The following is a 51,922-nucleotide window of genomic DNA, read 5'->3' as shown; positions in this document are numbered from 1 at the left end:
CGGCCCGCGCACGGTCGCCGACCGCACCGCCGTCGCCGCCACCGGCGCCTCCGTCGACGCCGTCCTACCCGACGCGGTGATCGTCACCGCCACCCCCGCCGAGGCCTCCCGGCTGCGCGCGCTCGGCTGGTCCCCCGTCGCGCTGCCCGGCCCCCGCCACGGTGCCGGGCCCGGTGACGAAGGCCTGGCCGGGCCGGTGTACGACTTCCCCCAGGCCGACTCCGGCTACCACAACCACGCCGAGGCGAACGCCGACATCGACGCGGTCGTCGCCGCGCACCCCGACATCATGAGCAAGCGCGTCATCGGCACCTCCTACGAGGGCCGGCCGATCGTCGCGGTGAAGATCAGCGACAACGTCGGCACCGACGAGGACGAACCCGAGGTGCTCTTCACCGCCCACCAGCACGCCCGGGAGCACCTCACCGTCGAGATGTCGCTCTACCTGCTGCACGAGTTCGGCGACAAGTACGCCACCGACAGCCGCATCGCCGACGCCGTCAACAGCCGGGAGATCTGGGTGATCCCCGACCTCAACCCGGACGGCGGCGAGTACGACATCGCGACCGGCCGCTACCGCAGCTGGCGCAAGGACCGTCAGCCCAACACCGGCAGCGGCAGCGTCGGCACCGACCTCAACCGCAACTGGAACTACAAGTGGGGCTGCTGCGGCGGTTCCTCCGGCTCCACCTCCAGCGAGACCTACCGGGGCAGCGCCCCGGAGTCCGCCAAGGAGACCAGGGTGGTCGCCGACTTCGTCCGCAGCCGGGTCGTCGGCGGCAGGCAGCAGATCACCGCCGCCATCGACTTCCACACCTACAGCGAGCTGGTGCTCTGGCCGTACGGCTGGACCACCGCCGAAACCGCCCCCGGCATGACCGCCGACGACTACAACACCTTCGCCACCCTCGGCCGCAGCATGGCCGCCACCAACGGCTACACCCCCGAACAGTCCAGCGACCTCTACATCACCGACGGCGCGATCGACGACTGGCTGTGGGGCGCCCAGCGGATCTTCGCCTACACCTTCGAGATGTACCCCGGCCCGAACGGCAGCAGCGGCTTCTACCCGCCCGACGAGGTGATCGGCCGCGAGACCAGCCGAAACCGCGAGGCGGTCCTGCGCCTGGTGGAGACGGCCGACTGCGTCTACCGCGTGATCGGCAAGCAGCAGCAGTACTGCGGCGTCTCCGCCTGACCGACCACCTCCGCACAGGCCGGGGCGCGGGCCGAAGCACCCACCGCTCGCGCCCCGGCCGCTGCCGCCGGGCGGGCCGGGCTCCTGCCGTACCGCCCCGGACTCCCGGAGTCCCCCACGCCGGCCCGGGGCACTCAGCCGCGGGCGGCGCGGCCCCCGGCCTCGCGCGCACCGTGCACGTCACAGGACCGTCCTGCCCCGGCCGAACCGCAGGTGGCAAGGCACTGGCCGAGGACATAGCAGCGCAGGTCGATGTCCTCGGGCAGGGCGGGCGCGGCGCCGGGGAGGACGACGGCGCCGACCGCGACGACGAACGTCCTGCTCACGGCGTCGCTGCCCTTCTTGGTCTGCGGGGCCTGGAAGAGCAGGTAGCGGGCCAGCAGGTAGTCCTCGGTGGTGAGACGGGGACGGGCCAGCAGGTCGAGGGCGGCGGAGTGCAGGACGGCGCTGTCCCGGGGAGCGGGTGAGGCCGTGTAGACCGGGTTTCCGCCGCGCTCCATCCAGGACGTGTTCAGGCCCCGGGCCGCGTACCGGGCGGTGAGCTCGGCGTCGGTCCGGTGAGCGGCGTCGCCCCGCAGGATGCGGTTGCCCGCGACCAGCCGTCCGTCCGGCAGCAGCACCCGGTTCTGGAGGGTGTCACCCTCGACGCCCTCGGTGGCGAAGCGCTCCTCGGCGAGACGGCCGTAGCGGACCATGGCCTCCCAGGCCGGGGTGGCGAGGCCTCCGGTGAAGGCGTGCGCGGCCTGGTCCCACTGGGCGCCCTCTCTCAGCCGGCCGACCTCACCGAGGCGGTCGTAATTGGTGTCGCCCTCCCGGATCGGGGTGCGAAAGCGCTCCGGGAAGAAGGCGATGCGGGTGCCGGGACGCGGGCCCATCGTGACGGCGAGACGGTAGCGCCAGTCGACCAGGTGCGCGTGGACGGCGGCCAGCGCGGCCACCCGGGCCGGCCGACCCGGAGCGGCCTCCCACCTCCGGGCCAGCAGGCCGGCCGCCTCGGTGGCGGCCTTCGCCTGCTCGACGGCGAACGCGCGGGCCTTGACCTGTCGGGCCGGGTCGGCGAAGCGCAGGGCGAGCGGACTGGTGGGGAAGTCGCCGGGGGCGATCGGTGCGGTGGACATGGCTCTCTCCTCGTCGGTCGAGCACGCCGGTCCGGTCGGCGGGCCGGGGCCGTCCGCCTCCGCGGGCGGCGGCCATGTGCCCATCCTGCCGGGCGAGTTGCACCATACGGCCGACGAGCAGTGGGAAGCCGTGAGTCCTGAGCACCTGCGCGGCGGTGCCGTCCGGCGGTGCCGTGACGATCGGCCTCCTCGGCGACGCCTACCTCGAAGACTCCGGGAGGCCGTCAGCCCTCGGTCCGCTCACGGCAGTACCGGTGAGGTCGGCCACCACCAGCTCGGCCGCCCGCGCCGGGTCCCCGCCGGCGCGGGAGAGCAGTGAGGCCACGTCGTAGCTCGTGTCGCCCGACTCCCGGTGGGTCACCTGCATGCCGTGCACCGACTCGTAGCGCGGTGAGCTGAGGGCCGCGCCGAGGTCGGAGCGCAGCCGCTCCAACTCCACGACGACCGTCCAGGCGTCGCCCTCCAGCCGGGCCCGCCGGACCGGGTCGCAGGCCGCGATGACCCGGTCGGTCTCGGGTGAGTCGGGCTCACAGGTCTCAAGAGCCGGCAGGAGTTCGGGGACGCCCAGAATCGCCGCCGCCTCAAGGATGAAGGCGCGGTTCCCGTCCTCGGACTCCAGCAGTCGCGCGATCAGCGGGACGGCCCGTGGGTCGTGCCGCCTGGCCAGCCCCCGCGCGCCTTCCTCCCGGACCTCGTCGCACTCGTCGGTGGTGCAGGTCCAGAGCGCGTCCCTGATGGCGGTCGTGTCGTGCTCCAGCTGGAATCCCAGCGTGAAGGCCGCCCAGTCGCGGACGTCGGCGTCCTGGTCCCGGGTGAGCCGGATCAGCGCCCGGACATCGGGCCCGTCGGCCGACCCGCTGTTGGTCAGGCTGAGTTCCGAGGCGACCTGACACCGCACCTCGGCGTCCTCGTGCCCGGAGAGCCTCACCAGCACCGGCACGGCGCGCGAATCCTGCGACCGGCCCAGGCCCCGGGCCAGGGACAGCAGCACGCAGGCCTCCGTCTCCACATCGGCCCGCGCCATCAGGGCGGTTGCCACCTCGCTCCGCAGATCCTCGTGCGCTTCGGCCACGCTCCCCACCAGATCGGAGCCCACCTTCCGCTCCAGGACATCGGCCGACCCCAGCAGCCCCGCCCCACCGCGCCAGGCGGTCTCGCCGCCCTCCCCCTTCGCCGTCTCCCAGACCAGTCCCCAGTAGGCGTGCCAGTCGTCGTCCGCCTCCGAGTCCTGCGCCACCCGCGCCACACTCATCAAGCGCCCCACCAGCCCCGCCACGTCGTCCATGCGCGCATTCTCGCCCCGAAGGCCCGCTGCCGGACACCGGATTTCCACACCGGGCCCGCCCCGGCACTCCGGCCGACCGGACCTGGGGGGCCGTGTCGACCGCCTCGCAGCCGGCGGAGTCTTCGGCCCCGGCCCGTAGCGGAGTCGGATCCTGGACCGACGGCCGGCGCCGGCTCACGGGGTTCCCGCAGTGGTGGTGCTGCCGCTCGCTCCGCGCACCCGTCGGCCACTCCGACCCCGTCGGTCATGGACACCTGGTCGCACGGCGGAGCCCACCCCCGACGCGACGACTCGCGCCTGGGAGCGGACGCCCGGTCACCCGGCCGCGTCGACGAGGGCTTGGAGGACGCGCTGGGGGTCTTCGGCGAGCCGGTTGCAGACGTAGAGCCACCATTCGGTGCCGAAGACGATGTACTCCCGCGTGGGGTGCCCGCGTTCGGCCATGGCGTCGAGGATGCCGGGCCCGAGGCCGAGCAGTGTCTCGAACTCCCACGGGGCACCTTCCCGGCCCGTCCCGCCGACCTGCTGCTCGATGCGGTCGATCAGGTCCCGGTCGTGAGTGGCGAAGGAGCACAGGTGGCCCGAGTCGGCCAGCTGCTGCGCGTACGTCAGGTAGGCGGCGCGCAGGGCCGGCGAGTCACGGTGGTGCGCGATGGTCTCGGGCTCAAGGAAGGCACCCTTGACCAGGCGGATGCGGCCGGGTCGGCCGAGCAGCTCCGGCAGGTCGTCCGCGGTGCGGTGCAGGCGTGCCTGGACGGTGAGACCCACGTGGTCGAACCGCTCGCACAGCCTGCGGTGCAGGTCCAGCACCGCGTCGGTGCGGTCGGAGCCCTCGGCCGAGATCACCATCTCCCGCCCGGTGGCGGCACAGGCCTGGGCGATGCGGGAGGCGTTGGCGAGGGCGAGCCCGGCATCGACGACGAGGCCGATGTGGGACAGGTCGAGGGAGATCGAGCAGCCGGACGGCAGCAGCCGGGCGGCGGCGAGGAACACCTCGGTCTCCTCCGTGGCCCGCCGCGCGTCACGGCAGCTCTCGCCCATGTACTCGACGTTCACGCGGTGGCCGGCCGCCAGGACCTGCCGGGCGCGGTCCAGGGCGTCCGGCAGGGTCTCGCCGGCCACGTACCGTCGGGCTGCCTTGCGGGTCAGGGGGCCCAGGACCGGATCGCCGGGGATGCGCCACTTCAGGTCCTCGTCGAGCGCGAGTGCGCGCAGGACCTGGGCCGCCCGCGCCGGGAGGGCGGTGGTGGAGTCGGAGGTGGAGCCGGGGGTGTGCATGGTCATCGGGCGCCTAGCTGTTCGCATACTGAAGAGGGGTACGCCCCTGAGCCTCGCAGGACGGGCCGCCCGCAGGCAGTGGCAGAAACGACGGATAGGCTGGAATTCCTGCCAACCGGTTCGAGGAGGCCCGAAGCCGATGCTCCGTGATGTCGCCGTCCTGGCCCTCGAAGGCGCCCACGCCTTCGAACTGGGTGTGTTCTGCGAGGTCTTCGGCATCGACCGGGGCGACGACGCGTTCCCCGTCTACGACTTCGCCCTCGTCTCGGCCACCGGCGACAGCGTGCCGACCCGGCACGGCTTCGAGGTGCGCGCCCGGCACGGGCTGGAACGGCTGGCCTCCGCGGACCTCATCTGCGTCCCGGCCTACGACCCGTGCGTGCGGCAGCCGGACGCCCTCGCCGACAGCCTGCGGGCCGCCGTGCGGCGCGGCGCTCGCGTCCTGAGCATCTGCACCGGCGTCTTCCTGCTGGGCCAGGCCGGGCTGCTCGACGGACGGCGCTGCACCACCCACTGGCGCTTCACCGGGGAACTCGCCCGCCGCCACCCCGAGGCCCGGGTCGAGTCGGACGTGCTGTACGTCGACGAGGACCCGGTCATCACCGGCGCCGGCACCGCCGCCGCGGTCGACACCTGCCTCCACCTGATCCGCAAGGAACACGGCAGCGCCGTCGCCAACGCGCTCGCCCACCGCATGGTCGCACCCCCGCACCGCGACGGCGGCCAGCGCCAGTACCGCGAACGCCCCGTACCCCGGGACCGGACGGGCTCCCTCGCCCCCGTCCTGGCCTGGATCGAAGCCAACCTCGACCGGGACCTGACCGTCGAAGGGATGGCCCGCCACGCCGGCCTCTCCCCGCGGACCTTCGCCCGGCACTTCCGGCAGGAAACCGGGACCACCCCGCTGCAATGGCTCACCGGCCAGCGCGTCCTGCTCGCCCAGCACCACCTGGAGACCACCCACGACCCCGTCGCCGCCATCGCCCACCGCGCGGGCTTCGGCAGCATCGACAACCTCCGCCACCACTTCGCCCGACGCCTCGGCACCACCCCCCAGGCCTACCGGCACACCTTCGCCGACCCGCCCGCCACCGCCTGACACCCACCCTCGCGGATCAGCCGACGAACGGCGCTCGACAGCACGACGCCCCCGCAATGCCAGGATCCCGCCGGCCCTACACGCGCCATGCAGAACCTGGTCATCCGAACCTCCCCCGGAACCGGCGCCTGCCCCTCGACCGCGTCGACGAACGCCATCCGGGCCGCAGGCGACGGCTGACCCCCGCAGGTGCGGGGAGGACATCGTCCAGATTCTCGGCCAGTGGCGCCGGGCCGGCTGACCCCCGCGGGTGCGGGGAGGACCCACCAGCACCTTGCCCACGCCCTGGCGATCCTGGCTGACCCCCGCGGGTGCGGGGAGGACGCGACATTCGGCTTGATGTCGAACGTCACGGACGGCTGACCCCCGCGGGTGCGGGGAGGACGAGCTGGCCCAAGAACTCCGCGTCGCCGGAGCCGGCTGACCCCCGCGGGTGCGGGGAGGACTCTGGGGCGGCCGTCTTCACGGACCCCGGACACGGCTGACCCCCGCGGGTGCGGGGAGGACACTTCGTGACCTGCGGCGATGCGGCGGCTTTGCCATTTCATTGCATGACGTGGAGCGCCGCCCCGCGGAGCCCCCAACGTAGCCCGTAGAGCTGTTGAGGCGTCAAAAGCGCGCTGCAAACGATCCCACGGGCGAGCCCGGCGGGGCAAGCTGCCGAGCTGCCGCGGCCCGCTGCCGACCGCCGCCACGCTGCCCACAGGGGTGGACGGTCAAGGGCAGCGGTGTGCGCTCAGCTGTGGTGGACGATCAGCAGGATGCCCCACCCGATCGCCGCGAGGACCACCGCGAAGCACACCGCGGCCACGGCGTAACCGCCTGCCCCGGCAGTGGGCCGGGCGGCCCCGTCCCCCTCGGCCCCGGCCGCCGGGTTGAGGGCGCGCACGGCGATGGCGAACAGCGCGGGCAGGCCGGCGCCGGCGAGGAAGCCGACCACGACGATCTTCCAGAGCGCCTCCGGGTCGATCCAGGAGTTCACGGGGCCACCTTGTCGCTGGGGGGCGGCACCGGGACGACCGAGCCGGTCCACGCCGCGTTGACGTTCTCCGGGGTGACGGCGGGGTAGCGGGACGCGATGAAGAAGGCGACCGAGGCCACCACCAGGACGGTGAAGACGCTCACCACGCCGACGGTGCCGCCGATCCCCCGGGCGGTCCAGTAGGCCAGCGCGCCGACCAGTGCCGCGGCCGGGAGGGTGAGCAGCCAGGCCACCACCATGCGGCGGGCGATGTTCCACCGTACGACCGCGCCCCTCCTGCCGATCCCCGATCCGAGGATCGACCCGGTGGCGACGTGGGTGGTGGAGAGCGAGTAGCCGAAGTCGGCGGAGCAGAGGATGACCGCCGCCGAGGCCGACTCGCTGGCCATCCCCTGCGGCGGTTCGATCTCCACCAGTCCCTTGCCCAGGGCCCGGATGACCCGCCAGCCGCCGATGTAGGTGCCCAGGGCGATGGCCAGGGCGCAGGAGGCGATCACCCACACCGGGGCCTTCGCCCCACCGCCCAGCCTCCCGTCGGCGATCAGGGCCAGGGTGATGACGCCCATGGTCTTCTGCGCGTCGTTGGTGCCGTGGGCCAGCGAGACCATGCAGGCCGAACCGACCTGACCGCTCCGGAAGCCGCGCGTGCGCGGGCCTTCGGCGACGCCGCGGGTGAGGCGGTAGACGAGGTACGTGCCGAGCGCGGCGACCGATCCCGCGATGACCGGCGACAGGGCGGCCGGCACGATCACCTTGGCGACGAGGCCGTGCCACTTGACGGCCGAGGTGCCGGCCGCCGCCACGGTCGCCCCGACCACGCCGCCGATCAGCGCGTGCGAGGAACTGGAGGGGATCCCGAGGTACCAGGTCGCCAGGTTCCACAGGATGCTGCCCGTCAGGCCCGCCACGACCACGGTCAGCGTGACGCTCTGGCTCTCCACCAGGCCGCTGGCGATCGTCGCGGCGACCGCGGTCGAGAGGAACGCACCCACCAGGTTCAGCACCGCCGAGACGCCGACCGCGACCCGCGGCGGGAGGGCGCCGGTGACGATCGAGGTCGCCATGGCGTTGCCGGTGTCGTGGAACCCGTTGGTGAAGTCGAAACCCAGCGCGGTGACCACCACCAGCGCCAGAACCACGTCATTGCCGGTCACGGGGTCGAACCTAACCCGCCGACCGCCGCCGGCCCGCTCTCCTCACCACCCGGACGCGCCGGGAACCGCGGGGCGCCATCCGATCGGCCCTACCGGAGGCGGGGGCCCCACAGGGCCGACAGGGTGATCGGTAAATCGGTGTCGCCCATCCGTTCGAGGCTGCTAGCGTCCCGGACGTGGCAAAGTTGAACCAGATCATCGCCGTCGAAAAAGGCGTCAAGTCCAAGTCCTTCCAGGAGCTGACCCAGGCCCACCAGGACCTGCAGAAGCCCGCGCTGCTGGCCGGGATCTCCCGCACCTACCAGCCCAAGGACGAGGAGGGCGAGCAGCTGCCGCCCGAGGCGACCCGTGTGCAGCTGAAGGCCGAGGACATCCTGCGGTCCACCGCGAACACCCTCACCCGGCTGTTCGACGTCACGGCCACCAAGGACTGGGCCAACGTCGACGCCCGCGCCGACGTGGTGGTGGACGGCCAGGTGCTCCTCGCCCAGGTGCCGGTGCCCTACCTGCTCTTCCTGGAGAAGCAGCTCACCGACCTGTTCACCTTCGTGAGGAAGCTCCCGGTGCTGGACGCCGCCGAGTCCTGGAACCTCGACCCGTCCACCGACTCCTGGAAGACCGAGCCGGTGCGCACCATCCGGACCAAGAAGGTGCCGCGCAACCACGTCAAGGCCGAGGCCACCGACAAGCACCCGGCCCAGGTCGAGGTCTATTACGAGGACATCGCGGTCGGCTACTGGACCACGGTCAAGTTCTCCGGCGCGCTGCCGGCCCGCCGGGTGAACGAGCTCGCCGAGCGGGTGGAGAAGCTCCAGCAGGCGGTCAAGTTCGCCCGTGAGGAGGCCAACGCCGTCGAGGTCACCGACCGGAGGGTGGGCGACGCCGTCTTCGGCTACCTGTTCCGGTAGCCCCATGATCGCCCGTCCGGGGAGCCGGACGGGTGCACCGGGCGCGACAACGGCCCGTACCGGGAGAACCGGGCGGGTGCGCTGCGCGGTGCGAAAAGCTGACACTGATGTTGAAGCTGACCAGGGGTCACAGTGGAGGTTCGAATCCTCCCCCCGGCACCACCGGCCGGGGTAGCCCAAGCCAGGCAGAGGCAGGCCCCGTGAATCTCAGACTCTCGCTCCAGTCTCAGCATTCGCCGCCGAACACCGGATCGACCGGGTGTGGACGAATATCGACGAATGCAGGTTCGAGTCCTGTCTGTGCCGCTCCGTGGCACGGTAGTTCAAAGGCAGAACGCGTCGATTTCAACCTGATCCACGACCCTTAAACGTGCCGGTGTGCGCAATTGGGCGGCAAACAGGGGCCCGGGAGCTGGCTACGCTCCCGGGTCCTCTCGCGTTCCGGTACGGGGGTGGCGCGGCCGTCCGGGTGGCCTGGCCGATAATGGACCGAACGATTCCGTGGGTGAGAGGTGGCACATGGCCGGCAGGTTGCGGGTGCTGAGGAAGCAGAACCGGCTCAGCCTGGAGGCACTCGCCGAGCAGGTCGGCGTCACCAAGAGCTACCTCTCCAAGGTCGAGCGCGGCATCAGCGACCCGTCGATCTCGACGGCGCTCAAACTGGCCCACGCCCTCAACGTCGACGTCGGCCGGCTCTTCTCGGACGAGGTGGAGCCCGAGCTCGTCACCGTCGTCCGCGCCGGCGAGCGCACCCCGATGGGTGCCGGGGCCGGCTCCGGCGCCTCCCGCTACGAGGGCATCGCGACCGGGCTCGGCGGCAAGCAGATGGTGCCGTTCATGATGTATCCGCCGACCGCGCCGACGGGCTCGCCGTTCAAGTCGCACATGGGCGAGGAGTTCTTCTTCGTCCACGCGGGCACGGCGGTACTGGAGTTCCCCGAGCGGAGCGTCGAACTCGGCCCCGGGGACAGCGTGTACTTCAACTCGGCGCTCCCCCACCGCTGCCGGAGCACCGGACCGGAGCCGGCCGAGATCCTCGTGGTCATCCACGACGACCCGGCCGGCCCCTCGGACCGGGTTCCCACCCTGCCCTGACGCAGCCCTGCCCTGACGTGTCGGGCCGGCGTCAGCCCTTCGGCTCGGTGTCGGCGGCCAGGGCGACCCCCGCGGCGGACAGCAGCGCGGCCAGTCGCTCCGTCCGCGCCCCGTCCAGCGGCAGCAACGGGCGCCGGGGCTCGCCGACGTCCAGGCCGCACAGGGCCAGGCCCGCCTTCACCGTGGTCGGCAGACCGCCGCCGAGCAGGAACTGGAGCACCGGCAGCTGCCGGTAGAACACCTGGCGGGCCGTGTCCGGATCGCCGTCGCGAACCGCCCGGTACAGATCGAGGGTGAGGTCGGGGATGACGCAGGGCGCCGCCGTGCACCAGCCGGCCGCACCGGCCGCGAACGCCTCCAGGGCCAGCGGGTTGGACCCGTTGTAGAAGGGCAGCGCGCCGTCGGACAGCTGGGTGAGCCGGTGCATCCGCTGGATGTCGCCGCTGCTCTCCTTGACCATGGTGATGTTCTCCACCTGGCCGACCAGCCGGTGCATGAGCTCCGGGGTGAGGTCGACCCCGGCGGTGGCGGGGTTGTTGTAGACCATCAGCGGGATGCCGATCGCGTCGGCGATCTCGGTGTAGTGCCGGGTGATCTCGCGCTCGTCCAGCTTCCAGTACGAGAGCGGCAGCACCATCACCACGTCCGCCCCGGCCTGCTCGGCGAACCGGGCGCGGCGGACGGCGCTGCGGGTGGTGAGGTCGGCGATGCCGACGACCGTGGGGACCCGGCCCGCGACGGCCGACACCGACGCCTCGGCGGCGGTGTACCACTCCTGGTCGTCGAGGTAGGCGCTCTCGCCGGTGGAGCCCAGTGGGGCGATGGCGTGGCAGCCGGAGCGGACCAGCCGGTCGATCAGCTCGGTGAGCCGGGCGAGGTCGAGGCTGCCGTCGGCGGGGGAGAACGGGGTCACCGGGTAGGCGATGATCCCCTCGAGGACGGTGGTGGCCATGTCAGGAGTCCTTCCGGGTGGCGAGGGCGTCGCCGTGGCCGGCCCGGAGGGCGCGGCGGGCGTAGTACGCGAAGTTGGCCTGGCCGCGCTTGGGGGTGGAGATCCAGTCGTGCGCCTCCTGGGCGAGCAGTTCGGGGATCTCCTGGATCTTCCCGGCGGCGCCGGCCAGGAGCTGGAGCCTGGCGGCCCGTTCGAAGAGCAGGGCCAGCGTGCACGCCTCCTCGACGGTCCCGGTGGCGACCAGCTGGCCGTGGTGGGCGAGCAGGAGCGCGCGCTTGTCGCCGAGGGCGGCGGAGATGATCTCGCCCTCCTCGTTGCCGACCGGGATGCCGGGCCACTTCTCCAGGAACGCGCAGTCGTCGTAGAGCGGGCACATGTCCATGTGCGACACGACCAGGGGGGTCTCCAGCATCGAGAGCGCGGAGATGTGCAGCGGGTGGGTGTGGATGATGCAGTTGACGTCCGGCCGGGCCCGGTAGACCCAGCTGTGGAACCGGTTGGCCGGGTTGGCCATCCCGTCGCCTTCCAGGACCTGGAGGTCCTCGTCGACGAGGAGCAGGTTGTCCTCGGTGATTTCGTCGAAGCCCAGGCCCAGGCGCTGGGTGTAGTAGGTGCCCGGACGCTCGGCCCTGGCGGTGATCTGGCCCGCCAGCCCGGAGTCGTGCCCGGCGTCGAACAGGATGCGGCAGGTCAGGGCCAGCTTCTGGCGCACCGTCCAGCCGTTGTCGGGGATCGCGGTCTCCATCCGTTGGTGGGCCAGGTTCACCAGGTCGGACTTGCCCGTCTCGAACGTGTCGGCCATGGCCGTCGTCCTCCTTCGGTCTTCGGTCGAACGCTCCCGCCGGGGCACGGGGCGCGGATCACCCCCGGCGGGCGCGGGCAGCGGCAAGCCGCCCAACGCAACCGCGGGACCCCGGAAGGACACACATTTCACTTTAGGACACATCGTGTCCTCGCGTCGAGAGAGGTTCAGCAGCGGGACGCCCTGGTCGGCCGCCGGCCCGGACCGACCGGGAGAACCGTCTCCGGCCGGCGGAGATCAGGACAGGTTCTCCGCGACCTTCAGGAAGTCCTCGTGCGAGAGCTGTCCGCTCTCGGGCCCTGACCAGTAGACGAAGTAGTTCTTCGGGCCGTCGGACCACGTCAGTGACCGGAAGTCGACATGGTCCGGCGTCGGGCCCTCCTGAAGGTAGGCAGGGTGACCGTTGAGGGTGATCGGCGTGCCTGCGGTGAAGGCGGGTCCGCCGAAGGCCTCGGTGATGATAAGCGCGGCGTGGACAGCTCCAAGGAGCTGATCGTGCCAGCCGAGGGCTTGCAGGAATCCACCGAGTCGTAGGCCGGCGCGCACTGCCGCCTACGCCGAACGCATGGCCTGGAGCGGGGTCACCGGCGACGGCACGCCCCAGGAGGTACACCTCCGGCCTGTCGGCGCAGCGTCCACGTCCTCGAAGGCCTGGCCACCACCCTCACACAGCCCGACGGCCGAGAAGGCGACCTCGCCCACCTCGCCTGCGCCATCCTCACGACCGTGTACGACCCCAACGAGCGGTATGGGCCGATCATTCGCCTGGCATCCTTCCCCGCGGAACAGGACACCGGCGGGGCCCGCCCCTTAATTGTCGGATAAGCAGATAAGTGAAACCTCGCCAGCCCACCTACGCCGTCAACATGCCTCCCGATCCGAGACGTTGACCGCCAGTGCTCTCACCGACGATGCGTCCTCAACAACCCAACGAGCTGTCAGGGGAACCGTTTAGACTCACCGGGGTGAACGTGGATCGAAAAGTCACGCCGTTGAATCTTGCTCGCCGGACACCACCTCCGGTGTCCGGCCTCTCCGAGGCGGAGATCCGTCTCGTGCTAGAGGAGCATTGTCCCGAGCTCGTCAGCCTGCTGCACTGGCTCGGGTGTTCGCTCGACGAAACCCTCTCTGAGTGGATACGGCTCCGCGAAGCACCCTGGGTGTCGACCATCGTCAATCCGCAGACGTCGGCCCGCCGAATCTTCGAGCTCTGGCAAGAGTTCCTCGGCGATGACAGCCGCCCACTGCTGGAGCTGCTGGTGTTCGAGCACGGCTTCTGCCGACCGGGCGCGACGTCGCAGGGGCTTCCGCCCGGAATGCAATTCGCGAAGACGCTTCACGTGGTCCGACAGCGGATCGGCACCAAGCTGCACCAGCACGCGCTCGACGTGACCTGGCAGCGGCCCACGGTGTTCTGTCGGGCACTGCGCCTGGCCAAGGTGTACCTGGACGCCGTGGTGAGCGACAGCGAGCTGACCAGTGTGAACGCTCGTCACCAGTTCAGCGGACGGCTCGGCCAAGGCCCGGTGCTGCTTAGCAGGTTCGAGTCGGTCGGCACGGCCGAGCTGTCACGGTCCGCCGAACTGATCCGACGCTCGATCGAGGAAGGCAACAAGGTCGCCGACGCCGTGCCGTACCTGATGGAGGGCTTCCTTCGCCTGCATGACAGCACCGGCGACCGCAGGTACCTGGGCCGGATCATCGAGGTACACCGGGAGTTCGCCGATGCCGAGAAGAGCACCGCCTGGCGACTGCACACCGTCGAGGCGTGGCTCCGGCTGGCCGACGGGCGCCCGATGGACGAACGGACCGCTCACTATCTCGATCAGGCTGTCGCCACACTCGACACCATCCGAAATTTCGTCAGTGGGGAGGCAGTGCGCCACACGCTCCTGCTGACCATCGTCGCCCAGGCACGCGTGGTACCCAAGTCGGCGACCGTCCGGCTCGCGCTGCGCGGTCTGCCGAGCCAGTTCGGGTTCGACCAGCAAGTGCAGCGGTTCGTCGGCGCTGGTGCCCCGGCGTCGTCGTTCCCTCAGCTGCTCCTCGGAGCCCTGAACGAGCGGTTCAAGGGTTCAGGGGAGCCGCTAATCAGGCGTCTTCTCGCCGACTGGCACCGGGCGTGCGCACAGTTCGTCGAGTGCTCGCCCACGACCCGGCTCGAACTGCGCCGCACGGTTATCGACCTCCTCGGGGGCCGCACGGCTGGTACCGCTCTGACGGACACGCCAAGTCGGATGCGGTACGCCGACGACCTGCTCCACATGGCCGCGCTGGGCACCTCGCCCCAGCACTGGGCCGAGGGAGTAGTACAGCTCGTGCGGGAGGCTGCTGACGACCCATCGACGTGTGTCCCCCTGGTCGTCCTGGGCCGGGAGGCCGAACTCCAGCGGAGTGTCAGTCCCGCAGACCGAGCCGCGCTGGAAGCCCGGCTGGCCGGCCTCGTCTCGGATCCGGCCTCCTGGGTCAGGGCACTCGCCGACGGTGACGCGGACTTCTACTACGCTCGGGCGGCCACCCGCGCGATGACCAGCCCGGACGTGACCCGTCGCAACCTCGGCGGCCGCAGCAACGTGGTCACCGTCGAGGACCACCTGGGTTTCGCCTCGTCGACCCTGGTGTTCAAGCCCACGCACACAGACAACGTCGAACGCGACACCCGTACCGCTCAGGCCGTACAGAGCGCTCTCGCCCGCGTGGGCGCCGACACCCGCTTCCGCACCAGCGACCTGATCACTACCCTGGCCGCGGACGAGCTGAGCAGCCGCTCGGGCCTTGCGTCCAACGTGAACGTGATCACCGTCCGACGGTTCGAGCACGGAACGGTCCTCGCCGAGCTACTCTCCCCCGAGACGGAAGACGCCTCCGCGGGTCTGCTTAAGCAGGCGGCCGCCTTTCTCGCTTACATCCACGCTGCTCCCCGGCCAGGCGATGTCATGCCCACCAAGGTCCGCGCCAAGGTGCGCGGTCGGGTGCGGATGTGGCTCCGCGACGTCTTCCCCAAAGGCGCCGACAAACTGGTCGACCAGACCTTCGATCGCTGGTGGGCTCTGCTGGCCGACGCGCCGACGCTTCCCCGCCGGGACGCCCATGCGTTCAACTGGCTCACCACCAACGATGGAAGAATCGTCGCCATCGACCTGGAGGCGACGGGCCATGAACCAGTCGGGTGTGAACTGGCCCAGTTGACGGACGACGTGCCAGCCTTGTCACCCGGGTCCTGGGATCTTCGCCGTGAGGTGTTCGAAAGCTACGTCGAAGCGCTGCGTGAGTGCACCGGTGAGCCGTACGACGACGCGGAGGTCGAACGGATCTGGGCCGTCTACCGCGCCTCACTGATCGTCAGGGCGGTACGGTGCCTGACCGATCGAACCGGAAGCCCCTCGCTCCGCCGGCATGGCGAGGCCCTGCTGGACGAAATCAGCGCCCACCCTGAGTGGGGCTCCGTCCACGAGGTGGCCGTCACCCTGCGGAACGCCTGGGCCGAGCGCCGCGGCGCCCCAGGAGGCGCGCCGCTGCGGGAGCTCAACCTCAGACGCAAGCGGCGTATCAGCAAGGCTCTTGCCTACCAACTGCGTCACAACCCGCACCTGCCAACGAACCCGCAGGGCTGGGCGCGGCTCGACGACCTCCTGTCCGCCCTCTCGGAGAACGGGCAACCCACGTCGTCCGCAGAGGTGCTGGCCGTCGCCCAGGCCTTGGACGAGCCGCGCTTCGAAGTCTGGGACGACCTCATCCGCGCTCGCTACGGCCACACCACGTCGGCACCCGACGACCACACAGTCGGGACACCGGACGGAGTGCTGTACCACGCCACGGCATCAGTGAACCTGCGCGACATCTTCCAACTCAGGCAGGGCCTGCGACCGATGACACGAAAGGCCGTCCACCTCACCACCCATCCACCAACGGCGCTCCTCGCCGGACGGCGACACGGTCCCGCCATACTCCTGTTGGTCCACGACCCGGCTGCTCACGGCCTCGAATGCCGATATGCCGGGGGCACCACCTGGCTGATCGACGCGGTGCCGGCCAAGGCGCTGGCGGTGGTGCCACTCCACCAGCTCTTCTCCGCGCACTGAGCCCGGAGCGGTCCTGGTTCGTCTTGGGGCCGACAGGACCGCTCTGCACGGCTCTTCGGCTCGGCCACGGTATTGGCCTGGGTGGAGCTCGACGCGGGCGCATCCATCAGCGTCATCCCAAGCCAGGACGTCAACCTCGTCGGCAACCCCCGCCTCTACGGCACCGCCATGGTCCGCCCCTGGGACCGCCTGCACCCGCGGCTGACCAATCGGTCCGCCGGAGTGGTGGATGCGGGACCCTGCTGGTGATCGAGGGCACCATGATCCGCCTGGAGGTCGACCACCTGCCCAGCGGGGCGATCCCGAAGCCGGTATGGCTGTGGTGGTCCGGCACCGACGCCACCGCCGACGACAATGGTGCACCATCGCTCCACGCTCTGGACCAGGAACGGTCTGTGGGGCCGGGTGCGGCGGGTAGTGCCGGAGCGCCTGGTCGCCGCAGATGTGTTGGACGTGTCATGGGTGATCGTCGATGCGGTGCACATCCGCATGGAAAGGGGGACCACACACCAGCCGCAGCCCCGTCGACCGTGGCACGCGGTGTTCTGGAGGTTCCTGCCGGTGCCGCGGACAATCGAACTCTGCCTCATGTCCCCACTCAGGGCGGCGCCAAGGGCGTGGGCCGAACTCGCGCACAGGACCGTTGTGGGCGAGGAGAGCGGCAGTGTGGGCTGCCGAGTTTCACCTGCGGAACACAGGTCACACTTGTTGCCGCAGGGCCTGGGGGGAGCGTCGGAATGTTCGGGGTGGGGAGGCCGGCGCCCGAATAGCCCTCGTGGCGCCGAGACAGTTGGAGCCAGCCTGCCACTCATGGTAGGCCACCAACCTCATCGCATGGCGCAGAGGCCGTCGATCGAACCGCTGGTCCGATGCTTCCCCAATGCAAGGAAACGACCACGACCCACCTTACTGGGTATTCTCGCTGCCCCTTCCTCGTGCAGCGATTCGAACGCTGGACCTGAGATCATTTCGCAGTTGCTCCCGAACCTGAAGGACTGCTGCTCTCCGCTCCTCAGGGACCATGGAGACTTCCTGCGCCAGCACACGGCGTACCCTGTAATTTGCATCAGCCTCGAGCCGCAGCAAAGTCCCCGGATACCGGCTCGGGTACCGCGCGCACAGCACGGCGGCGAGCTGCCGGACGTTCACATGGCTGTGAATCGACAAGAGATCGGCGTCGATGTCGCTGGTAGAAGATTCAGGAAGGCCGACCAACACAAGGGTGGAATCCTGCACATCACCCTTGTCATCGCTGTGCAGCATGTTCAGCGCATACTCTCGGACCCAGAGGTGCTGATCCCCCGTTGAAACAGCGGCAGCAGCGAGCCGTAGTCCACAGCCGCGTAACGAGCCCGATCCCATGTTCATCTTGAATGAACTAAGTGGATGCGGTTCCCTCTCCCACTCGTCGAAGCGGCTTCCGCCCCCCGTACCGAGAACACAGCTTTTGGCCACGGCAAACGCATCACTGGTTTCCAACTCCTTATCGAGCACAAGGTTGCGCGCCGCGATCAATGCCTCCCGCCTGTTGGAAGCCATTTCACGTGAGTCTTCAGCGACTGCAAGCAACTTGGCCAAGCATCTGTTTCGATCATCAGCACCAAGACCGGACACTAGGGACGAATCAGAAACCAGTGCGGTCCCGAACTCCACCCGATTCGGATCAGGGGGCGGGCGATTCAGGATACGGTCCATCGCTTCTTGCCTGCGAAAGAGCACCTCCGAACTGTCAGGGTCGAACTCATCATGAATCAGCGGAACCAGATAATGTCCGCACCCGGAGAGATCCCGCAGACGCACATCAAGTGCCTGACGGATCTCCGCAGGAAGAATCTCGTACCTGCCCGATAGATGAGGCCCCATACGCTGAATCGACGGAGCCCCAAGCAAGCTCAGCACGCGGATATCTAAGATCAATTCGAGCGCATGGTCTACACCTTGATCCGCCAGATCGAACAAACGCATCAAGGCAGTCACGGTGAGATCCGGGTGCGCTCCCGCAATCTCGACACAAGCATCAGCGTGCACCTTGTCCGTATCTCGGCCCTGATGTTCCGAGCGCCGCACATCGGCAGCTAGCAAGTCCAGGAGCGCCGCCGCCTGTGCCGACGTGCCACGGCCGGCCAGGGCACAAGCACTCTTCGCTGCCTGGGCTGTCAGCGTCAGGCGAGGCGATTCACTGAGCTCGCCCCGCCTTCCCCGAGCCGCAAGTTCCACCAGCTGGCCCAGGAACGTTGAAGCAGAGGCATCATCGATTAGATCCGCCTGCGCAGCGATGAGTGTGACTCCAGTGTTCAGCACCCACCAGGGGGCCGCGCTGAAGTCCGGCAATGGCAGCAGCAAGTCCCCTGCACCCTCTGCCAAATCCACGGTCTTTTCCGGCCTGCCCGCCCGCTGATAGTAGCGAGCGGCCAGCCCAGGCTCGGAGTTGTCACGGTAGAGATCGCCGAGGAATGCGAGTGCGTCGTTTTCGGACTGCCAGCTTGCAGTCACAACGCTGTCTGCGAGCCAGCGCCGGGTTGCATGGACGGCATCGATCACATTTCCGCTGACATGAGCCGACATCGCACGTTCCCGTGGATTGCGTACACGGTTCAACAGACGTGAGGTGCCTGTTCCTCGTAGGGCCTGAGCCAGCCTGTGGTCGTCGTCCAAATCTGCCCAGTTCCCATATTTAGCGTTCAATGCCCGGGTAGCGTAAAGCCAGTCGGCCGCCTCTTCGGACATGCCAGCGAGGATTCCGTCATGAATTGCTTCCCGCCAGTGCTCGAGCGCCTCGTCCACGATCCCTTCCAGGCAGCATCGGCGCGCCTCCCGCGCGTTGATGAGCGCCCGGAACCGCCCCTCGATCCGACGCATCTTCGCCGTATGCAGGAGCCGTCGACGTTCCTCTGGACTGTATTCCGCCCGAACGAGGCGCAAGCGCAGCACGATATCCTCGTCCGTCGAATGTCGCTCAGCCTGAGCAATGGCAGCTGCGAGGAGCCTGTCCAACCCATCGATAGTGTCAGGCTGGGTAGCCAGCAGCAATTCTGCGAGGTGCAGGACTATCGCCGGCCGATGGATACTGTCCATATCAGCCCCGGACTCAAGTTCGGCACGGAGGCCGGCCCACTCCCCTAGCGGATGAAGATCACCTCTGACAGCGGCTTCGACCAGCCGGGCGTGACGCGCAACGTCCGTCGCTCCTTCGGAGTCGCTCGTTCGGGCCTCTTGGACCAGGTTCTGGAGCATGAACGACAGTCGCCTGGGTTCATGCCAGTCCCCGTGATGAAGGGCGAGGACGGCAAGGCGAGCGGCAAGTTCAGCTGTCTCCTCGAGTCGGCCCCCCATACGGAGAGCATCTAGTTGCTTGTTCCGCAGGACGATCGCATGACCACGGAATCCAACCTCGGTCAGGCGATCTGCCAACTCGCCGTACAACTCGGCAGACGCGCCCGGATGGGCCTCAAGCTTTCTGTCGGCCTCGCGCAGAATCGGCCTCACGTCACTGGTGTCGAGCGGGCCGAGAAGGATCCGGTCGGCCTGCTCCTGGCGGTCGGTCGGTGGTGTCGGCACCCCAGGCAGAGGGGACCCCGAACAGAATGTCTCAGCCGTCTCACGGGTCCAGAAGCGGGCCACCACATCCGCTCGGTACCGGAGGTATTCATTGATCTGCTCAGCGCCCCACAAATCCAGATCGACCGCAGGGTATTGCTTCTGAAGAGCTGCGAGGTCGTCAGCAACCTGCGTTGTCTGTGTCTCTGCCGACGTGGCGACAATCAGCCTCACCGCACCGAACGGACGCCTCCCACTCGCAAACAGCTCGACTGCAGCACGCAGGTCACCTGCGGTGAACCTCCGGTAGTCCTTGCACTGCACTACCGTGTAGCTGCCGTCGGGCTCCCTCCCAGCAAGGTCAATGCCGTGCTGGGCCTGTCCCTGGACTCCGTACCGACGGAACTTGACACCGCGAAGGCCGCGCGCGCCGCTCACGACCGCCAGCAACAGCTTTTCGAACCGATCCCATCCGATTGCCAGGTCGAGATCTTCACCGGGTGGGCAGTTCCCGGGCACGCCAGGACCGGGCGGTTCCCTAAGGTTGGGATCTGTCCAGGGAAAAGCCCACTGGTCTGCATCCGGGCTAGCCGAAGCAGGTCCGCCTGCGGGTTCAAGGAGATCGCCCATCCGAGAAGTATGCTCCGTCGCCCGTCCCTCTCGGAACGGCTTCGGCACTCCTGCCGCACGGACCGCGCGCAGCTCCCCCGGAACTTGTCGGCTCCAGCCGGCGAGTCCCACCGAAAGAGTCTGACCATGCGGGCAGACAGAGAGCGCGGCCTGTCGAGGGCTACCGGGAACTCAACCCGGTAGGTTTCGAGCTCATGGCTTCCTCCGAGCCCTGAATGTGCCCTGCCCACCAGTCGCAGTTCCTCCGGAGGAGACCGCGCGTTCGCGCGGAGGGGGTTCGAACGAAGCCTGGCGCCAGGCGAGTTCACGGGCCGGGCACCGGCCACAGGGTACGTCGCGCAGACAGTGCCTTGGCGCGGAACAGCTTGCCGGTGGGTATTCATGCCGATATTCATCCGGCCGACAAGCCGGGCGGCCGATTCGAGACCCGGCGGGTGGGTGAGGACTCCGGCTGACCAGAGCGCGACGAAGGCCGGCCGGGCCCGCGGTCCATGCCCGTGACCGTGGGTGATGACGCTTCTGGGCTCACCGGGATTGCCGTACACGAAGGGGCCCGGAACGCTGGGACCGGGGAGGGAGTCCAGGGGGAAGCACCCGGAAGATCAGGAGTCCCCACACATGTCCCCGAAGAGGATCGCCGCCGTCGCCGCGGGCATCGCCGGCGCCGTCGTGCTGGCGACCGTCGCCTACGCGGGCGCGCCCGTCACCCTGAACATGGCCACCGGCAGCGCCGACTGCACCGTCTCGTGGACGAAGGACGGCGTCACCTTCAAGCCCCTCACGCCCGGCAGCAGTGCCTCGGCCTTCCTGGACAAGGACGCCACCGGCACGGTCACCATCGACCTCACCGCCGTCGGCAACCCCGTCACCCTGGCGAACTCCGTCTACATCCGGACGGCGGCCAAGGGCGGCTTCAGCCTGACCGACGCCTCCGGCCACTACGTCCAGGCCACGAACCTCGAAGGCAGCCTCTCCGGCGACAGCACCTTCGTCGTCCAGACCAGCAGCGACCCCGCGGGCACCCGCATCCCCGTCTACGACATCCCCACCCGGCCCCAGATCACCCCCGACGTGCAGTCCCTGGTCCCGCCCCGGGTCGACCTCGCGCTCTCCGACATCCGGATGATCGTCCTGCCGGAGTTCGCCACCGTGATGAACCAGACCTTCGGCGACGGCACCATCCAGCCCGGCGACCAGCTCGGCACCTGCACCGCCCAGACCACGTCCTGACCGCCCGGCGGCCGGCGCGGGCACGGCCCCCGGTAGATTCGCTCCCCCACCACCGACCGAGGGAGCGCCCGTGCCCGACCGGCCCAGCCTGCTGTACGTGACGGACCTGGCCTACCCGGCCCGGGGGCGGCGGTACGGCGACGAGGACGTCTTCCTCACCTCCCGGCTGCGGGAGTGGTTCGACCTGGCCCTGTGCCACCCGCTCGACGCCCGGGCCCTGATGGGGCGCTTCGACGCCGTCGTGGTGCGTAACAGCGGGCCGGTGCTGCACTACCGGGAGGAGTACGCCCGCTTCCGGGCCCGGGCCCTGGCCGACGGCGTGCGGGTCTACAACCCGCTGACCGGGCGGGGTGACATGGCAGGGAAGCGGTACCTGCTGGAACTCACCGAGCAGGGCCACCCGGTCATACCGACCGTCGACCGGCCGCAGGACCTCGGCCGGCTGCCCGCCGCCGACCGCTACGCCGTCAAGCCCAAGGAGGGCGCTGACAGCATCGGCCTGCGGTTCCTCACCCGCCGGGAGCTGGACGGTCTCGAATGGGGCGAGGTGCTGGTCCAGCCGCGGATCGACTTCCGCTACGAGGTCTCGTTCTACTTCGTGGACGACGCCTTCCAGTACGCCCTCCACGCGCCCGACCCGGCCCTGCGCTGGGTGCTGGAGCCGTACGAGCCGAGCGCGGCCGACCTGGAGTTCGCGCGCGGCTTCGTCGGCTGGAACACGCTCGCCCACGGGATCCAGCGGGTCGACGCCTGCCGGGCGCCGGACGGGCGGCTGCTCCTGGTCGAGCTGGAGGACCTCAACCCGTACCTGTCCCTCGACCTGGTCGCCGACGAGGTCAGGGAGGGCTTCGTCGGAGCGATGTCGCGGTCGCTGCGCCGCTTCCTGGGGTGACCCCGCCGACGCGCCGCCCCGGGAGGCCTCTCCCGGGGCGGCGCGAACAGCAGGGGCGTCAGCAGATCCTTGGCAGCTGCTCGCCGATCGGCAGGTCGACCACCCGGGTGCCGCCGAAGCCGGTGCGGGCGACAACCATCCCGGGGTGGTCGGCGACGCACTCGCCGATCACCACCGACTCCGCACCGTCCGGGTGGGCGCGCATCGCGGCGAGCACCGCGTCCGCCGAGGTGCGCGGGACGAAGGCGACCAGCCTGCCCTCGTTGGCGATGTACATCGGGTCCAGCCCCAGCACGGCGCACGCGTTGGCCACCGGCTCGGGGACGGGGACGGCGCGTTCGCTGAGCACGACGCCGACGCTGGCCGCCGTCGCGATCTCGTTGAGCGACGCCGCCAGGCCGCCCCTGGTGGGGTCGCGCAGCACGTGCAGGTCGGCGGTGGCGGCGAGCATCGCCTCGACCAGGCCGCCGAGCGGGGCGGTGTCGCTGCGCACTTCGACGCCGAACTCCAGGCCCTCCCGGACGCTCATGATCGCCACCCCGTGCAGCCCGATCGGCCCGCTGACGATCACCACGTCACCGGGTACGGCGCGCTGCGGCCGGATGTCGACGCCGGCCGGGACGAGCCCGAGGCCGGCGGTGTTCAGGTAGACGCCGTCGCCGTGCCCGGCCTCGACCACCTTGGTGTCGCCGGTGGCGATCTCGACCCCGGCGGTGCGGGCGGCGGCGCCGATCGCCCGGGCGACCCGGTCCACCACCGCCATCTCCACCCCCTCCTCCAGGATGAAGCCGCAGGACAGGTAGGCCGCCCTGGCCCCGCTCATGGCGAGGTCGTTGACCGTGCCGTTGACCGCGAGGTCGCCGATGCAGCCGCCGGGGAAGAACAGCGGCCGCACCACGTAGGAGTCGGTGGAGAAGGCCAGCCGGGCGCCGCCCAGTTCCAGGACGGCGGAGTCGCCGAGCCCGGCGAGCACCGGACCGCCGAAGGCCGGCGCGAAGAGGCTCTGCACCAGTTCGGCGGACAGCGCCCCGCCGCCGCCGTGGCCCATCACCACCCGGGGGTGGTCGCGCAGCGGCAGCGGGCAGCTCCACCCGGAGAAGTCGGGCTGCTCGAAGGACCGCTCGGAGGGCAGTTCGGAGGGCCGTTCGGCAGGCCGCTCGGCGGGCGATCGGCCCGGCGCCCCACCAGGCAGGTCGGTGAGCAGTTCGGTGACCAGGTCGATGTCAGCCAACGCGAGTCGCCTCCTGGGCCTGGACGGACGTACCCGGCGCACCCAGCCGACGGTACAGGTAGTACGCGGCGCACGCCCCCTCGCTGGAGACCATCGTGGCGCCGAGCGGTGTGCGCGGTGTGCAGAGCGTGCCGAAGGCCTCGCACTGGTGGGGCTTCAGCAGCCCCTGCAGCACCTCGCCGCTGCGGCACTCGGCGGGCTCGCGGGTGGTGATCCCGGAGACGTCGAAGCGGTGCTCGGCGTCGTGGTCCCGGTAGCGCGGCGAGAGCCGCCAGCCGCTCCGCGGGATCATGCCGATGCCCCGCCAGGAGCGGTCGGCCACTTCGAAGACGTCCTCCAGCATGGCGCGGGCCGCCGGGTTGCCCTCGGCCCGTACGGCCCGCGGGTAGGCGTTGTCGACGGTGTGCTCGCCGCGCTCCAGCTGCCGTACGGTCCGCCGGATGCCCTCCAGGATGTCCAGCGGTTCGAAGCCGGTGACGACGATCGGCACCCGGTGGCGCTCCGCCAGCGCCGGGTACTCGGCGGTGCCCATCACGCTGCACACGTGCCCGGCGGCGAGGAAGCCCTGGACCCGGCAGTCCGGGGAGTCCATGATCGCCTCGATCGCGGGAGGCACCCGGACGTGCGAGACCAGCATGCTGAAGTTGCGCAGGCCCTGCTTTCGGGCCAGGTGGACGGCCATGGCGTTCGGCGGGGCGGTGGTCTCGAAGCCGATGCCGAAGAAGACCACCTCCCGGTCCGGGTTCTCCCGGGCGATCCGCAGGGCGTCGAGCGGCGAGTACACCACCCGGACGTCGCCGCCCTCGCCGCGGACCCGGAACAGGTCCCGGTCGGTGCCCGGCACCCGCAGCATGTCCCCGAAGGAGCAGAAGATCACCCCCGGCCGGGCCGCGATCGCCAGCGCCCGGTCGATCACCTCCAGCGGGGTGACGCACACCGGGCAGCCCGGGCCATGGATCAACTCGACCTCGTCCGGCAGCAGTTGGTCGATGGCATGCCGGATGATGCTGTGCGTCTGGCCGCCGCAGACCTCCATCAGCGCCCACGGCCGGGTGACCGTCGCCCTGATGTCGGCGATCAGCCCGGCCGCCAGCTCGGGGTTGCGGAACTCCTCCAGGTACTTCACCGTCCGGCCTCCTCGACCCCGTCGACCCCCGCGGCTTCCCACGGGTCGCCGAACTCCTCCTGCAACAGCCCGAGTTCCTCGAAGAGGGCGAGGGTGCGCCGGGCCGACTCCTCGTCCAGCCGTTGCAGCGCGAAGCCCACGTGGACGATCGCGTACTCACCCACCGCGAGGTCCGGCAGGTACTCCAGGCAGACGTCCTTGACCACGCCGCCGAAGTCCATCACCGCCATCCGGGCTCCGTCCCGTTCACCGATCTCCGTCACCCTGCCGGGCACAGCCAGGCACATCCGCTCTCACTCCTCCCGGGTGGCCGACGACCTGGCGGCCACCATCAGCTGGCCGAGTGCCAGCCCTCCGTCATTGGGCGGCACCCGGCGGTGCCGCAGTACGGTGAAGCCGTCCTCCCGGAGGCCGCCCGCGCAGGCCGAGGAGAGCAGCGCGTTCGCGAAGACGCCGCCGCTGAGCGCGACCGTGGCGGTGCCGTACCGGCTCCGGGCGGCCGTGCAGATCCGCCGGACCAGGCCGGCCACCGCGCCGTGGAAGCGGGCGGCGACCAGCCCGGCGGGGGCGCCCGCGGTCACGTCGGCCACCACCGCGGCGAGTACCGGCCCGGGGTCGGCGGTCCAGCCGTCCGCCCGCGCCGGCAGGCCGAACCGGTAGCCGTCCGCCCGGCCGAACTCGCAGGCCGCCGCCTCCAGTTCGATCGCCGCCTGGGCCTCGTAGCCGGACCGCTGGCAGATCCCCGCGAGCGAGGACACCGCGTCGAAGAGCCGCCCCATCCCGGAGGTCGGCACGCAGTTCAGCCCTCGCTCCAACTGGCGCCCCAACAGCCGTAGTTCATGCTCACCACAGGCCCGGACCGGCGGCAGTCCCGACGTCCACGGCAGCCCGGCAGCCCGCAGGTGCGCCAGCGCCGTGCGGTACGGGCGCTCGACGGCCGCGTCCCCGCCCGGCAGCGGCACGTAGCCGAGGTGGGCGAGGCGGCGGAACCCGTCGTAGTCGGCCAGCAGCACCTCGCCGCCCCAGATCGCGCCGTCCTCGCCGTAGCCGGTGCCGTCGAAGGCCACGCCGAGCACCGGACGGCCGCCGTCCAGGCCGTGTTCGGCCATCACCGCGGCGATGTGGGCGTGGTGGTGCTGGACCCGGTGCACCGGCCGGCCGGCGGCGGTCCGCTCGGCGTGCCGGACCGAGCGGTAGCCGGGGTGCCGGTCGGCGACCAGCAGCTCGGGCCGCACCCCGCTGACGGTGCCGAGCTGCTGCACCGCCCGGTCGAAGGCCCGCAGCGTGGCCAGGTCGTCCATGTCGCCGATGTGGCCCGACAGCCAGGCGTAGCCGCCCTTGGCCAGCGCGAAGGTGTTCTTGAGGTCGCCGCCGACCGCCAGCACCGGGCGGACGGGCACCGGCAGCGGGATCGGCAGCGGCGCGTAGCCGCGCGAGCGGCGCAGCGGCAGCTGCTCCCCGTCCACCACCCGCACCACCGAGTCCTCGCACGGGACGTGGATCGGCCGGTCGTGGGTGAGCCAGCCGTCGACCAGCGGGGCCAGCCGGTCCAGCGCCTCCCGGTCGTCGGTGACGATCGGCTCGCCGGAGAGGTTGGCGCTGGTCATCACCAGCAGGTCGGGCCCGGGAGCGGCCAGCAGCAGCTGGTGCAGCGGCGTGTACGGGAGCATCACCCCGAGGTCGGGGCTGCCCGGTGCCACGGCCTCGGGGATCGGCCGGCCGGTGCGGCGCAGCAGGACGATCGGCCGGGCCTGGCCGGTGAGCAGTTCCCGTTCGACCGGGTCGACGGGCAGCAGGGCCTCGACGGTGGCGAGGTCGCGGGCCATCACGGCGAAGGGCTTGGCGCGGCGCCGCTTGCGCCGGCGCAGCAGGGCGACGGCCGTGGTGTCGCGGGCGTCGCAGGCGAGGTGGTAGCCGCCGAGGCCCTTGACGGCGAGGATCGCACCGTCGGCGAGCAGCCGCCGGGCTTCCGAGAGGGCCTGTTCCCCGCCCAGTGCGGGGCGTCCCGGCACGGTCAGGGCGAGGGTGGGCCCGCAGGCGTGGCAGGCGACGGGCTGGGCGTGGAAGCGGCGGTCGGCGGGGTCGGTGTACTCCCGGGCGCAGTCCGGGCACATCGGGAAGCCGGCCATGGTGGTGTTGGCCCGGTCGTACGGCAGGCCGGTCACGATGGTGTGCCGGGGGCCGCAGTTGGTGCAGCTGATGAACGGGTGGCGGTGGCGGCGGTCGGCCGGGTCGGCGAGTTCGGCGAGGCAGTCGGCGCAGGTCGCGGTGTCGGGTGGGATCAGGGTGGCGCGCGGGCCGTCGGGGCGGGACGGGAGGATCCGGAAGCCGGTGGCGCCGGTGGCGGTGAGCGGGGTGTGTTCCACCGAGTCCACCTGGGCGAGCGGCGGGGCGTCGCCGGCCACCCGCCGGCAGAAGGCCTCCAGGGCGTCGCGGCTGCCCTCGATCTCAGCGAGGACGCCCTCGCCGGTGTTGGTGACGGTGCCGGCCAGACCGAGTTCGCCGGCAAGCGTGTGGACGAACGGCCGGAAGCCGACGCCCTGGACCAGGCCGCGGACGGCGACCCGGCGCCGTTCGCGGTCGAGCCCGGGGTGACCGGCCGTCACGCGTTCTCCCCCACCGCGGAGTGCCCGTGGTGATGACCGTGCTCAGGCCGGTGCGCGTGGTCGTGTGTGTGGTCGTGCCCATGGCCCTGCGTGTGCCCGTCACCGTGCTCGTGCCCGTCATCGTGCTCGTGCGAGTGCGGCGGCGCCGCGGCCATCACCGGCCGGTGCGGCTGCGCCCCGTCCAGGACGGCCAGCGCCCGGTCCAGCAGCGCCCCGACGCCCTCGCCGGTGCGGGCGGAGGTCTTCAGCACCTCCACCCCGGGGTTCACCCGCCGGACGTTGGCCAGGAACGCCGGCTCGTCGAACTCGGCCGCCGCGGCGAGGTCCGTCTTGGTCACCAGCACCAGGTTGGCCAGCCCGAAGGCCGTCGGGTACTTGAGCGGCTTGTCCTCGCCCTCGGTGACGGAGGCCAGCACCACCCGCAGCGTCTCGCCGAGGTCGTAGGAGGCCGGGCAGACCAGGTTGCCGACGTTCTCCACAAACAGCAGCCGGCACTCCGGCGGCAGCCAGCCGTCCAAGTGCCCGGCGAGCATCCGGGCCTCCAGGTGGCAGAGCCCGTCGGTGAGCACCTGCTTGACCGGTGCGCCCGAACGGGCCAGCCGTCGCGCGTCGTTCTCAGTGGCGAGGTCGGCGGTCAGCGCGGCGACCGCCACCCCGCGCCGCCGGGCCAGCCCCAACTCGGCCTCCAGCAGGGCGGTCTTGCCGCTGCCGGGGCTGGACAGCAGGTTCACCGAGGCCGTCCCCCGCGCGGCCAGGGCCGTCCGCAGGGCGCGGGCGCTGTCGTCGTTGCGGGCGAGGACCGCCTGACGGAGGTCGACCGTGCGGCACATCGGTATCAGCCTTTCTGTTCGGCCGGGACGCCGGCTCTCTGCGACCACTCGACGTCGAGGATCTGCAACTCGCGCCCGGACAGCAGCTCGACGCCGCCGCCTCCCGAGCAGCTCGGGCAGCCGAGGTCCGGCGGCATGCCGACCGCCCACTCGACCGCACAGGGGGTGCAGCGGGCCCGGGCCGCGACGGACTCGGTGTCCAGCGCCGCGCCCGCCACCAGGGTTCCGGTGCAGGCCAGTTCGAAGCAGAAGTCGAGGGCCTCGGGCACCACACCGGCCAACTCGCCCACCCGCAGCCGTACCCGTGCCACTCCCGGGGCGCCGTGCTCGCGCGCGGCCGCGTCCACCTGCTCGACGACGGCTTCGGCGATCGACATCTCGTGCATGGATCCCCAATCGGTGCGAGGCGCGCGGGGCGAGGCAAGAAGGGCGAGGAATGGAGAGCGAGCGGGGCAGGGCGGGGGGCAGCGGCCCCCATTACAGGGCCCGGTGGCGGCATCGGCCCGAAGCCGCGCCGCCACCGGGTGCGGGGCTGCGCCGTTCGCAGCAGTCCGCGGCTCACATCCGGGAGATGTGCAGGTACCGCTTGATGTCCGGCAGGCTCTGCCAGACCAGTGCGCCGATCCCGGCCAGCAGGGCGACGCAGAACAGTTTCCTCAGCATGGTGTCGTCTCCTTCTCCGGCTGCGCGGCCTCGTCCACGACCCGCAGGACCACTCGGACCGCCTCCTCCACGGCGGCGGCGACGGGCTCGCTCAGCCCGATCCCTTCCTCCAGCGAGGCCGGCTCGCAGCCGACCACCAGTACCCGTGCGGGCGGCTCTCCGCCGGTGCCGGCGGCGAGCGTGGCGAGCAGCGCCAGCACCGCGTCCGGCCCCATCCGGTGGCCGTCCAGGACCGGCACCTCCGGCGGCCGTTCGGCGGCCGGCTCGATCAGGTAGACCGTGCCGGGCGCACCGCCGCGGCAGGTGGCGTCCACCAGGACGGCGGTGTGGTGGCCGTCGAGCAGGCGGTAGGCGAGGTCCACCCCGCGCACGCCGACGTCGACCACCTCCACACCGGGCGGCAGCGGGTGGACGGACAGCCGCCGTACGGTCTCGACCCCGAAGCCGTCGTCGCCGAGGAAGACGTTGCCCACCCCGGCGACCAGCACCGTCCGACGCGTCACGGCCCCTCCAGCGGAACGGCCCCGGCAACGGTCCCGACACCGGACCCGGAAACGGTCCCGGGAGCAGCCCCGGGAACGGCCCCGTCCAGCGGCGTGACCTCGTCGGGCTGGAAGTAGCGGAAGCGCCCCTGCGCCCGCCACAGGTCGGCGCCCGGGTCGTCCTCCACCGTGACGGCCAGGTGCACCGAGCCGTCGAGGTCGTGCAGCACCGCCTCCACCACGCCGGTACGCCCGTCCAGGAAGAGGTCCTGGGCGTCGGTGCGCCGGCGGCCCGGCCGCAGCAGCACCCGGCTGCCGGCGCCGACCTCGTGGCCGTCGACCAGCACCCGGTCCCGCTCCGGGTCGACTGCGGGGTCGTCGCCCGGATCCCACCAGGGCTGGTCCGCGCCGGCGGCACCGGTGACCTCGCGCAGTCCGCGGATGGCGCCGTGCAGCCGCTCCAGCACCTCGGGCGGCATGGACTCGGCCAGGTCGATGACCGCGCCCGCCCTCTCGTCGGTGCCCCTGGCCTCGCGTTTCTCCTCCTCGGTCAGGGCCGCCGTGCGCAGCGCCAGGATCTCGTCGATCTCGGTGGCGTCGTACAGGGTGCCGAGGCTCTCGGGGGCGATCCGCGGGTGGTCCTCCAGGATGATCGGCGAGGAGAGCACGACCCGGCGTTCGCCGTCCGGCCCTGCCAGCACCGGCCAGGTGCGCTCGTTGCGGCAGCGCTCGACGGCGGGGCGGGCCCACTCGGGCGGGTCGGTGACGGACAGGAAGCGTCCGTGCTCCAGTCCGAGCAGCAGGTGGGCGGAGACCAGTGAGCGCGGCAGCGCCTGGTCGCGGGTGGCCCGCCGGGGCGGCATCCAGGCGGAGGTGTTCTCCACCTCCACGGTGAGCCGCTGCGCCCGGTACGGGCCCGGCAGTTCCTCGGCGCGCAGCCAGACCAGGCCGTCGACCTGTTCGCGCCGCCGCACCAGTCGGCCGACGACGGCGCCGTGTTCGTGCACCAGCCCGGTCTCCCCTATACCCGGCAGCCGGAACGGCCGTTGCACCCCGTCGCCCGCCAACTCCTCGACGGGCACGATGAGTTCGATCCGCTCCTCGACGCCCTCGTCCCACTCGACGAGGTCCCGGTCGGCCAGTTCCAGCCTCTCCACGGACTCGAAGCCGACGGCGGTGGCCTTCTCGACGGTGCGCCGCTGGACCCGCAGGAAGCGCAGTTCGACCGCCAGCACGTCGCCCTCGCGCGCCTCCATCAGGCACTCGGTGCGCTGGTGGGAGTGCTCGCCACCCTGGGCGGTGTACTCGGGCGGCACCAGGACGCCGAACTGCCAGCGCAGCCGGTTCTTGGCCGCCGAGGCGCGGTACGGGTAGAGCACGTAGCCCTCCAGCAGCACCGCGTCGGCGATCTGCCGGGCGGCCGCGAAGCCCTGCTCGATCCGCTCGGGGTAGCCGCTCACCGGGCCGTCCCCTCGATGGCCGCCGTCGTGAGCAGCTCGCGCACGGTCGCCTCCCAGGAGGGCAGGGCCCGCCGGGAGCGGTAGGCCAGCAGTTCGTCCATCACGTCGTCCGGCAGCCGCAGCCAGCCGCAGCCGGGGAAGTGCCGGTCGATCGCCTCCCGCCAGACGCGCACCGGCATCCGCACCCTGGTTTCCCGGTCCCAGGGCACCGGGCTGACCTGGAAGCCGCCGGGGCCGGCGAAGGCGGTGCCGGAGAAGAGCAGCAGCAGGGGCACCTCGCCGCCGTCCAGTGCCCGGAAGTAGCGGGCCGAGGCCACCTCCTGGTCGTAGGTGCACGGCACCGTGAGGTCGATCTCGGTGTCGCCGGTGAAGCCGGGCACCAGCAGCGGCACGGTGGCGAACTGGATCGGGTTGAGCGTGGTCGCCCAGCGCTCCCGTCCGCCGAACAGGTCGGTGAGCCGTTCGCCCTCGGTGTCGCCGTACGGCCGGCGGCCGGGTTCGATCCGCAGCTGGCACTGGAGGGCGAGGGCGTGCACCCGGGTGTCGGCCGGGGCCGTGATGCGCAGCCGGAAGACCAGGGCCGGCCCGGCCGCGTACGGGTCGGAACGCACGCCGGTGCAGGCGAAGCCGAGGGCCGTCACGCCGTCACCGCCGTGGGCAGCGGGCGGGCCAGGGCGGCCAACTTGGCGAAGAACTCGTCGAGTTCGGCCCGTGCCTCGGCGCCGCCGTCGAAGCCGTGCCAGCACCGGCGCAGCCGGCCGACCAGTTCGTAGCAGACGTCGATCGGCACCAGGAGGCAGGTGACGTTCTCCCCGGTGCGGCGCAGCAGCAGCGCCTCGACGTCCGGTTCCAGGGTGGCGGCCAGCCGGCTGCCGCCGAGGGCGCGCTGCCAGGTGTCCTCGTCCAGCTCGCTCTCGGTGGCGCCGGCCGGGCCCGGGTAGAAGGCGAGCAGCTGGTCCAGCACGGTGTTGCGGAACAGGAAGGCGGTGCCGACCGGGATGCCCAGCGCCGACCAGGCTCGCTGGTCCAACTCCCCCTCGGGGTCGGTGAGGTAGCGGTCCGGTACGGTGCGGTAGCGGCCGCCGGCCGCGCCCGGCTGCCGGAACAGCAGGCCGCAGGCGGTGCAGGCGCAGGCCAGGGCGCGTTCCTCGACGTCCACCAGGTGGCGGTGGCCGGCCGGGAGGTCCCGGCCGCAGAAGGCGCACTGCTCGGGGCGCGGCGGGGCCGGTTCGCGCAGCCGTTGCAGCAGGGCGGTGCCGTCGCGGGAGATCCGGCGGGTGTTCATCGCACCTCCGCGGCCGGCTGCGGGCGGGTGCCGATCTGGAGCAGCTGCGGGGCGCGTTCCAGCTCGACGGCCGTCACCTCGGGTGCGTGGCAGGCGAGGGCGGCCTCCACGTCCTGTTCGCCGCAGCCGCAGCCGGTGGCCGTGCGGCGCAGTCGCAGGGTGCCGGTGGCCGGGTCGAAGCCGGTCACCTCGACCCGCTCGGGCAGGTTGGCGAGGGCCCGGTCGATCCTGGCGGTGAGGTCCTCTGGGTGCAGGTCGTGCAGGAGCAGCAGTCCGGCGACGGCCGGGTCGTCCAGCATCCGGCCCAGGGCGGGCGGGGGCAGCGCCGGGACCAGCCTGGCCAGGCCCTGACCGTAGAACTCCATGAGTTCGCGGACCAGTTGCTCGCCCGCCTGCTCGGCTCCGGTGTCGGTGAGGGCGTCCAGGGCCTGCTGGATCCGCAGGCCGGTCTGCTCGGCCGTCATGCGGTGAGTCCGCTCAGGCCGGTGGGCACGTGCATGGTCTGCACGGTGCGCCCGCCGCCGACGTACATGTGCACGCCGCAGGGCAGACAGGGGTCGAAGCTGCGCACCGCGCGCATGATGTCGATGCCCTTGAACGTCTCCGGGGGGTTCTCCTCGAAGATCGGGGTGTTCTGCACGGCGTCCTCGTACGGTCCCGGGGTGCCATAGCTGTCGCGGACGCTGGCGTTCCACGGGGTGGGCGGGTACGGGTGGTAGTTGGCGATCTTGCCGTCGCGGATCACCATGTGGTGCGAGAGCACGCCGCGCACGGCCTCGGTGAAGCCGCAGCCGATCGACTCGTCCGGCACCTCGAAGCGCTCCCAGGTCTGGCTGCGCCCGGCGCGGACCTCGTCGAGGGCCTTCTCGGCGAAGTGCAGGGCGCAGGCGGCCGCGTAGGCCTGGAAGTAGGTGCGGGCGCGGTTGCGCTCGATGGCGTTGCTCCACTGCGGGATCTTCCACTCGAAGGTGACCTCGGGCTTGGTCATCGAGCGGGGCAGGTTGATCTGCACGCTGTGGCCGGTGGCCTTGACGTAGCCGATGTCGACCAGCCCGGACAGGGCGGTGGACCACAGGCGGGCGATCGGGCCGCCGCCGGTGTCGAGGGCGAGGTGGTCCTTGCCGTCGAACCAGCGCGGGGACATCACCCAGCTGTACTTGTCGTCGAAGTCGCGTTTCTGCGGGGCGGGGATGGTGTGCTGGTTCCACGGGTGCCGGGGGTCGACGGGGTTGCCGAGCGGGTCGTGGGTGACGAACAGGTCCTTGCCTTGCCAGTCCTCGTAGTAGGAGCTCCCGAGCAGGATGCGGATGCCGAGGTTGATCTCCGTCAGGTCGTTGGTGACGAGCTTGCCGTCCACCACGACGCCGGGGGTGACGAACATCCGCCGGCCCCAGTCGGTCATGTTGCGGTACGTGAAGTCGCAGTGGTCGGGGTCGTTGAGGCTGCCCCAGCAGCCGAGCAGGACCCGGCGCCGGCCGACCTCCTCGTAGCCGGGCAGGGCCTCGTAGAAGAAGTCGAAGAGGTCGTCGTGCAGCGGTACGACCTTCTTCATGAACTCGACGTAGCGCATCAGCCGGGTCAGGTAGTCGGTGAACAGCTGCACCGTGGCGACCGTGCCGACGCCGCCAGGGTAGAGCGTGGAGGGGTGCACGTGGCGGCCCTCCATCAGGCAGAACATCTCCCGGGTGTACCGGCTGACCTGGAGCGCCTCGCGGTAGAACTCGCCCTCGATCGGGTTGAGCGAGCGCATGATGTCGGCGATCGTCCGGTACCCGTGGTCGGCGGCGTGCGGGGCCTCGGTGCGCTCGGCCTGTTCCAGGACCCCGGGGTTGGTCTCGCGGACCATCCGCTCGCAGTAGTCGACCCCGACCAGGTTCTCCTGGAAGATGTTGTGGTCGAACATGTACTCGGCGGCCTCGCCGAGGTTGATGATCCACTCGCCGAGGTGCGGAGGCTTCACCCCGTACGCCATGTTCTGGGTGTAGACGGAACAGGTGGCGTGGTTGTCGCCGCAGATCCCGCAGATCCGGCTGGTGATGAAGTGGGCGTCGCGCGGGTCCTTGCCGCGCATGAAGACGCTGTAGCCGCGGAAGACCGAGGAGGTGCTGTAGCACTCCGCGACCCGCTTCTGCTTGAAGTCGATCTTCGTGTGGATGCCCAGACTGCCCACGATCCGGGTGATCGGGTCCCACGACATCTCGGTCAGGCCGCTGCCGTCGCCGGCCGCCCTGGTGGTCGGTGTTGCCATCGTGTCTGTCGTGTCCTTGTCTGCGAGCGGGGTCTGTGCGAGCGGGGGTCTGTGCGACCGGGGTCGGCGAGCGGGCCTGGGTCGGCGGCGGGCCGCGCGCCCGACGGCGCGCGGCCCCGGGGCGTCACCAGGGCGGGCGGTAGCCCGTGGTCAGGTGGCGGCCGGTGTGGCGCCACCTGGGTTCCTTGTCCAGGGTCTTCAGCGTGATCGCGCGCAGCCGGCGGATCAGCGAGCCGTACGCGCTGCTGGCGTTGGTGGAGACCCGGGAGCCGGGCGGCGGGTCCATGAAGGGCATGAACTTGTCCGGGAAGCCCGGCATGGTGCAGGCGATGCAGATGCCGCCCACGTTCGGGCAGCCGCCGATGCCGTTGGTCCAGCCGCGCTTGGTGACGTTGCACTTCACGACCGGGCCCCAGCAGCCGAGCCGCACCAGGCACTCGGGCGTGCCGTAGTCGGTGGCGAACTGGCCCTGCTCGTAGTAGCCGCCGCGGTCGCAGCCCTCGTGGACGGTGGCGCCGAACAGCCAGGCGGGCCGCAGCTTGTCGTCGAGCGGGATCATCGGCGCGGAGCCGGCCAGCTGGTAGAGCAGGTAGGTGAGCGTCTCGGCGAAGTTGTCGGGCTGGATCGGGCAGCCCGGCACGCAGACGATCGGCAGCCCGGCCTTGGACTTCCAGTCCCAGCCCAGGTAGTCCGGCACGCCCATCGCGCCGGTCGGGTTGCCGGCCATCGCGTGGATGCCGCCGTACGTGGCGCAGGTGCCGATGGCCACCACGGCGGTCGCCTTGGGGGCGAGCCGGTCCAGCCACTCGCTGGTGGTGATGGGCTGGCCGGTGGCGGGGTCGTCGCCGAAGCCGCACCAGTAGCCCTCCTCCTTGATCTTCTCGTTGGGGATGGACCCCTCGACGACCAGCACGAACGGCTCGATCTCGCCGCGTTCGGCCCTGAAGAACCACTCGACGAAGTTGTCCGCGCCCTGGACCGGGCCGCACTCGAAGTCGATCAGCGGCCAGTGCACCGCGACCTTGGGCAGGCCGGGCAGGGCGCCGGTGACGATCTCCTCGATGCTCGGCTGCATCGCGGCGGTCAGCGAGACGGAGTCGCCGTCGCAGCTGAGGCCGGCGTTGATCCAGAGAATGTGCACCACGTCGGTGTCGGTCTGTTCAGCTGTGGCAGCTGTTGCAGCACCCATGAGGATGCCTCCTCGGGGATGGGAGCCGGACGTATTGGCTCGAATGCCAGTCATAGCAACGGCCGGGGCCGCGCGCCGGTCCGCGCGGCCCGGGCCGGCACCGGAGGAGGCAAGCCGGACGGGGCCGTTCGGGTCACGCTCGCGCCGCGGCCCCCGTCGCCACCGGGCGCTTGCGGACGAACGCGGATCGCAGCGCGTGGTACGGCGATTCGGGTGTGAAGAACTGCCGGTGCATCACCGCGAGCTCCTCCTCCCGGTAGGCGTCGAGCGGCTTGGCCCGCTCGTCGGCCTCCCGCGCGGCCTTCTTCGCCGCGATCCGCTGCTGGGTGGTGGGCGAGGCGGCGAGCAGCCCGGCCAGGTGGGCCGCGCCCGGCGCGAACTCCTCGGGGCCGCAGCCGAGCACCCGGTCGACCAGGCCGATCCGCTCGGCGGTGGCCGCGGACAGCGGCAGCGCCTGGTGGGTCAGCCGCTCGGCCGCCGCCGGGCCCACCCGGCGCGGGAGGGTGTACGTCCAGTACTCCGACCCGTACAGCCCCATCAGCCGGTAGTGCGGGTTGAGGACAGAGCCGCCGCGGCACCACACCTCGTCCGCGGCCAGCGCCAGCATCATCCCGCCGGCTGCCGCGTTGCCCCCGATCGCGGCGACCACCAGCCGGTCGGTGGTGGTGAGCACCGCGTCGACCAGCTCGTCCATCGCGGTGATGTTGTCCCAGGACTCGGTGGCCGGGTCCGGCGCGGCCTCGATGACGTTGAGGTGGATGCCGTTGGAGAAGAAGTCCCGGCCGCCGCCGAGCACCAGCACCGAGGTCGGGCGGGCGGCGGCGAAGCGGTACGCGGCCAGCAGCCGCCGGCAGTGGCCGGTGGACATCGCGCCGCCCGGGAACGAGAAGCGCAGGAGGCCCACCGGGCCGGCCTCGCGGTAGCGGATGTCCGACCAGACGGGGCCGTCCTGCTCCTCCGGCATCAGCGGCGCCGGGACCTCCGGCAGGGCCGGCAGCAGGCCGCCGAGCGCCGTCGCCGCCGGGAGCTTGACGCCCGCGGGGCCGCCGGGCGTGCGGCGGCGCAGTTCGGGGATCCACACCGCGCCGTCCACCGTCGCCCGGCACACCGCGCCGGCCCGGGTGGCGAGCAGCTCACCCGGGGCGCCGCGCAGCACCGGCTCGCGGTGCCCGCCGTGCAGGTACCACTCGCCGCCGCACAGCCGGTCGAGCACCCCGGGCCTGGAGTCCGCGGCACGGAGCCGGCGCAGCACCGCCTCGGTGGGCTCCGCCGTCCAGTCGATCCGGCGTTCCTCCTGACGCAGGACGGGCCGGGTGCGCACGGTGGCGCTCCAGCCGGGGCCGGACTGCTTTTGCGGCGGGTACGTGCCGGAGGCGAAGCGCTCCACGGCGAGCAGTGCGGCCGCCACCGCCGCGTCGGCGACCTCGTTGCGGTACAGGTCGCTCTTGCCGTACTCGGGCAGCAGGCAGGGCGCCCAGGCCCAGACCGGTCCGGCGTCCATCTCCGCCTCGGCCTGGAGCACCGTGACGCCCCATTCGGTGCGGCCCTCCTGGATCGCCCGGTCGAGTGAGGACGGGCCTCGGTCGCCCGGCGGTCCCGGGTGGACGATCAGGCAGGTCAGCCGCGTCCAGATGTCGCGCGGGATCGCCGTGCGCAGCATCGGGGCGAGCACCAGGTCGGGCCGCAGCCGGCGCACCGAGTCACGCAACTCCACGTCGTCACCGGCCAGTTGGAGGTCGACGGTGTGGCGCCGGTCGCGCAGTTCGGCGTGCAGCCGCTGGCTGAGGCTGTTGAACGCGCTGGCGAGGAGAAGAATCCGCATGTCCGCCTCCGATGGGGTGGGGCTCCGGGAACCCGGCGATCATCGCCTCCGTCCGAGCGACCCCCTGCTCCGTCCGGCATGTCGCACCGCGCGTTCACCCGAGCGGCCGGAACGGCACGGGCGCACCCATCGATAGAATGTAAGCCATGAACTCGATTGCTGACCCTTACGAACTACGCCCCGGTGCGCCCACCGTCGAGGTCTTCCGGCGCCTGCGCACCGACGCCGGCCTCTCCGACAAGGCCCCCGAGGCGGTCGCGCTCGCCCTGCCCAACACCTGGTACGGCGTGGTCCTCCATCACGCGGGCGAGCCGATCGGCATGGGCCGGATCATCGGCGACGGCGGCACCGCGTTCCAGATCACCGACATCTGCGTGCACCCCGCCCACCAGGGCCACGGCCTCGGCCGGCGCATCATGGCCGCGCTCACCGGGGAACTGGAACGCCGGGCGCCCGCCACCGCCTACGTCTCGCTGATCGCCGACGGCCCGGCGCGCTTCCTCTACGAGAAGTTCGGCTTCGCGGACACCGCCACCCACGGCTCGATCGGCATGTACCGCCTGATGGACGGCGGCTGACGGCCCCACCGGCGGCGATGTCGGTGGCGCCGTGTGTACTGGGGCCCGACCCGCTGTCCGACCCGGAGGTGCCGCCATGGCCCGTCTGTACGTCCGTTCCGGCCTCGACCCCGACGAGCCGGACGCCCCGGTGGCCGTCCTGGTCGCCGACCCCGACGGCACCCCCGGGGAGCAGGCCGTGGAACGGCTCGGCGGGAACTGCTACGAGGGCGACGAGGTCCTCTACCTGGTGCAGACCGACGGCTGGGCCGAGCACGCGTACGCCGACGGCCGGCTGACGGTCGGCATCGCCGTCCACCCGGCCGTGCTGGCACGGACGGAGAGCAGCCCGGCGGACTTCCCGCTGCGCTCGGCCGCCGACCCGGAGGCCCTCGTCGTCCTGCGCGCCGAGGCGGCCGTCGCCCCTGAGGTGGCCGCCCGGCTCTCCGAGGGCACGATGGTCCTCGTCGCCGCACCGGACACCCCGCTCGATGACCTCCTCGGCCCCGACGGCGACTGGCCGATGCTCCTCGCCCCGCCCCCGGCGCAGCCGTAGCCTGCCCGGACGGGCTCCACGGAGGGCGGTGCCGATAGCGTGCCGCCGTGGAAAGGACGAAGCGGTACTGGTGGGCCCACGGCACTCCGACGACACTCGTGCTGTTCCGCACGCCGGACGAGTGGCGCTTCGCCGTCCACTTCGACGAGCCGAGGGGTGTGGCCGACGGCAGGCTCGACGACCCCGCCCCGTCCGGGGAGCCCGGAACCGCACAGGCGGCCCTGCACCGCAGGGCCGAGGAACTCGCCCACCGCCGACTTGAGATCGCCTGGCGGGAAGCCGATGGACCCGGCTGGTGGACCGGCACCGTCACCGGCTGCGGCCCGCTCCGCCCTTGAGGCCGGGCATCGTGACACCGGTCCGGCGGCCGGCCGGGGGCGTACCCGGTCGGCCGCCGGCGGGCGGTCAGAGCGGGAGGACCTGCCAGCTGCCGAAGGCGCTGGGCGTCGTGCCCGTGCGGTAGTAGACGCGGCCGTCCGTGCCGATGGCGAACAGGTGGAGGACGCCGGCGCCGTCGACGGTCGCGGCCGGGTGGTCGAGGACGGTGCCTCCGAGGTCCTGCCAGGGGCCGTAGCCGGAGTTCGGGGTGTTCTGGGCGGTGGTGCTCACGCCGCCGCCGCGGTTGCGCTCGAACAGGACGACCCGTCCCGCGAGGGTGGCCGCGGCCGGCTCGCCCACTCCCCCGTGCCCGCCGAGGGCGGCCGGGGCCTGGCTCCACGAACCGCCGGGCCTGACCTGGTAGCTGACCAGCATCGCGCCGGTGCCCACCTCGCGGTAGGCGAGTTCGATGCGGCCGTCCTGGTCGAGCGCGGCCTTGGGCGGGCTCGCCGGCCGGGCGCCCGGGATCGCGCCGGGAGGGCCGAAGGCGCCGTTCGGAGCGCCCTGCCGCCAGCTCAGGATCCCGTTGCGGGTGCTCGCGAAGACCTCGATCGTCCCGACGCCGTCGCGGATCGCGGCGACCGGGTCCTGGAGGTCGGTGCCGCCCAGGTCCGCCCAGGTGCCCGCCCACGCGCCGCTCGGGGTGCTCTGCCCGGTGGTGCTGAGGCCGCCGCCGCCGTTCTTGACGAAGATCTCCAGCCGCCCGTCCTGGGAGGCCGCCACCACGGGCACGCCGACCTGGGCCTCGTTGCCGGACCCGGCGTTGGGGTTGCCGTGGTCGGTCCACGTGTCCGACCACCAGCCGTTGGGCGTGCCCTGCGGCAGGGAGACGATGTGGTGGTCGGTCAGGCGCCGGGCGAAGACCTCCAGCCGGCCGTCGGCGTGGGTGCCGAGCGTGATGCCGGGGGCCAGCCGCCCGCCCGGGTCCGCCAGCCGCAGCGGGCCTCCCCAGCTGCCGTCCGTCTGGCGCCAGGACGTGTGGAGGGCGCCGGCCCGGACGACGAAGACCTGCGGCCGGCCGTCCTGGTTCGCCCCGGCCCAGGAGGTGCCCCGCGACCAGCGGTAGTACATCCGGGAGAACCAGGAGGGCAGGTAGTTCCCCGACGAGTGGTCGTGGCTGGCGTACGCGGCGAACACCGCGTCCTTGGTGGCGGTCGTCGGCTGGTCGAGGTTGGCCGGGCAGTCGCCGATGTTGTAGTCCCGGTAGTTCACCTGGATCAGGGAGCCGCCGTACAGCCGGCCCGCCTCGCCCGCGAACTTCGCGGCGGCGACGTGGTCCGTGTGGTCGCGCGAGTAGCGGCTGTCCGGGAGTTCGTCCTGGGCCCTGAGCACGGTCGGCCGGTACGTCGCCATCAACTGGAGCAGCACCTCGACGACGTCCGCGGCCGTGTAGGTCGACGGCCCGGACAGCGGGCTGCCGACCGGGACGATCGTGGTGTCGGTGGCGCCGGCCAGGACGTCGCCGAGCTTGGCGTCGTGCAGGTTGAGGAAGACCAGGTGCACCGGCCGCCCCTTGAGGACGTACCGTTCGACCTGCTTGCCCGCCACCGTCCACGCCTCGACCGTCCAGTGCCCGACCTCGTCGGTCGCCGGGTCGCTGTCACCGACCCCGGCCATCAGGGAGTAGGCGTTGACGGCGCCCATCTGCCGGTTCCAGGTGCGCAGCGGCTCTCCGGCGGTGTCCCAGCAGACCGTGGCGCACGGGTCACCGCTCCCGTTCCCGGCGGTGACGAACACCGTGACGGACGGCGTGCCGTCCGCGATCGCGTTGGACAGGTCCGGGTTCATGAACAGGATGTCGTCGTCCTCGTGCGCGACGACCTGCATGAACAACGGCCCGGAGCCGATGGCCGCGCCCGGGGCGGCGGCCGCGCGGGTCTCGGTGCCCCTGGCCAGGACGGGCGCGGCGAGGGCGGTGAGCGCGACGGAGGTGAGGAGTTGCCGTCGTCCGACTGCCATGCGATTCCCCCAGTCGTGAGGTCGGCATGTGTCCATGCCAAAAGGAGGTTAACGCACGGACGGGCGCGCGGTGCCGCACTTCGCACAGCGCCCATTCACGTTCCGGCCAAGGGATATGACCGCTTGTCAGGTCGTCTCACCGGGCGGATCGCCGAGGAGGCCGGCGACCAGCCGGCGGGCGTAGTCGGCGTCGAGGCCGGAGGGGCGGAAGAGGATCCGGTACATCAGGGGGGCGACGACGCGGTCCATCGCGGTCTCCACCTCGGGGGCGTCCTCGCCGCGGGCGCGGGCCCGGGCGAGGACGAGGTCGAGCTGCTCGGCGGCGTAGGCCGAGCACTGGCCGGCGTTGCCGCCGTCCGGGTCGCCGAGCAGGGCGTCGCGGACGTAGGCGCGGCCGGAAGCCGAGCCCATCTCGTCGAGGAACTGTGCGGCCCAGGCCGTGAGGTCGGCGCGCAGGTCGCCGCGGTCCTGCGGCTCGGCGTCGGGGCGCAGCCGTTCCACCGCGACGTCCGACAGCAGCTCGGCGAGGTCGCCCCAGCGGCGGTAGACCGTCGACGGGGTGACTCCGGCCCGCTGGGCGACCATCGGCACGGTGAGCTGTTCGCGGCCGACCTCCGCGAGCAGCTCACGCACAGCGGTGTGCACCGCTTCCTGGACCCGGGCGCTGCGCCCACCCGGGCGGACCATCTGCCGAGGACTCATACCGTCATCTTAAAGCGCAATTCTTGCGTTTAGGCCGGGGGGCCGTCCGCGGGGAGGACCGGTGCGAGCGACCGCGCGGGCTGCGTCCGCTCGTAGGCGTGGCCCACCCGCAGCAGCGTCCGCTCGCCGAGCGGCCGCCCGAGCAGTTGCAGGCCGATCGGCAGGCCCGCCGCGTCCCGGCCGACCGGCACGGACAGCGCGGGCACACCGGTGACGTTGGCCGGGGCGGAGAGCCGGACGTAGGCGTCCGCGACGCTTTCGACCGTGCCGTCCGGCCAGGTGACCGTCTCCTGACCGGCCGGTACCGCCGTCATCGGGACCGTCGGGGCCGCGATCACGTCGACCTCCTCCAGGAGTCGCGCCCAGGCCTCCCTGATCAGCGTCCGGGCGCGCTGGGCGCGCAGGTAGTCGACCGCGCCGATCAGCTCGCCGGCCTCCAGCAGGACCCGGACGTCGGCCTGGTACAGCTCGGGGACGGTGCGCAGCGTGGCCGCGTGGTAGGCGCTGGCCTCGGGCGCCACCAGGCCCCACAGGGTGGGCAGCAGGTAGCGGGCCATCGGGATCCCGACCTCGACGAGCCGGGCGCCGAGCACCTCCAGCCGGGCGACGGCGCGGTGGACGGCGGCCGCCACCTCCGGGTCGACGTGGTCGACGTAGTAGTCGGCCGGCACGCCGACGCGCAGACCCGTCAGGTCCGGGTCCGGCCCGGGCCGGTAGTCGGCGGCGGGGGCGGCCTGCGAGGCGGGGTCGCGCGGGTCGTGGCCGACGAGGGCGCCCAGCACCAGGGCGGCGTCCTCGACGGTGCGGGTGATCGGGCCTACGTGGTCGAGGGACCAGGACAGCGGGGTGACGCCGTGGCGGGGCACCAGCCCGTAGGTCGGTTTGAGGCCGACCATCCCGTTCAGCGCGGCGGGCACCCGGATCGACCCGCCGGTGTCCGTGCCGAGCGCGAAGGTCGCCGCGCCGGAGGCCACCGCGACGGCGGATCCGCCGCTGGAACCTCCGGCGATCCGGTCGCGGTCCCAGGCGTTGCCGGTCTGCGGGGTGGTCAGGCCGTAGGCGAACTCGTGGGTGTGGGTCTTGCCGGCCAGGACGGCGCCGGCGGCCCGCAGCCGGGCGGCGACGGTGCTGTCGGCGGTCGCGCGGTGGCCGTCCCGGACCCGGGAGCCGGCCGTGGTGGGCGTTCCGGCGACGTCGATCAGGTCCTTGAGGCCGACCGGGACGCCGTGCAGCGGCCCCCGGTACCCGCCCCGGGCGATCTCCCGCTCGGCCTCGCGCGCCGTCTCGCGCGCCTGGTCGCGGGCGACGGAGACGTACGCGCCGAGGTACGGCTCCACCCGGTCGAGGCGGCCGAGGACCGAGTCGACCAGTTCGACCGGGGAGAGCCGCCGCTCGCGGATCTCCGTCGCGGCGCCGGCGAGGGTCAGCTCATACGGCTGCATCGGGGCTCTCCCCTCCCGCGCGGTAGACGGAGGCGGGCGGGGTGTCCCCGAAGTCCAGCTCCCGCAGGACGGCGACGACGGAGCCGATGTGCTCGGCGGTGGCCGCCACCGCGGCGTGGCGCTCGGCCGGCAGGGCGAGTCCGGCCCTGGCGGCCCAGCGGGCTGCCTCGGGCGGGGTGAGTTCGGTGGGATCCATGGGTTCACTCCGGTTCGTGGGCGGCTTGGCGGCAGGTCGGTTTGGCGTCTTGGCACCTTGGCACCTTGGCGGACGGGGCGGAGGCCGGGCGCCCTCGCACCAAAAGCCAAGAGTTTGCGTTAGTGCGACTGTAGGTTCTACCGTCGCGCTAACGCAAACGCATTGCTTTTACAGCGGAGGATCCGTCCCCATGCCCAGCACCCCCATTCCCTCCTGGACGGTCGGCGACCTCACCGTCCACCGCATCGACGAAGTCCCGCTGCCGCCCGCGACCGGACCGTGGCTGCTGCCCGGCGCCACCCCCGAACTGGTGGCCCGCCAGGACTGGCTGCGCCCCGACTTCGCCGGCGCCGACGGTGTCCTGCGCCTCGACAGCCACAGCTTCGCCTTCGTCCTGGACGGGCTGCGCGTGCTCGTCGACACCGGCATCGGCAACGGCAAGGAGCGGGCCAACCCGGCCTGGCACGACCTGCGCACCGACTACCCGGAGCGGCTCACCGCGGCCGGCTTCCCGCCCGACGCCGTCGACCTGGTGCTCCTCACCCACCTGCACGCCGACCACGTCGGCTGGAACACCCGGAAGGCCGACGGCGCGTGGGTGCCCACCTTCCCCCACGCGCGCTACGTCACCGCCCGCGCCGAACGGGAGTTCTGGGCCGGGTACGCCATGGACGAGGCCCGCGCGCAGATGTTCCGCGACTCGGTGCTCCCGGTCGAACGGGCCGGGCTGCTGGACCCGGTCGACGTCCCGGCCGGGGGCCTCGAACTCGCCCCCGGCCTGCGCCTGGTCCCCACCCCGGGCCACACCCCGGGGCACGTCGCGGTCGAACTGACCAGCCGCGGCCGGACGGCACTGATCACCGGCGACTGCGTCCACCACCCCGTCCAGCTCGCCCACCCGGCCATCGGCGCGTGCGTCGACATCGACCCTCGGCAGTCCGAGGCCACCCGCCGCGCGCTGCTCGCCTCCCTCGTCGGCACCGACACCCTGCTGCTGGGCACCCACTTCGCCCCACCCACCGCCGGCCGGGTCGTCCCCCACGGTGACGCCTACCGGCTGCGGCCCGTCCCCGCGGCCTGAACCCGCAGTCTGAACCCGCGGCCTGAACCCACCGGCCGCGAGGGCGCCGCCATCGCGACGGTGCGCCACCGCTCGCGCCTCCCGTCCGCCCCCGACCTTCCAGTGGACTCGTCCGAGCGCCGGTCCGATCAGCTGACGAGTCGTAGGGTCGAGGGCACCCGCTTCGCCGAACCGGGGTCGTGCCCGCCCCTCCGGGGAGCGGGCAGGACGAATGGACGGCAGGAGGAGTTGAGGACGCTGGGCGCGGTCATCGAGCCCTTCGGGCAAGGATGGGTCCACTTCACCGACTTCGGCATCGCCCTGGTGCTGGCCAGCGCGATCGGCCTGGAACGGGAGATCAGACAGAAGGCCGCCGGGCTGCGGACGTACACGGTCGTCGGCCTCGGCGCGGCGCTGTTCACGCTGGTGAGCAAGTACGGCTTCAGCGACGTGGTGCGCTCCGGAGAGGTCACACTGGACCCGTCCCGGATGGCCGCCCAGATCGTCTCCGGGCTCGGCTTCATCGGCGCCGGGGTGATCTTCGTCCAGCGCGGCTCGATCCGCGGGCTGACCACGGCCGCCACCGTCTGGCTGACCGCCGCGATCGGCACGGCGGCCGCGGCGGGACTGCCGCTGCTCGCCACCGCGGCCACCGCCGCCTACTTCTTCGTCGGCTACGTGCTGCGGCCCCTGACCCACCGCCTGCCGAGGCTGCGCGCCCGCCCGGCCACCTGCCGCATCACCTACACCGCGGGGCACGGCCTGCTCCGCACGCTGCTCGCCCGGATCACCGCGGAGGGGTTCACCGTCACCGAACTGGCCGCCGTGGAACCGGCCACCGCCGACCGGCCCGCCCCGCCGGGCGATCCGGACGACGGCCACCCCGACCCGGGCGACAGCCGCCCCGGAGGCGAAGATCCCGGCCCGGACGGCCGGGTCGCCGAGGTGACCGTCACGCTGCACGGACGCGGCGACCTGCCGGCACTCACCGCCGAGCTGGCCCGACTCCCGGGCGTGCGGGGCTGCGCGATCAGCCGGATCGACGACTGAGACCGGCCTCCGTGCCCTCCACCGGGGGCCTGCGGACGGCGAGCAGAGCGGTGTCGTCCGTCAGCCGGCCACCGGTGTGCCGCAGGACGGCCGCGGCGACCTCGTCCACCAGGCGCCCGGGATCGACCACGCCGAAGCCGCCCGCCAGCCGGTCCAGGCAGTCGCGCAGGGAGAAGAAGGCACCCGCCCGGTCGCGGGCCTCGGTCACCCCGTCCGAGACGATCAGGAGCGTCTCGCCCACGCCCAGGCGCAGCCGCCGGACCTCCGGCAGCCCGCCGGCCAGCTGGGCCAGCCCGAGCGGGGCGCCGTCGCCCGGCGGCAGCTGCCGTACACCCGCGGGGCCGAGGACGTGGGGGCTGTCGTGGCCGAAGTTGACCACCTCCACCTCCCCCGGCGCATCCGCGGGGAACCAGACGACTACCGCCGTGGCGAACCGCTCCTCCCGCTCCCCCAGCTGCTCCGCCAGCAGGTTCTGCCGGTGCAGCCGCTCCTCCAGCCAGGACGCGACGGTGGCCAGGTCGGCCTCGTGGAAGGCGGCCTCCCGGAAGCAGCCGACCAGGGCCGCCGCGGAGGAGACCGCCGGCAGGCCCTTGCCCTGGACGTCGCCGAGGATCACCCTCGCCCCGAAGGGGGTGGCCAGCACGTCGTAGAAGTCCCCGCCCACCCGGGCCTCGACGTCCGCGGCCAGGTAGCGCGCCGCGGAGTCCACCCCGCCCCAGCCCGGCGGCACCGGGCGCAGCACCACCTGCCGGGTGGTCTCGGCGGTGCCCTGGAGGTGGCGGACGTAGGCGGCGGCCTGGGCGCGCAACATGCTGATCGGCACCGAGAGCAGGGCCCCGGCGATCACCAGCAGGAAGTCCTCCACCCCCTGGACCTTGCCCCCGAAGCTGTCCAGAACCGGGTAGACGGCGACCGCGGTCAGGGCGAACAGCGCGGTGACCACCGGCCCGCACAGCCCGGCGGCGACCACCGGCACCATGACCAGCCAGCTGACGGCCGCGAACGTGGTGGGCGTGGCCGTGTCCACGCCCACCACCAGCGCGAGCACCGCCAGGGGCACCAGCCAGGCCCGGTGGCCGTACTGGACCAGCATCGGCAGCCACGGCGCCGGCTCCTCCACGGAACGCGCCCGCAAGCCGTCCCTCCCCTTCTCGTGACCTCCCCGGCGGACCTGGTACTCCGGGCGCTCCGCTCGACGCGAGGCCGCCGGGCCGGGGTTGCGCCCAAGGTAAGGGGACAGGTCGCGGCGGGGGCGGCGCATCGGCGTCGTGGCTCCGCCGCCCGCACGTTCGGCCCAGTCCGGCCGCCTCCCCCGGCACTCCTTCCGGGCCCGGCGCGCGCTCAACGGGTGCGGCTTCCGGGTGCGGCTTCCGGGTGCGGCCTTCCGGGTGAGGGGGCAGGGTGGTGGGGCACCGATCCGCCAGGACCGTCGGAGCGCTCCGCGCCCCCGGCCGTCGACCGCAGGAGGCGCCATGCGCACCCGGAAGATCCCCCGTCGCAGCCTGGCCCTGGCCGCCGCCCTCGCCGCCCTGCCGGCCGCCCTGCTCACCACCCCGGCCCAGGCGCAGACGGCGACGGGCGCCCCGCCGGTCGGCTTCGTGGAGCTGCCCGCCTCCTCCCTGCCGTCCTGCCACGCGACGCGGGCGGTCACCGTCACCTACCGCAACGACGCCTCGACCGACCGGACGGTGGCCCCGCAGATCCTCGTCGAGTCCCCCGCCACCGGCCCCTTCCTCAGTCCGTCGAGCATCCGGCTCGAAGCCCAGTCCCCCGACGGCCACTGGCACACCACGCCGCTCGCCAGCCAGACCGGCACGCTGTACACCGCGCTCGTCCCGGCGAAGGTCGTCCTGCACGGCCACCACACCCTCACCGAGCACTACCGGATCACCGTCGTCGCGTCGGCACCGGTCCAGGGGACGGTCGAACCCCGGGTGGCCGTCTACGGCTGAGGCGGCTCCGCCGCCGCGGTGGTGCCGGGCGAGGCCCGCCCGGCCCGTCGCTGTGAGCGGGCTCCAGGCGGCCCACGGCAGAAGCGACGCTCGCCTGCTCTGCGCCACCGGAACGGACACCGTTTCCGAGACTCCCAGCACATCGCGACCCCGGTCACCGTGGTGGTGCCCGGGGCCCGCGGCCGACGGCTCCCGGTGCGCCGCGCCCAGCCGCACCTGTCGCCTCGATGAAGGCGATCCCCTGCACAGCGTCACAGGGGTGGCGCCGACTGCCCTGAGGTGACGGGCACTCGGATCCAGGTGTTCCGGCGCGTCGAACCCGGGTGGGTGACATTCGGCGGGCAACGGATGGAACGCACCCGAGCTCCGGATGACGCCCGAAACATACTGATTCCACCCGATGACCGTCGCGGCGCACCTGCGCATACCCGCAGGTCCGACCCGCACGACGGTGTCCATATATCGCCTCTCAGAAGGATCCCGTCCATGAACAAGAAATCCCTCCGAAGATCCCGTGTCAGATCCATCGCCATGCTGTCGACAGCCGCAGCCCTGGCCGCGACCGTCAATCTGGCATCGACCACGGCAGCGCTGGCCGACGCGATCACACGCTCCGTCAGCACGGACCATGCGAACGTGCCGGGCCCGAACGGCGCCGTGACCTCCGACCTCGTCCACCGCATAGCCACGCGAGGCTCCGGCGGAGATCACTGCTGCGAAGACCACTGCGGCTGCGGCCACTCCTCCGGGCAACAGGGTCCGCAGGGCAGCCAAGGAGCCCAGGGCAGCCAGGGGTCAGTAGGAGCACAAGGAATCCAGGGCACCCAGGGGAACCAAGGTGCCGTCGGCGCCCAGGGCTTCCAAGGAACCCAGGGCACCACGGGCGCGCAAGGTGCCACCGGTGCTCAAGGTTCGCAGGGCACCGCTGGTACCCCAGGGGTCCAGGGTACGCAGGGCAACCAAGGCGCCGCCGGTGTCCAAGGGACACAGGGCGTCGCCGGCACCCAGGGCGCGCAAGGCTTCCAGGGTGACCCGGGCACCACCGGCGCCCAGGGTGCGACGGGTACTCAAGGCGCGACCGGTACCCAGGGGTCACAGGGCACCCAGGGCGACCCCGGCACCACCGGCTCCCAGGGCGCGACCGGCGCCCAGGGGTCACAGGGCACCCAAGGCGACCCGGGCACCACCGGCTCCCAAGGCACCCAGGGAACCCAGGGCGTCACCGGCGCCCAAGGCGCCACCGGCAGCCAGGGAACACAAGGCGTCCAGGGCTCCACCGGCACCCAGGGGTCCACCGGTGCCCAAGGTTCACAGGGCACCCAGGGCGACCCCGGTGCCACCGGCGCCCAAGGCACCCAGGGCGTCACCGGCGCCCAAGGCACCCAGGGCGTCACCGGCGCCCAAGGCACAACTGGCAGCCAGGGAACCCAAGGCGTCCAAGGCTCCACCGGCACCCAAGGTTCAACCGGCGCCCAGGGAACCCAGGGCGTCACCGGCGCCCAAGGCACAACTGGCAGCCAGGGAACGCAGGGCACCCAGGGCTCCACCGGTGCCCAGGGGTCACATGGCACCCAAGGCGACCCCGGTGCCACGGGCGCCCAGGGCACCCAGGGCACTCAAGGTGTCACCGGTGCCCAGGGCTCTCAAGGCGCCCAAGGCGCGACCGGCAGCCAGGGGTCGCAGGGTACCCAGGGAGCGCAGGGCTTCCAGGGCACCCAGGGACCGGCCTCCGGAGCGCAGAGCGTGGTCATCACGGCCACCGGCGTCGGTAGCGCCACGGCGGTCTGCCCCAGTGGGACGCACGCGGTCGGCGGTGGCTTCCAGGGCCTCGCCGTCAACGTCACCGCCAGCGAACCGGTCGGAGGTTCGGCAACGTCGCCGGCCACCGGATGGCAGGTCAACAGCCTGGTGGCACCGCTCGCTCAGGTCACCGCGTACGCGGTGTGCGCGCCTTAGGCACCCATCGGGAAGCCGGTGGTGCCCGCGCCTCCGCCCGCGGAACACCCTCCAGCTCACTCGGCTCCGCTTCCCGCGGGCCGGGTGAGCTGCCCCATAGGAACGGCAAGGTGGAAATCCTGTGAAACGAAGATGGTTGTGGAAGGGCCTCGCCGTCACGGTGGCCGCCGCGGCGGTGGCGGGCTGGCTCCACCTGGCCACAGGCGGCTCCACGGGCACGGCCCCGCCGGGTCCGGGGGCGTCGGCTCCGGGGCCGGCGAGGTCCGCTCCCGCCGCGGTCCCACCCGGCGAGGTGCTGCTCCAGGAAGGGATCAAGCAGGGCGAGTTGAGGAACCACGACCTGGCGGAGAGCATCTTCCGCCAGGTCCTGACGCTGGATCCCGGCAACAAGCTGGCCTGGTACAACCTCGGTGTCGTCGCCCAGCAGAACAACCGCTCCGCCGAGGCCCTCACCGCCTACGACAGCGCGCTGAGGACCGATCCCGCGTATCAGCCGGCGCTCTTCAACAAGGCGATCCTGCTCGGGCCGGACGACACCGACCAGGCGGTCTCGATCCTGCGGAGGATCGTCGCCGCGGACCCGAAGGCCGCCACCGCACATCTGAACCTCGGCTACGACCTGGCGAAGCAGGGCCGCCGTGGTGAGGCCGAGGAGTCCTTCCGGACCGCCGTCCGGACCGACCCGTCGCTACGGCCCCTCGTCCCGGAGGAGTTCCGGGACTCCGTGAGCACGGATCCGACCTCAGAACCGACAGCCCCTCAGGCAGGTGCCAACCGATGACCCCGCTCGCCACACCGAAGTTCTCCGTCTTCACCCCGAGCCACCAGCCCCGTTTCCTCGACGAGTGCCTCGCCACGCTCAAGGCGCAGAGCCGCTCGGACTGGGAGTGGATCGTGGTGCTCAACAACGGCGCGCGATGGCGGCCCGAGCATCCGGACGACCGCATCAGGGTGGAGGTCAACGACGGGATCCGGGGCGTCGGGGCGGCGAAGCGCCGGGCCTGCGAGCTGGCGAAGGGCGAGATCCTCGTCGAGCTCGACCACGACGACCTGCTGGCCGGCGACTGCCTGGCGGAGCTGGCGACGGCCTTCGACGACCACCCCGACGTGGTGTTCGTGTACAGCCACACCGCCCAGATCACCGAGGACGGCGGCCGGGACGACTCGCGCTTCAACGAGGAGCACGGCTGGCGGTACGAGGAGACGGAGGTCGACGGCCGACGGCTGTTGCAGGTGCTCGCCATGGCACCGACTCCGCACAACGTCTCGTACATCTGGTACGCGCCCAACCACGTGCGGGCGTTCCGCAGGCAGGCCTACGAGCAGGTCGGCGGGTACGACGCCACCCGCACCGTGCTGGACGACCAGGACCTGATGTGCCGCCTGTTCCAGGCCGGGGACTTCCACCACATCCCGCGCTGCCTGTACCTGCAGCGGATGCACCCGGGGAACACCCAGCGGGACACGGAGGTGAACGCCCACATCCAGCGCGAGACCGTCGCGCTGTACGACAAGTACATCGAGGCCAACGCGCTGGCCTGGACGAAGCGCCGCGGGCTGCTGGCCCTGGACCTCGGCGCGGCGCACCGCAAGCCGCCCGGCTACCTGGGGGTGGACCAGTACCCCGGGGAGGGTGTCGACCTCGTCGCGACCCTGCCGGGGCGCCTGGACCTCCCGGACGACTCGGTCGGCGTGCTGCGGGCGGTGGACTTCCTGGAACACGTGCCCGAGAAGATCGCGCTGATCAACGAGCTGTACCGGCTGCTGGCCCCGGGCGGGATGCTCCTCACCATGACGCCCAGTTCGGACGGCCGGGGGGCGTACCAGGACCCGACCCACGTCGCCTTCTACAACGAGAACTCCTTCTGGTACTACACGGACGACCAGTACCGGGCCTTCGTCCCGGAGATCCGGGCCCGGTTCCAGAGTTCGCGGCTGGTCACGTACTTCCCCACCGAATGGCACTCGCGGAACAACATCTCCTACGTCGTGGCGAACCTGATCGCGATGAAGGACGGCGCCCAGCGGTGCGGGGGTCTCCTGCTGGTGTGAGGGGCACGGGCCCGGGCCGGCCGCCGGGTGCGTGGGGCGCGCCCGGCAGCCGGCTCAGGTGCGCTTGAAGAACTCCACCTCCGCGAGGGCGATGGCGCGTCCCGGGCCGGTTCCGGCGGCCTCGCGGACGGTGAGCTTCACCTGGGTCACGTCGCTGATCCCGGTCGGCACGGTCTGCGGGCCCGGCTGGTCGTTGAGCGAGACCTGCTGGGTGTGGACCTCGCCGCCCTTCTCGGTGACCTCCAGGGTGAGGACGGTCGGGCGGGCCTGCTGCCGGAACTGCTGCGGGTCCGCGGAGCCGCCGGTGTGGATGATCAGGTCCACCAGCCGGAACGGGGTGCGGAAGGAGAAGGTGACGGAGTCCCCGGGCGCGGGCGCCCCCCAGTAGGTGTTGCTCAGGCCGTCGTCGGCCGCGGTGGCCGGGTGGCCCTCGGCCGCGGCGCTCGCCGAGGTGGCGGCCGGAGTGACCGGCGCGGTGCCGCGGAGCTTGTCCAGAACGTCCTGGAAGCCCCGCTGACCGGCCGGGTACAGCAGGATCCCGGCGACGACCAGCGCGATCAGCACGAGCAGGGCGATGGTGCGGCGCAGCGCGTTGCCCGAGCCGCCGATCCGCACCCGGCGCCGGAACGGCCAACGGGTGCGCCACCAGGGCAGTTCGGGCGCGGCGGCGGTGGCGGTCAGCGGTGCGGCGCAGCGGCGGCAGAACTTCCGCTCGGGCAGGTTGGGCGTGCCGCAGCGGGGGCAGGGCGGGCCGTCCTGGGTCTCGGTGGCCTCGGTCGCGCGGACGACGGGACGGGGTACGACGGGCCTGGCGGGCTGGACGGCCACCGGGTCGGCCCGTGGTTCGGCCCGCGGTTCGGTGGCGGGGGCCGGTGGCT

General features: G+C 72.0%; 46 protein-coding genes, 1 pseudogene and 1 CRISPR repeat array. Of the genes and pseudogenes, 17 read left to right on the top strand and 30 right to left on the bottom strand.

Annotated elements, in window-relative coordinates; all coding sequences use genetic code 11:
- Nucleotides 1–1,198: M14 family metallopeptidase (locus tag BU198_RS00370; protein ID WP_188294756.1), on the top strand; the 1,198-nt coding region annotated here is incomplete at its 5' end.
- Nucleotides 1,199–1,332: 134 nt separating this feature from the next.
- On the opposite strand, the gene BU198_RS00365 is transcribed toward BU198_RS00370, so the two are convergent.
- The 3 genes from BU198_RS00365 to BU198_RS00355 form a co-directional block, all read right to left on the bottom strand.
- The gene (locus tag BU198_RS00365) at nt 1,333–2,316 is read right to left on the bottom strand and encodes a hypothetical protein (RefSeq protein ID WP_188294755.1); all 984 of its coding nucleotides are present in this window, start codon (nt 2,314–2,316) and stop codon (nt 1,333–1,335) included.
- A gap of 199 nt (nt 2,317–2,515) precedes the next feature.
- Nucleotides 2,516–3,601, bottom strand: a complete 1,086-nt coding sequence (locus BU198_RS00360; protein ID WP_188294754.1) for a HEAT repeat domain-containing protein — start codon at nt 3,599–3,601, stop codon at nt 2,516–2,518.
- Nucleotides 3,602–3,916: 315 nt separating this feature from the next.
- On the bottom strand, nt 3,917–4,885 hold the full coding sequence (locus BU198_RS00355) for a proline dehydrogenase family protein (RefSeq protein WP_223243702.1): 969 nt from the start codon (nt 4,883–4,885) through the stop codon (nt 3,917–3,919).
- Nucleotides 4,886–5,018: 133 nt separating this feature from the next.
- Here BU198_RS00355 and BU198_RS00350 point away from each other — a divergent pair, with 133 nt between their 5' ends.
- Nucleotides 5,019–5,978, top strand: a complete 960-nt coding sequence (locus BU198_RS00350; RefSeq protein WP_188294753.1) for a GlxA family transcriptional regulator — start codon at nt 5,019–5,021, stop codon at nt 5,976–5,978.
- A gap of 173 nt (nt 5,979–6,151) precedes the next feature.
- Nucleotides 6,152–6,485: a CRISPR direct-repeat array (repeat unit 29 nt; unit sequence CGGCTGACCCCCGCGGGTGCGGGGAGGAC).
- Between the two features lie 229 nt (nt 6,486–6,714).
- On the opposite strand, the gene BU198_RS00345 is transcribed toward BU198_RS00350, so the two are convergent.
- Together BU198_RS00345 and BU198_RS00340 are read right to left on the bottom strand one after the other, a co-directional pair.
- Entirely contained in the window at nt 6,715–6,960 is a 246-nt protein-coding gene (locus tag BU198_RS00345; RefSeq protein WP_188294752.1) for a hypothetical protein, read from the bottom strand.
- A complete protein-coding gene (locus BU198_RS00340; protein ID WP_317619889.1) occupies nt 6,957–8,114 on the bottom strand; it encodes an anion permease in 1,158 nt (385 codons plus the stop codon). Before BU198_RS00340 ends, BU198_RS00345 begins: the two co-directional genes overlap by 4 nt.
- 176 nt (nt 8,115–8,290) lie before the next feature.
- On the opposite strand from BU198_RS00340, the gene BU198_RS00335 reads away from it, so the two are divergent.
- On the top strand, nt 8,291–9,022 hold the full coding sequence (locus tag BU198_RS00335; RefSeq protein WP_188294751.1) for a hypothetical protein: 732 nt from the start codon (nt 8,291–8,293) through the stop codon (nt 9,020–9,022).
- A gap of 519 nt (nt 9,023–9,541) precedes the next feature.
- Nucleotides 9,542–10,117 carry a helix-turn-helix domain-containing protein gene (locus BU198_RS00330; RefSeq protein ID WP_188294750.1) on the top strand — a complete coding sequence of 192 codons (576 nt, stop codon included), beginning with the start codon at nt 9,542–9,544 and terminating at the stop codon, nt 10,115–10,117.
- Between the two features lie 31 nt (nt 10,118–10,148).
- Here BU198_RS00330 and BU198_RS00325 read toward each other — a convergent pair whose 3' ends face one another.
- From BU198_RS00325 to BU198_RS00315, 3 genes are all read right to left on the bottom strand, one after another.
- On the bottom strand, nt 10,149–11,069 hold the full coding sequence (locus BU198_RS00325; RefSeq protein ID WP_188294749.1) for a dihydrodipicolinate synthase family protein: 921 nt from the start codon (nt 11,067–11,069) through the stop codon (nt 10,149–10,151).
- A gap of 1 nt (nt 11,070) precedes the next feature.
- Nucleotides 11,071–11,871: an aldolase gene (locus BU198_RS00320; protein WP_188294748.1), complete on the bottom strand. Its 801-nt coding sequence runs from the start codon at nt 11,869–11,871 to the stop codon at nt 11,071–11,073.
- Nucleotides 11,872–12,108: 237 nt separating this feature from the next.
- On the bottom strand, nt 12,109–12,417 hold the full coding sequence (locus BU198_RS00315; RefSeq protein ID WP_188294747.1) for a hypothetical protein: 309 nt from the start codon (nt 12,415–12,417) through the stop codon (nt 12,109–12,111).
- Nucleotides 12,418–12,836: 419 nt separating this feature from the next.
- Between BU198_RS00315 and BU198_RS00310 the strand changes: the two genes are divergently transcribed.
- A complete protein-coding gene (locus BU198_RS00310) occupies nt 12,837–15,953 on the top strand; it encodes an RNA 2'-phosphotransferase (protein WP_317619888.1) in 3,117 nt (1,038 codons plus the stop codon).
- A gap of 147 nt (nt 15,954–16,100) precedes the next feature.
- Nucleotides 16,101–16,306, top strand: a pseudogene (locus tag BU198_RS00305) (transposase); the annotation flags it as partial.
- Between the two features lie 553 nt (nt 16,307–16,859).
- Here BU198_RS00305 and BU198_RS41685 read toward each other — a convergent pair.
- Entirely contained in the window at nt 16,860–20,009 is a 3,150-nt protein-coding gene (locus BU198_RS41685) for a hypothetical protein (protein WP_223243701.1), read from the bottom strand.
- A 729-nt stretch (nt 20,010–20,738) separates the two neighbouring features.
- Here BU198_RS41685 and BU198_RS00295 point away from each other — a divergent pair.
- Nucleotides 20,739–21,350, top strand: a complete 612-nt coding sequence (locus BU198_RS00295; RefSeq protein WP_188294746.1) for a hypothetical protein — start codon at nt 20,739–20,741, stop codon at nt 21,348–21,350.
- A gap of 70 nt (nt 21,351–21,420) precedes the next feature.
- Nucleotides 21,421–22,242, top strand: a complete 822-nt coding sequence (locus tag BU198_RS00290) for a hypothetical protein (protein WP_188294745.1) — start codon at nt 21,421–21,423, stop codon at nt 22,240–22,242.
- 58 nt (nt 22,243–22,300) lie between these two features.
- On the opposite strand, the gene hypE is transcribed toward BU198_RS00290, so the two are convergent.
- The 15 genes from hypE to BU198_RS00220 form a co-directional block, all read right to left on the bottom strand.
- The gene (gene hypE / locus BU198_RS00285) at nt 22,301–23,374 is read right to left on the bottom strand and encodes a hydrogenase expression/formation protein HypE (protein ID WP_223243708.1); all 1,074 of its coding nucleotides are present in this window, start codon (nt 23,372–23,374) and stop codon (nt 22,301–22,303) included.
- 91 nt (nt 23,375–23,465) lie between these two features.
- Nucleotides 23,466–24,599, bottom strand: coding sequence for a hydrogenase formation protein HypD (hypD, locus tag BU198_RS00280; RefSeq protein WP_188294744.1), 1,134 nt, complete (start codon nt 24,597–24,599; stop codon nt 23,466–23,468).
- Complete coding sequence (locus tag BU198_RS00275) at nt 24,596–24,886, bottom strand: HypC/HybG/HupF family hydrogenase formation chaperone (RefSeq protein WP_188294743.1); 291 nt, start codon at nt 24,884–24,886, stop codon at nt 24,596–24,598. The genes hypD and BU198_RS00275 overlap by 4 nt, the downstream gene beginning before the upstream one ends.
- 6 nt (nt 24,887–24,892) lie before the next feature.
- Nucleotides 24,893–27,205 carry a carbamoyltransferase HypF gene (gene hypF, locus BU198_RS00270; protein ID WP_188294742.1) on the bottom strand — a complete coding sequence of 771 codons (2,313 nt, stop codon included), beginning with the start codon at nt 27,203–27,205 and terminating at the stop codon, nt 24,893–24,895.
- Entirely contained in the window at nt 27,202–28,035 is an 834-nt protein-coding gene (gene hypB, locus BU198_RS00265; RefSeq protein WP_188294741.1) for a hydrogenase nickel incorporation protein HypB, read from the bottom strand. The genes hypF and hypB overlap by 4 nt, the downstream gene beginning before the upstream one ends.
- Before the next feature lie 5 nt (nt 28,036–28,040).
- Nucleotides 28,041–28,421, bottom strand: a complete 381-nt coding sequence (gene hypA / locus BU198_RS00260; RefSeq protein ID WP_188294740.1) for a hydrogenase maturation nickel metallochaperone HypA — start codon at nt 28,419–28,421, stop codon at nt 28,041–28,043.
- Nucleotides 28,422–28,593: 172 nt separating this feature from the next.
- Nucleotides 28,594–28,698 (bottom strand): DUF6893 family small protein, encoded by a 105-nt coding sequence (locus BU198_RS44150; RefSeq protein WP_380354177.1) that lies wholly within the window; start codon nt 28,696–28,698, stop codon nt 28,594–28,596.
- Nucleotides 28,692–29,201, bottom strand: coding sequence for a hydrogenase maturation protease (locus tag BU198_RS00255; protein WP_188294739.1), 510 nt, complete (start codon nt 29,199–29,201; stop codon nt 28,692–28,694). Before BU198_RS00255 ends, BU198_RS44150 begins: the two co-directional genes overlap by 7 nt.
- On the bottom strand, nt 29,198–30,640 hold the full coding sequence (locus BU198_RS00250) for a hypothetical protein (RefSeq protein WP_317619887.1): 1,443 nt from the start codon (nt 30,638–30,640) through the stop codon (nt 29,198–29,200). The genes BU198_RS00255 and BU198_RS00250 overlap by 4 nt, the downstream gene beginning before the upstream one ends.
- Nucleotides 30,637–31,281, bottom strand: a complete 645-nt coding sequence (locus BU198_RS00245) for a DUF6084 family protein (protein ID WP_188294738.1) — start codon at nt 31,279–31,281, stop codon at nt 30,637–30,639. The genes BU198_RS00250 and BU198_RS00245 overlap by 4 nt, the downstream gene beginning before the upstream one ends.
- Nucleotides 31,278–31,925: a DUF5947 family protein gene (locus BU198_RS00240; protein ID WP_223243700.1), complete on the bottom strand. Its 648-nt coding sequence runs from the start codon at nt 31,923–31,925 to the stop codon at nt 31,278–31,280. The genes BU198_RS00245 and BU198_RS00240 overlap by 4 nt, the downstream gene beginning before the upstream one ends.
- The gene (locus BU198_RS00235; protein ID WP_188294737.1) at nt 31,922–32,389 is read right to left on the bottom strand and encodes a thioredoxin; all 468 of its coding nucleotides are present in this window, start codon (nt 32,387–32,389) and stop codon (nt 31,922–31,924) included. The genes BU198_RS00240 and BU198_RS00235 overlap by 4 nt, the downstream gene beginning before the upstream one ends.
- A complete protein-coding gene (locus tag BU198_RS00230; protein WP_188294736.1) occupies nt 32,386–34,173 on the bottom strand; it encodes a nickel-dependent hydrogenase large subunit in 1,788 nt (595 codons plus the stop codon). Before BU198_RS00230 ends, BU198_RS00235 begins: the two co-directional genes overlap by 4 nt.
- Nucleotides 34,174–34,297: 124 nt before the next feature.
- A complete protein-coding gene (locus BU198_RS00225; RefSeq protein ID WP_188294735.1) occupies nt 34,298–35,362 on the bottom strand; it encodes a hydrogenase expression protein HypE in 1,065 nt (354 codons plus the stop codon).
- 133 nt (nt 35,363–35,495) lie between these two features.
- A complete protein-coding gene (locus tag BU198_RS00220) occupies nt 35,496–37,184 on the bottom strand; it encodes an enoyl-CoA hydratase-related protein (RefSeq protein WP_188294734.1) in 1,689 nt (562 codons plus the stop codon).
- A gap of 146 nt (nt 37,185–37,330) precedes the next feature.
- On the opposite strand from BU198_RS00220, the gene BU198_RS00215 reads away from it, so the two are divergent.
- The 3 genes from BU198_RS00215 to BU198_RS00205 all read left to right on the top strand — a co-directional run bounded on the left by BU198_RS00215 (nt 37,331) and on the right by BU198_RS00205 (nt 38,635).
- Nucleotides 37,331–37,762 (top strand): GNAT family N-acetyltransferase, encoded by a 432-nt coding sequence (locus BU198_RS00215; RefSeq protein ID WP_188294733.1) that lies wholly within the window; start codon nt 37,331–37,333, stop codon nt 37,760–37,762.
- Nucleotides 37,763–37,838: 76 nt separating this feature from the next.
- Nucleotides 37,839–38,297, top strand: coding sequence for a hypothetical protein (locus tag BU198_RS00210; protein ID WP_188294732.1), 459 nt, complete (start codon nt 37,839–37,841; stop codon nt 38,295–38,297).
- Nucleotides 38,298–38,344: 47 nt separating this feature from the next.
- Nucleotides 38,345–38,635 carry a hypothetical protein gene (locus tag BU198_RS00205; protein WP_188294731.1) on the top strand — a complete coding sequence of 97 codons (291 nt, stop codon included), beginning with the start codon at nt 38,345–38,347 and terminating at the stop codon, nt 38,633–38,635.
- 67 nt (nt 38,636–38,702) lie between these two features.
- Here BU198_RS00205 and BU198_RS00200 read toward each other — a convergent pair whose 3' ends face one another.
- From BU198_RS00200 to BU198_RS00185, 4 genes are all read right to left on the bottom strand, one after another.
- Nucleotides 38,703–40,634, bottom strand: coding sequence for a PIG-L family deacetylase (locus tag BU198_RS00200; RefSeq protein WP_188294730.1), 1,932 nt, complete (start codon nt 40,632–40,634; stop codon nt 38,703–38,705).
- Nucleotides 40,635–40,760: 126 nt separating this feature from the next.
- Complete coding sequence (locus tag BU198_RS00195; protein ID WP_188294729.1) at nt 40,761–41,336, bottom strand: TetR/AcrR family transcriptional regulator; 576 nt, start codon at nt 41,334–41,336, stop codon at nt 40,761–40,763.
- Between the two features lie 29 nt (nt 41,337–41,365).
- Nucleotides 41,366–42,778: an amidase gene (locus tag BU198_RS00190; protein WP_188294728.1), complete on the bottom strand. Its 1,413-nt coding sequence runs from the start codon at nt 42,776–42,778 to the stop codon at nt 41,366–41,368.
- Nucleotides 42,765–42,974 (bottom strand): hypothetical protein, encoded by a 210-nt coding sequence (locus tag BU198_RS00185; protein ID WP_188294727.1) that lies wholly within the window; start codon nt 42,972–42,974, stop codon nt 42,765–42,767. The genes BU198_RS00190 and BU198_RS00185 overlap by 14 nt, the downstream gene beginning before the upstream one ends.
- Nucleotides 42,975–43,164: 190 nt before the next feature.
- Here BU198_RS00185 and BU198_RS00180 point away from each other — a divergent pair, with 190 nt between their 5' ends.
- Together BU198_RS00180 and BU198_RS00175 are read left to right on the top strand one after the other, a co-directional pair.
- Nucleotides 43,165–44,055, top strand: coding sequence for an MBL fold metallo-hydrolase (locus tag BU198_RS00180; RefSeq protein ID WP_188294726.1), 891 nt, complete (start codon nt 43,165–43,167; stop codon nt 44,053–44,055).
- 228 nt (nt 44,056–44,283) lie between these two features.
- Entirely contained in the window at nt 44,284–45,084 is an 801-nt protein-coding gene (locus BU198_RS00175) for an MgtC/SapB family protein (RefSeq protein WP_223243699.1), read from the top strand.
- Here BU198_RS00175 and BU198_RS00170 read toward each other — a convergent pair.
- Nucleotides 45,065–46,219 (bottom strand): PP2C family protein-serine/threonine phosphatase, encoded by a 1,155-nt coding sequence (locus BU198_RS00170; RefSeq protein WP_223243698.1) that lies wholly within the window; start codon nt 46,217–46,219, stop codon nt 45,065–45,067. The genes BU198_RS00175 and BU198_RS00170 overlap by 20 nt on opposite strands.
- A 337-nt stretch (nt 46,220–46,556) precedes the next feature.
- On the opposite strand from BU198_RS00170, the gene BU198_RS00165 reads away from it, so the two are divergent.
- The 4 genes from BU198_RS00165 (at nt 46,557) to BU198_RS00150 (ending at nt 51,044) form a co-directional block, all read left to right on the top strand.
- Nucleotides 46,557–47,036 (top strand): hypothetical protein, encoded by a 480-nt coding sequence (locus BU198_RS00165; protein WP_188294725.1) that lies wholly within the window; start codon nt 46,557–46,559, stop codon nt 47,034–47,036.
- Nucleotides 47,037–47,522: 486 nt separating this feature from the next.
- Nucleotides 47,523–48,992: a beta strand repeat-containing protein gene (locus tag BU198_RS00160; protein ID WP_223243697.1), complete on the top strand. Its 1,470-nt coding sequence runs from the start codon at nt 47,523–47,525 to the stop codon at nt 48,990–48,992.
- Nucleotides 48,993–49,284: 292 nt separating this feature from the next.
- The gene (locus tag BU198_RS00155; protein WP_188294724.1) at nt 49,285–49,773 is read left to right on the top strand and encodes a tetratricopeptide repeat protein; all 489 of its coding nucleotides are present in this window, start codon (nt 49,285–49,287) and stop codon (nt 49,771–49,773) included.
- Nucleotides 49,770–51,044, top strand: coding sequence for a glycosyltransferase (locus tag BU198_RS00150; RefSeq protein ID WP_188294723.1), 1,275 nt, complete (start codon nt 49,770–49,772; stop codon nt 51,042–51,044). Before BU198_RS00155 ends, BU198_RS00150 begins: the two co-directional genes overlap by 4 nt.
- Before the next feature lie 54 nt (nt 51,045–51,098).
- Here BU198_RS00150 and BU198_RS00145 read toward each other — a convergent pair.
- A partial coding sequence (locus tag BU198_RS00145; protein WP_223243696.1) for a zinc ribbon domain-containing protein occupies nt 51,099–51,922 on the bottom strand: 824 nt, incomplete at its 5' end.

It is taken from the genome of Streptomyces sp. CBMA156, assembly GCF_014596515.1.
Classification (GTDB): Bacteria; Actinomycetota; Actinomycetes; order Streptomycetales; family Streptomycetaceae; genus Kitasatospora.
Note: the sequence above shows the minus strand (reverse complement) of the source record. Positions and strands in the feature narration are given on the sequence as shown.

Coding starts and splice junctions, on each gene's coding strand:
- BU198_RS00235 (WP_188294737.1), bottom strand. CDS start 32,389: ATGACGGCCGAGCAGACCGGCCTGCGGATCCAGCAGGCCCTGGACGCC.
- BU198_RS00200 (WP_188294730.1), bottom strand. CDS start 40,634: ATGGCAGTCGGACGACGGCAACTCCTCACCTCCGTCGCGCTCACCGCC.
- BU198_RS00230 (WP_188294736.1), bottom strand. CDS start 34,173: ATGGCAACACCGACCACCAGGGCGGCCGGCGACGGCAGCGGCCTGACC.
- BU198_RS00180 (WP_188294726.1), top strand. CDS start 43,165: ATGCCCAGCACCCCCATTCCCTCCTGGACGGTCGGCGACCTCACCGTC.
- BU198_RS00185 (WP_188294727.1), bottom strand. CDS start 42,974: ATGGATCCCACCGAACTCACCCCGCCCGAGGCAGCCCGCTGGGCCGCC.
- hypA (WP_188294740.1), bottom strand. CDS start 28,421: ATGCACGAGATGTCGATCGCCGAAGCCGTCGTCGAGCAGGTGGACGCG.
- BU198_RS00320 (WP_188294748.1), bottom strand. CDS start 11,871: ATGGCCGACACGTTCGAGACGGGCAAGTCCGACCTGGTGAACCTGGCC.
- BU198_RS44150 (WP_380354177.1), bottom strand. CDS start 28,698: ATGCTGAGGAAACTGTTCTGCGTCGCCCTGCTGGCCGGGATCGGCGCA.
- BU198_RS00165 (WP_188294725.1), top strand. CDS start 46,557: ATGCGCACCCGGAAGATCCCCCGTCGCAGCCTGGCCCTGGCCGCCGCC.
- BU198_RS00150 (WP_188294723.1), top strand. CDS start 49,770: ATGACCCCGCTCGCCACACCGAAGTTCTCCGTCTTCACCCCGAGCCAC.
- hypB (WP_188294741.1), bottom strand. CDS start 28,035: ATGTGCCGCACGGTCGACCTCCGTCAGGCGGTCCTCGCCCGCAACGAC.
- BU198_RS00240 (WP_223243700.1), bottom strand. CDS start 31,925: ATGAACACCCGCCGGATCTCCCGCGACGGCACCGCCCTGCTGCAACGG.
- BU198_RS00190 (WP_188294728.1), bottom strand. CDS start 42,778: ATGCAGCCGTATGAGCTGACCCTCGCCGGCGCCGCGACGGAGATCCGC.
- BU198_RS00225 (WP_188294735.1), bottom strand. CDS start 35,362: ATGGGTGCTGCAACAGCTGCCACAGCTGAACAGACCGACACCGACGTG.
- BU198_RS00160 (WP_223243697.1), top strand. CDS start 47,523: ATGAACAAGAAATCCCTCCGAAGATCCCGTGTCAGATCCATCGCCATG.
- BU198_RS00350 (WP_188294753.1), top strand. CDS start 5,019: ATGCTCCGTGATGTCGCCGTCCTGGCCCTCGAAGGCGCCCACGCCTTC.
- BU198_RS00330 (WP_188294750.1), top strand. CDS start 9,542: ATGGCCGGCAGGTTGCGGGTGCTGAGGAAGCAGAACCGGCTCAGCCTG.
- BU198_RS00355 (WP_223243702.1), bottom strand. CDS start 4,885: ATGACCATGCACACCCCCGGCTCCACCTCCGACTCCACCACCGCCCTC.
- BU198_RS00295 (WP_188294746.1), top strand. CDS start 20,739: ATGTCCCCGAAGAGGATCGCCGCCGTCGCCGCGGGCATCGCCGGCGCC.
- BU198_RS00325 (WP_188294749.1), bottom strand. CDS start 11,069: ATGGCCACCACCGTCCTCGAGGGGATCATCGCCTACCCGGTGACCCCG.
- BU198_RS00210 (WP_188294732.1), top strand. CDS start 37,839: ATGGCCCGTCTGTACGTCCGTTCCGGCCTCGACCCCGACGAGCCGGAC.
- BU198_RS00195 (WP_188294729.1), bottom strand. CDS start 41,336: ATGAGTCCTCGGCAGATGGTCCGCCCGGGTGGGCGCAGCGCCCGGGTC.
- BU198_RS00220 (WP_188294734.1), bottom strand. CDS start 37,184: ATGCGGATTCTTCTCCTCGCCAGCGCGTTCAACAGCCTCAGCCAGCGG.
- BU198_RS00215 (WP_188294733.1), top strand. CDS start 37,331: ATGAACTCGATTGCTGACCCTTACGAACTACGCCCCGGTGCGCCCACC.
- BU198_RS00360 (WP_188294754.1), bottom strand. CDS start 3,601: ATGGACGACGTGGCGGGGCTGGTGGGGCGCTTGATGAGTGTGGCGCGG.
- BU198_RS00275 (WP_188294743.1), bottom strand. CDS start 24,886: ATGTGCCTGGCTGTGCCCGGCAGGGTGACGGAGATCGGTGAACGGGAC.
- BU198_RS00365 (WP_188294755.1), bottom strand. CDS start 2,316: ATGTCCACCGCACCGATCGCCCCCGGCGACTTCCCCACCAGTCCGCTC.